Below are 57,671 nucleotides of genomic sequence, written 5' to 3'. Positions count from 1 at the left end.
CCGGCCCCCAGCAGCAGGCGACGTCGGCTTATCTCTTGTTCAAGCATCCGTTGTCCGTCCATCGCAGATTGAAGTGAAACAGGTGAATGAATTTGATACAGGGGCTCGAAACTACCTGCCGGGCCCCCTCATGTCAAACCGCCGGGGCTCAATAGAAAAGCCCGGCACGGGCCGGGCTTTTCACTCTGTGGCGAGGATCACAGCAAGCGACTCTGGAAGCTGACTCGATCAAATCCATAGATGTCGTTGCGCAGTTGCTGGCGACCCTCTTCGTCGATCCAGCTGCTCCAATAGACGGTAAACACCGGGATCGGAGTGGTCAGCGGCAGCCACTTGGTCTGGGTCTCTTTCAATATGCTGGCCACCTTGTCCGGCTGGTAGCGGGAGTCCGCCAGCAGCAGCTCTGCCAGATCGTCCGCATGCTCCACCCGGATGCAACCCGAGCTGAAGGCGCGCGCCCCCTGCTCGAACAGCGCCTTGCGCGGCGTGGAGTGCAGGTAGATGGCCTCGTTGTTGGGCAGGTAGAACTTGTAGCGGCCCAGCGCATTGTGATCCCCCGGCTTCTGCCGCAGGCGATAGGGGAAGCCTGTCGCCAGCGCCTGCTGCCACGCCTCCTCGGTAAACTGCACCGGGTTGCCTTCGCCGTCGATCACCTCAAACTGCTCGCGGTTGAGGTAGGCGGGATCCCGGCTCAGCTTGGGCAGAATGTCTTTGCTCAGGATGGAGCGCGGCACATGCCAGGCCGGGTTGAGCACGATGGAGCGGATCTCGCTGGCCAGGATGGGGGTTGCCCGCTGCTCCTTGCCGACGATGACCCGGCTGGTGAACACCTCGTTGCCGGACTCCACCACGCTCAGTCGATAGTCGGGAATGTTGACCAGCACATAGCGGGCACCGGAGAGCTGATCCACCAGATCGCGACGCCACAGGTTGCGCAGCAGCAGGCTGGCGCGCACCTCGGGCCCGGTATTGAGCCAGCTGCGAGTCTGCCGACCTATGATGCCGTCGGCGGTCAGGCCGTGGCGACGCTGGAACTGCTTGATGGCCTGCTGGGTGTCGGCGTCGTAGGTGGCGTCGTCATGGCGGGGAGCCACATCGCCCAACTCGTTAAGTATGGTGCGGATCTGCCCCAGTTCGGCTGAGGTTTCACCCGCCCGCAGGGTCGGCATGGTGAGAGTCGGCCAGCGTTTGGCCATGGGCATGGCCAGCAACTTGCGCACTTCCTCGCGCACCCCGTCGTACTCGGCAACCTGGGGTCTGAGCTGCTTGACCTGCTCCAGCAGGTTGTCGCCGGCAGGCTCGTGGGCCAGCGGCTTGTTCAGGTTGAGTTTGAGGGTCTGCATCTGCTCGCGGGAGACCAGATCCATGGCGCGCCAGGCTTGCTGGAAGCGGGCCAGCTTGCCAAACACCTCGTCATAAATGGCGCCGCGCTGATCGGCAGGCTTGGCCTGCAGCTTCTTCCAGAGGCTGAAGAAATCCGGGTGCAGCTGGGCCAGCACGGCCTCCTGCAACTGCTGCTCCAACTCGTGGCGAGCCTGCTCCGCCGTGCTGTTCTGGTACCAGTCGTGCTGCACCGCAGCATTGGTCACCACCACCTGACCCTCGCTGGCCTGTACCATGGCCGCAGGCCAACAGCCCAGCCAGATCAGGTTTGCCAATGCCAGCCAATACTTCTTCCCCATGCTTACCTCAAGATCGGTTCACTTCAGCCTGTCAGACCCGGCGGTCAAGGCGCTCATGATGCGTGAATGCCAACGACTTTACTAGCTGGCGGGCGCGTAGCGCCGCCAGATAATGTCATACTCATTTGTTGCTTTAAATTCAGCCAACTCCCGATTGAACGCCTTGACAAACGCGGGTGACAGCCGCTTCTTGCTGAACATGAAGAAGGTCGGTGCCTCATAGACGGGCATGGTGTGAGGCACGATCAGATCGGCCAGCCCCTCTTCTTTCAGACCCCAGGGGGTCGCCAGAATATCCCCGAGGAAACCGTCGATCCTGCCGAGCACCAGCTTGCCATAGTTTTGCCGATCGTTGACCACGCTGACCTGGGCCGCATAACGGCGCACCAGTTCGGCTGTTTCGGCACCATAGTAGTAGTCCTTGGTGACCCCCAGGGTGTGGCCATTGGCCAGCCAGGTCGCCAGATCGGATTCGGAATAGGAGGATGACTTGCGGATCCAGAGCATGCTGCGCCCCGGGTTGTAGGCATCGGAGAACCAGGCGTAGCGGCCACGCTCGTCGTTGAAATAGGCCTCCATGGCGATATCGAGCGAACCTTGTTCCAGGCCGTGCAACACCCGCTTCCAGGGCAGCTCGACATAGGTAGCCCGGCAGTCCAGACGCTTGAGCATGGCGTTGAGCGCCTCGACCGCAAAACCCTGCAGCACCTTGGGCGCGGTCGCCGTCGCACTGGCGTAATAGTGATAGGGTGGCCAGTTGTCGTAACCGACCCGCAATGGAGAGGGACACAGGCTGTTTGCCGACACCAGCGGGGTCAGCAACCAGAGCATCCAGCAACCGAGTTTCAGCTTCATGGGTCATCCTTGACTTGGCGATAGGTCATCATAAATCGGCCTTGGTAAAATGGCGACAGATCCTGCCACAGCGATCGCGACTGCCAGCACAGTGTCTGAACGGGCCCGCCGCGGCAGCAGGGACTCAGCCCGGAAATGAGCCCAGCCCCCGCGCGGCATAAGGCCAGATCAGGCGATAAAAAGGGCAAAGCAGGAACATTTGAAGCACTGACTGGAAAGGGGTTAATATGTGACCAAATATATTTTTGTGATCCACTATGCTTTTTTTGCAATTGGATTAGCATATGCGCGAAATCAGCCTACCAATCGTGAGGCGTAGAGAGTGATATGACGTACAAAAAGTTCGGTTTTCTGACGGCCATCATGGCCCTGAGTGGTTTCTACCTTTACACCCTCTATCTGGCTGCTCACCCCAACGTGAGCCTGGCCTACAAGCTCTATTATCTGGAAGGCAAGACCCGCTTCTGGGAGCACAACTCCAGCATGACCTACCAGCCCGGCAACGAGCTCAATCTGACCAAGCCGAGCCGCTTCCTCTCCAGCGAAGGCTGGGCCAAGAAGCCGAGCGCGGACGGCACCGAACTCAGTGGCCAGGGTGGCCTCTACTTCGTGCTGCCAAGGCAACAGGCACAACCCGAACAGCTGACCGTACAGGCCCGGGTCAACAGCCCGCAAGCCGGCGCACTGCTCAAGGTGGCACTGGGTCATGACTTTACCACCACCATCAAGCTGGCCAAGGCCGGTATCAACGAGATCCGGCTCAATCTGCCGGGCGAATCGCTGACATCGGATCCCAAGCGTCCCAACTTCCTGGCGCTGTCCGCACCGACACCTCTCAATGTCCAGTCGGTACGTCTGACAGTCGCCCAGTAAGACGTATTATCCAATACGCTGTTTTATAAAATAATTTTCCAAATAAGGAAGTTTTCATGTCGCATGCCGATTTTCGACTCTCTCTGATCGTTCCCGTCTACAACGAGGAAGAGAGCATAGATGCCTTCATCAACGCGATAGATAACGAACTGGCGCCCCTCAAGGATCGGCTGGAGATAGTGTTCGTCAACGACGGCAGCCGTGACCGTACCCGTGAGGTGATCGAGCAGGCCATTACCCGCGATCCCCGGGTGACCCTGGTCAACCTGGCGCGCAACTTCGGCAAGGAAGCGGCCATGACCGCCGGCCTGCATCATGCCAAGGGCGATGCCATAGTGCCGATGGACGTGGATCTGCAGGATCCCCCTGCCCTGATCCTCGAATTCGTCAAGCTGTGGCAAACAGGTGACTATGACACCGTCTACGGCATCCGGGTGGATCGCAGCGCCGATACCCCGATGAAGCGCCTCACCGCCGGTGGCTTCTACCGTTTCTTCAACGCCCTCTCCACCAGCACCAAGCTGCCGGAGAACGCCGGTGACTTCCGCCTGATCGACCGCCGCGTGGTCGAGGCTATCAAGCAACTGCCGGAGCGCAACCGCTTCATGAAGGGGCTGTTTGCCTGGGCCGGTTTCCGTGCCGTCGGCGTGCCTTACGAGCGCCCCGCCCGTCACGCCGGTGAAACCAAGTTCAACTACTGGAAGCTGTGGAACTTCGCCCTCGACGGCCTGATGAGCTTCTCCAGCTGGCCGCTGCGGGTGTGGAGCTACGTCGGTGTCGGCGTCTCCTTCGTCGCCTTCCTCTACATCCTCAAGATAGTGACCCAGGTGGTCTTCTTCGGCGTAGACGTGCCGGGTTACGCCTCCCTGATGTCGGTGGTGCTCTTCCTCGGCGGCATCCAGCTGCTGTCGCTTGGCATCATAGGCGAGTACATAGGCCGCATGTTCGTGGAAGTGAAGCAGCGCCCCGTCTACCTCATCGAAGGTGTGTACGGCCAGTATGCCAAGCAGGATGAAGCACAACCGCAGGACGGCGCAGCCACCGGCAGCAAGAAGAGCGCAGGCAAGAAGGCGGCCACAGTGAAGGCCGCTGACGACCAGCAGGAGCAAGCGCCTCAATGATCTCCCGCGAGGAATTCTGGCGCCTGTTTCGGTTCGGTCTGGTCGGCGGGGGGGCAACCCTCGTCGACCTTGGCACCTCTATCGCGCTGTTCCACACCTGGCCTGCCATCTCTGAGCACTGGGTTACCACCATCGCCTTCATGATTGCCTTCTGGTTCTCATTCTTTGGCCATCGTTACATCACCTTCCAGAAACAGGGTGCCATCGGCAAATTCTTGCTGGTCGCCCTCTTCTCGCTGGCGGTGAGAAACCTGATATTGAGCGGTCTGCTGTTTGCGGGTCTTTCCGGTCTGCTGCCTGTGGTGATCGCCACCCTGACAGTCACCGTGCTCACCTACCTCCTCTCCAGGATCTGGGTATTTGCCTGATGAATGACATGACAACTATGACCCCTGACAACGTGGGCCCCTACCGCCCGTCACTGCGCATCAGCAGCCGCGATTGGCTGATGATCATCGCCGCCTTCGTACTGAGCCGAGTAGCGCTCTATGGCATGGGCTACTTTGGCGTTCAGCTCTACGGCGCCACCGACATAGGTCCGCTGCAAGCCTACTGCCAGTTCGACTGCGTCTGGTTCCAGCGCATCATAGAGAACGGCTACGATCTCTACCCGCGCTGGCTCAGCAAGGGCAACGCGGCCAACTGGGCCTTCATGCCGCTCTACCCCATGCTGTCGGGCGCGCTCTCCAACCTGCTCAAGGTCGAGAGTCTGATCGGCCTGATGCTGGTGGCCAACATCGCCTTCTTCGCCAGCCTGCCGTTGATGCTGCTGGTGCTGCGTCAGCTCAAGCTGGGTGACGAGACAGCCCGCTTCGGCGTCTGGCTGCTCGCCTTCTCCCCCTTCTCCGCCTATTTCGTCTCCGGTTATACCGAGTCGATGTTCATGGCGTTGATGCTGGGGATGTTCCTGTTCGCCTATCGGGAACAGTGGCTGATGGTGGCCCTGCTCGGCGTCTTCATCTCGGGCACCCGCAACCTGGGGGTCATGATGGTGTTCCCCGTGCTGATCCTGGCCCTGCAGGCCTACGGCTGGCGCGAGTTCTTCCGCTTCACCGAGCGGGCCTTCAAGGTGGTGTTCACCCTCTGGATGATCCCGCTCGGCCTGTTTGCCTACATGGTCTACCTCTATCACCTCACCGGCGATGCGCTGGCCTTCAAGCACATCCAGGTGGCCTGGGGCCGTTACATGGACAGTCCGCTGGACTGGTGGCTGAGCGGCTTCGAGCTGGGGGGGCGCAAGTCCTACCTCTCCATCATGGTGATGTTCGGCTGGGCCCTGAACCTCTATCTGTTCAGCCAGAAGCGCTGGGCCGAGGCGACCCTGATGTTCATCTGCTGCACCATACCGCTGATGACAGGCCTCAACGCCATGCCGCGCTACATGTTCGGCCTCTATCCGACCATGCTGGCCATTGTCCTGCTGACCCATCGCTGGCCTGCCATTCGCCCGGCCGTGCTCTGCGTCAGCGGCATGGTGGCCTCCTTCATCGCGGTGGCCTTCGTCAACTTCAAGTTCTTCACCGTTTGATGTAATCACTTGCACCAGAAAGCCGGTCGACTGACCGGCTTTTTTTATGGCTGGCGTTCCGGTGTCACACTTTCCCATTTCTGAAAACGTAACCATTTGAACTGAGGTCACAAATCGGCGCTTTGCCTGTCCATGCCCGCCACCATGCCCCCTAGAATGAGCCCCATTGACGGAATCTGGTCCGCTTACCCCTGCTCAAGGAATGGCTTATGCGTCGCGCTCCCCGCTTCTCTCCCCTCTGGCTCGCCCTGCTGGCCAGCCCCCTGTTGACCGGCCAGGTGCTGGCCGCCCCCGAGGTGCATCTCTATGTGGATGGCAAAGCGGTCGCCACGCCGCTGCGACTGGACAAGGGCCCGGTGGAGCTGACCCATACCCTCGCCAAGGGCAGCCACCAGATCCGCATCAGCGACCCGGACAGCAGCTGCGGCACCAGCTTCGGCCCGAGCGAGAGCAAGCCGCTCCCCTTCGGTACGGCGCAACCCATGGACAAATGCACCAAGGATCAAAGTTTTACTCTGCGGGTGATGCTGGCGGGGGACTATCAGTTCACCTTCAACCCGGCTACCCCCAGCCTCAAGGTCTTGCGGGCCACCAAGAAGAGTGAGTTCAAGCGCCAGCCCCCCGAGGAGCCCTGCATCCAGTGGGATGGCGGCCCCGTCACCGTCTCGCTCAAGGGGGTCTGGCCCGACGGCACCCGGCTGCGGGATGCTTATTCCAGACAGGAGGCTCTGGTCAAGGGGGGCAAGCTGACCCTGACCCCGACCAAAGAGAGCGGCGGCCTGCTGCTGCTCGAGCCGATCAAGGCGGCCAAGCCGGAACCCTTCAGCTGGGATCAGGCCAGCGTCTATTTCCTGCTGACCGACCGCTTCAACAACGGCGACCCCGCCAATGACCACAGTTTCGGCCGCCAGAAAGACGGCCAGGACGAGGTGGCTACCTGGCACGGCGGCGATTTCAAGGGCTTGACCGAGAAGCTCGACTACATCAAGAGCCTCGGCATGAACGCCATCTGGATCACCCCCATGGTGGAGCAGGTGCACGGCTTCATCGGCGGCGGCGAGCAGGGCAACTTTCCCTTCTACGCCTACCACGGCTACTGGGCGCTGGACTTCACCAAAATCGATCCCAACTACGGCGACGAAGAGAGCCTGAAGACCCTGGTGGACGAGGCCCACAAGCGCGGCATGCGGATCATCCTCGATGTGGTGATGAACCACGCCGGCTACGCCACCCTGGCCGACCTGCAGGATCTGGGGCTCGAGAGCCTGACCCAGAACACGGGTAAGCTGCCGACCCGCTGGAACGAGTGGCGCCCGAGCGGCGGCCTCAACTGGCATGGCTACAACCAGTTTATCGACTACCAGTCCCCTAACTGGCACCAGTGGTGGGGCCCTGACTGGGTGCGGGCCGGCCTGCCCGGTTATCCGCAACCCGGCACCGACGACGTCACCGGCACTGTGGCGGGGTTGCCGGACTTCCTGACCGAATCAACCAAATCTGTGGGGCTGCCGCCGCTGCTGGCGGCGAAGCAGGACACCAGGGCCAAGCCACTGCCCAATGCCAGCGTCAGCGACTACCTCATCGCCTGGCACACCGACTGGGTGCGCCGCTTCGGCATAGACGGCTTTCGGGCCGACACAGTCAAGCACCTGGAGCCCGCCGTCTGGGCCCGCCTCAAGCAGGCGGGCACGGCGGCGCTCAAGGAGTGGAAACAGGCCAACCCGACCAAGGCGCTGGATGACCTGCCCTTCTACATGGTGGGCGAGGTGTGGGATCACGGGGTCGCCAAGGATTTCTGGTACCAGAACGGCTTCGATTCACTGATCAACTTCGACTACCAGCGCGAGTTCGCCCTGCCCCAGGCCCAGTGCATGGCGGGCAACGAGCCCACCTATGCCAGCTACGCCAGCCGCATCAACCAGGATCCCGAGTTCAACGTGCTGAGCTACATCAGCTCCCACGACACCAAGCTGTTCTTCGGCGACTATCAGGACGTGCCGCTGCAGCGGCGGGTGGCCAACAGCTTCATGCTGCTGCCGGGCGGCATTCAGCTCTACTACGGGGACGAGTCGGGCCGGGGGCTCGCCAAGGATGGCGGCGTGTTCGATCAGAGCGTGCGATCTGACATGAACTGGCAGGAGCTGGCCAGTGGCGACAAGGCAGAGCTGGTCAAGCACTGGCAGCGACTCGGCCAGTTCCGCGCCGCTCACCCGGCGGTGGCGGCAGGCAGCCACAAGAAGATCTCCGATGCGCCCTACAGCTTTGTGCGGGAAAAGGGGAACGACAAGGTAGTGGTGGTGTTTGCCGGTCGGCAGAAATAACGTCTGGGCCAGATTAGCCACAAGAGAGAGGGGGGCCAGTGGCTCCCCTCTTCATGTCAGTCATCGAACATTCCGCAGGGTCGTCTTACGCCGGCTGACGGGCCGCCACCGGCCACTGCAGTCGCACCTTGACCAGCAACGCCTGCCACAGGGGCCAGGCCAGCAAGACCTGTTGATAGACGCCGGCCTGACCGGGCAGCTGGATGCCGTAGCTGGCCAGCCGATAGGCCATCACCCCATAGAAGGCGTCGATAATGCCCGCCTCGCCAAAGTAGAAGGGTCCCCTCGCCTGGGACCAGATGGTCTGCAAGCGAGCCAGCTCGCCTATGGCCTCCACTGGCGGCTCGCTGCGGGTCGGCGCCCCCAGGAAGAAGGGCAGCTGGCTGCGGATCTGGCCAAAGCCCGAGTGCAGTTCGGCGCACAGGCTGCGGGCCAGTGCCCGTTCGGCGCGGGAAGCAGGATAGAGCTGGCGCTCTGGACAGAGCTCGTGCAGGTATTCGGCGATGGCCAGCGAGTCGTGTATCCGCACGCCATCGTGATCCAGCCAGGGCACCAGGCCGGCAGGCCCCACGCGCTTGAGCCGCGCCAACGCCTTGGCATCTTCCAGATCGAACACCTGCTCCTGCCACTCCAGTCCGCTCATGGCGAGCACCAGCGCGGCACGCATCGCCCAGGTGGAGCCAGTGCCCACCGTCAATACCAAGGATCCCATCTATTGCCTCCTGCATGGGTTGCTCATGACCATCCCATCGGCCCCAATGGCACGACATCCGACGGTCGCTTCACATTTGCACGCCTGCGGGTTTGACCCCCTCGGGGAGCGATGCTAGTTTGATTTTCCAAAACAATCAGTTAGCAACAATGTGAGCAATGGATAGCCAATTTACCATCGTCATCGCAGATGACCACCCCCTGTTTCGGGGCGCCCTCTATCAAGCGGTGCACATGGCCATCAACGACGCCCAGCTGCTGGAGGCGGACTCCATCGACAGCCTGACCAGCCTGCTGGGGGAACACCCTGAGGTGGACCTGTTGCTGCTCGATCTCAAGATGCCGGGCGCCAACGGCTTCTCCGGCCTCGCCCACCTGCGTGGCCAGCACCCGGATCTGCCCATAGTCGTGGTCTCCGCCTCGGAGGATCCCGCCATCATCCAGCAGGTGTTGCGGCTCGGGGCGCTGGGCTTCATCCCCAAATCCGTGCCCATGAAGGAGCTGGTCAACGCCCTCAATACGGTGATCGGGGGGGATAACTGGGTGCCGGCCGGCATCTCGCTGCATCCGGAGTCCGAAGATGGTCCCGATTTCGCCAGCAAGCTCGCCAGCCTCACCCCCCAGCAATACAAGGTGCTGGTGATGCTGCGCGATGGCAGCCTCAACAAGCAGATCGCCTGGGAGCTCAACGTCTCCGAGGCCACCATCAAGGCCCATATCACCGCCATCTTCCGCAAGCTCGGCGTCAAGAATCGTACTCAGGCGGTCATAGCCCTGCAGCAGATGGATATCAAGGACGACTGACCCCCTTGCCACCATCAAAGCCCATATCACCCCCGCCTTTCGCAAGCTCGGCGTCAAGAATCGCACCCAGGCGGTGATAGCTCTGCAGCAGATGGATATCAAGGACGACTGAACCCGCTCATCTCGTCTTGCATGAGGATCCGCCGCTCGACAAATAGCACGGTCGTACTTTATGCTGCAGGGCCAACGAGGAGAGTGCGATGAGCAAGGGCCGGCTGACCCGCGACAACATTTTGCAGACTGCGTTTGAGCAGGCGAGCCAGCAGGGACTGGAGAGCCTGACCATAGGCTCCCTTGCCTGCGCCTGCGAGATGTCCAAGAGCGGCCTCTTTGCTCACTTCCAATCCCGCGACAACCTGCAGATCGCCGTGCTGGAGTATGCCGCCGAGGTGTTCCGGGAACGGGTGATCCAGCCGGTGCGCCAGCAGCAGCACGGCAACCAGCAGGAGAAGCTGATCGCCCTGCTGCAGGCCTGGCTGGCCTGGAACCAGAGCTTCGCCGGCCGCTGCATGTTCCTCGATGCCTGGACCTCGGCCCAGGAGGGCGAGGTGCAGCAGGCTGCACGCCAGCTGGTGCGTTTCTGGCTCGACTACCTGGCCCGCCAGGTGGTGCAGGGTCAGGCGCAGGGGGAATGGCGCGGCGACATGGATCCCTGGCGCGCCGTCTACCGGCTGTACGGCCTCTATCTGGGGGATCAGGTGTTCAACGCACTGGACTTGTGTCAGGATCCGGCCCGCCACTTCTGGCCCGAAGTGGAGGTTCTGCTGAGCAGCTGGCGCTGATTTTCAACTGCCTTTTTAAAAACCCACAAAAAAGCACGACCGTTCGAACATAAAACAGACAGGAGCATCATGAGCAGCAAGATCTACTTCAACACCCGCCGCTTCAGCCCGAGCAAGTGGTTGCTGGGGCTCGGCACCCGGTTGCACCACAGACTCGCTCCGGCCCACGCCAGACGCACCGCCAGCAAGCTGTTGCTCACCCCCCAGCGCAACCAGCGGGACGCGGCGGCGCCTGCGGGCCTGGTCAAACAGGCCGTTCACACCAGCGAAGGTGTGCTGATGAGCTACCGGCTCGGCCAGGGACCAGTCTGGCTGCTGATGCACGGCTGGTCCGGCAGCGCCAGTCAGTTCTATCCGTTGATGAGTCACATCGCCGCCCAGGGCTTTACCGCCCTCTCCTATGATCATCCGGCTCACGGCCACAGCGCCGGCCATACCGGCCACCTGCCCCGCTTCGTGCGCGCCTTCGACGAGCTGGTGGCCAAACTGAGCGACGAGTCTGACCCCATCCAGGGGCTCATAGCCCACAGCATGGGGGGCGCCGTCACTCTCTCCAGCCGGGTGCCAGGCCTGGACCGGCTGCCGCTGCTGCTCATCTCGCCCGTGCTCGACTATGTGCCCCAGCTCTACGGCATGGTGGCACGCTCCGGCTACTCCATCCGGCTGTTCGATGCCGTGGTGAAAGAGATAGAGCAGGAGTACCAGCACCCTCTCAGCACTGTCGATCCGCTGGGACGCCTCGCCAGCCGCGCAGGGGCCACCACCATAGTGCACGACGAGGAGGACAGGTTTGCCCCCCACGACGACTCCCTGCGAGCAAGCCGGGACGGCCGCACCCGGCTGGTCAGCACCCGCGGCCTCGGTCACGGTCGCATCCTCGCCAGCGCCCCCGTGTTTGCCGCCTTCGATCGGCTGAACACGTCGCAGACGGCCGGATGACAGGGGTCGAAACCGGCCTGCAAAAAAATGGTGAGCAACCCTGTTTTTATATTCGATACAGCGCCTTATAGTTAAATTGCTCGGTGGCAACACCCCCAGTGGCAAGCATAAGGCGCAGTATCATGAGCAGGGTGTACTGCTGCCGCCAACAACATAAGGGGTAGCGTCATGGCCAGACCCAACACAGCTCTTCTGTTAACCGGTGGTGGTGCTCGCGCCGCCTATCAGGTCGGGGCCCTCAAGGCCATCGCCGAGTTTTATCCCCGCAATCTCGGCATTCCCTTTCCCATACTGTGCGGTACCTCGGCCGGCGCCATCAATGTCACCGCACTGGCCTGTTATGCCTCCTGTTTTCATCTGGGGGTACGCAAGCTGGAGTGGGTCTGGCGCCGCTTCGAGACCCATCACATCTTTGACTTTCACCCCGGCAGATTGCTGTGGCGGCTGATGTACGAGGGCTCGGCAGGCCTCATCAATCCCCACACCAACCACGCCTTTCACCTGTTCGACAACGCGCCGCTGCGCCGCCTGCTGGATCAGCTCATCGACTACCACCGCATCGATGACAACATCCTCTACGGCAGCCTGGAGGCGCTCGCCATCACGGCGTCCGATTACGATGACGGCCTCTCCACCACCTTCTTCCAGGGACGGGCCGAACACCTGCCATGGGAGCGGGCCAGACGGCGCGGGGTGCGCACCCTGCTCACCTCGGATCACCTGCTGGCTTCCTCGGCGCTGCCGTTTGTCTTTCCGGCGACCCATATAGGCGACAAATTCTACGGCGATGGCTCCATCCACCAGCTCAGCCCGCTCAGCCCCGCCATCCACCTGGGGGCGGAGCGGATCCTGCTGATCACCCTGGATCCGCCGGCCCACTCGGCGCCGACCTTTCATCACGGTCACCTGACCAGCTCCAACATCGCCAGCCACCTGCTGGATACCGTCTTCACCGACACCCTCAACTCGGATCTTGAGCGGCTGTGGCGCATCAACCAGACCCTGGATCTCATTCCGGAGCGGGAGCGCAACCGTTTGAAATTGAAGCGGGTGGAGACCTGCGTGCTGAAGCCGAGCGAGGATCTCGACATCATGGCGCTGAACTATTTGCGCAAGCTGCCGGTGCACCTGCGCCGCCTGCTGCGGGTACTGGGGGTCACGGGGGATGAGACCAGCAGCCTGGCCAGTTTCCTGATGTTCTACCCCGGCTATTGCCAGCAGCTGATCAAGCTGGGCTACCGGGACACCCTCAACGAGCGCCAGCGGGTCGAACAGTTTCTGGGCATAGAGCAGATGGCGCGGGAGGAGGCATGAACCGCAGCCAACCCGGGGGACAGCCGAGCTAGCGCCCCTCCAGCAGCCGCTGCTCGGCCTGCTCCATCGCCACCGCATTGCCAAACAGCACCAGCCGATCCCCAGCCGCCAGCGTCAGCTCGGGTCTGGGCTCCAGGCTCTGCTCGCCGCGCTGCACCTCCTTGATCCGCACCTCCTCCAGTGCCAGTGCCTGCACAGTGCGCCCCACAGCCCAGGCCTGATCGTGCAGCAGCACGGGATGCAGTCGCTCGAGCAGCTGGTCCGTCTCCAGATTGCCGGCGCTCTGATCTCCCCAGTAGAAGCCGTGCAGGAAGCGATACTGGCTGCTGCGCTCGTGCTCCATGCGCCGGATCACCCGGCCTATGGGGACGTTGCAGTTGAGCAGCAGGTGCGAGACCAGCATCAGGGCCCCCTCCTGGGATTCGGGGATCACCTCATGGGCCCCCGCCTGCTTGAAGGCCTCCAGAAAGCTGTCATCCCGGGTGCGCACCAGCACCCTGACATCCACCGCCAACTCCTTGATCAGCGCCAGCATGGCCTCGACCCGCTTGCGATCGTCGAAGGTGATGATCACCAGCCGGGCCCGCAACAGGCCGGCGGCCAGCAGGATATCGCGCCGGCTCGCATCGCCAAACGCCACCTGCTCCCCCGCCGACTTGGCCTCGCTCACCCGCTCGGGATCGAGATCCAGCGCCAGGAAGGGGATGTCCTCCAGCTTGAGGAAGCGGGCGCAGGTCTGCCCGGCCCGGCCGAAACCGGCGATGATGACGTGTTGATGCTTGCTGAGGCCGGACTGCGCCACCTCGGAGCGGGAGAGCAGGGTCGAGTCGATGAGCGAGCGGGCCAGACCCTGGGCCCGCTGCACCAGCCAGGGGGTCATGGCGATGGAGGTCACCCCTATGCCGATGAGCAGGGAGATCAGCTGATGGTCGAGCAGGCCGTGGTGATTGGCCAGCGCCAGCAGCACGAAGCCAAACTCGCCGACCTGGCTCAGCATGATCCCCGTCGCCATTGCATCGCGCTTGCGCTCCCCCATCAGGCGTCCGGCCAGCAGCACCAGCAGGGATTTGATCAAGATGAGGCCGAGCACGCTGAGGATCACCTGCCACCAGGCCCGTGCCACCAGTTGCCAGTCCATGGTCATGCCGATGGTGATGAAGAAGAGCCCCATCAACACGTCCCGAAACGGCCGTATGTCCACCTCCAGCTGGTGGCGATAGTGGGATTCGCCCAGCATCATGCCCGCCAGAAACGCCCCCAGCGCCATGGAGAGCCCCATCCACTGGGTCAGCGAGGCGGCCAGCAGCGCCACCAGCAGGGCGCTCAACACGAACAGCTCGTCGGATCGGGCCCGTGCCACCTCGTGAAACAGCAGCGGCAGCAGCCACTTGCCCACCGCCAGCAGGCTGAACAGGGCGAACAGCCCCTTGAGGGTGGCCCAGGCGATCTCCGCCAGCAGGGCGCCGCCCTGGATCTCGGGCCTGGCCAGTATGGGGATCATCACCAGCAGCGGCACCACCGCCAGATCCTGAAACAGCAGCACGCTCACCCCGAGCTGGGCCCGGCGGGTGTGCAGCTGTTTTTGCTCCCCCAGCTGCTTGATCACCACGGCGGTGGAGGAGAGCGCCAGGGTGCCCGCGACCACCAGCGCCTGTGGCAGGCTCAGCCCCCACCACCACGCGAGCCAGAAGAACAGCGAGGAGGTGAACAACACCTGCAAACCGCCCACCCCCAGCACCAGCATCCGCATGGCGATCAGCCGCGGCAGCGAGAACTCCAGCCCGAGCGAGAACATCAAAAAGACGATGCCGAGCTCGGCTATGGTCTGCATGATCGCCTGCCCCGTGATCACGGCGGCGCCATAGGGGCCGAGCACTACCCCGGCGAGCAGGTAGGCGAGGATCACCGGCTGGCCGAGGCGCCGGAAAATCGCCACCAGCAAGACGGCGGCAAACAGCAGGATCAAGACATCTGTATACAATTTTCCCTCCCTTTTTATCCACTTAAGCCTAGCCAGCCGCCCTTGTTCAGATCGAACATATTTTGGGCACAAGGATTGCAGGGAAGTGGCAGGAAGTAGGATGTATGAGGGCTGTACCGTGGAAAACGCATCGTCATTGAATGGCTTGGGGCATGGCATAGAGCAGTGGGTTCGCCAGATGGAGCGGCTCACGCCGCTGGCCAGCCAGGATCGCAACCAGCTGCTCGAGCTCTTGCTGGTACAGACGGATCTCGACAGCCTGCTGGCAACCTTTGCCGATCGTGCGGCAAGAATTGTCCGAATACACAGCCTCTACTTCGATCACGCCCAGCCACTGCGGCTGATCCAGCAACCGCCCCAGGCCAGCCTGACGCTGCACAGCTACCCGTTCGAACTGCGCGGCCAGCATGGCCAGCTGTTCGGCCAGCTGCACTACACCCTGGAACACGTCCTGAGCGGCAGCCAGCAGCGGATCCTGCAGCAGTACCATCAACTGCTCTGCCTGCCCCTGCCCCTCTATCTGCGGCTGGCACAACTGGAGCAACAGGTGCGACTCGATCACCTGACCGGGCTCGGCAACCGCTCCTACTTCGATGAGGCCATAGGCCGCGCGGTGGAGCAGCACAGCCGGGAGTCTCACGGTCTGGTGCTGGTACTGCTGGATCTGGATCACTTCAAGCAGATCAACGACACCTGGGGCCACCCGATCGGCGATCTGGTGCTGAGCCGCTTCGCCCAATTGCTCAAGAGCTGCATCCGCAGCACGGATCAGGCGTTTCGCCTCGGTGGCGACGAATTTGCGCTGCTGCTGCAACCCGCCGAGCCCGAGGCCTGGCGCCCCGTCTGGCTGCGGCTGCAACACATGCTGATGACCCACAAGGAGCTCAGCACCTTCTCGGTCGGCTGCAGCCTGGGGGCCGCCAGCTGGCAGTCCGGGGTGGCGGTCCACAGCCTGTACGAGGCGGCGGACGCTCACCTCTACGCCCGCAAAAAAGCGGGCAAGGCCGGCCTGCTGGATTGAGCCTGTCAGGGGACGAGTGCAAAAAAGCCGGCAATGCCGGCTTTTTTGTCTTGATGGCGAACCCGATTCACTCCGGGATCCAGCTGTCAGCCGCTGGCAGCCAGTGCCACTCCAGACCGGCGGCTCGCGTCATGAATCCGTCACAGATAAAGAGTCCGGCCACCGCCGCCACCTGCTCGCCGTAATAGAGGATGGGGATGCGCCCCCGCTGCCAGGAGGGCACCCCATACTCTTGCAGCAACTTCTTGAAGCGCCGACTGCCGCTGCGCCCCACGGGTTTGAGCATGATCCCGGGCGTCACCTGAAAACGCACCGACATTGGCTCCCGCGCGGTGGGCAGCCTCAACCCCTCACCGCCTTGGCGCAGCGCTAGCTGCACCTGTCCCAGCCCGTCCGGCAAGGCGAGCGACTCGCCAACCGCCACCATCAGCTGCGCGTGACAGGGCGCCAGCCCCGGCTTGACCAGATGGAGCCGGCCCTGAAAACGGCGGCAATCCAGACTCTTCAAGCTGAACTGCGGATTGGCGTCCTCGCGCGCCAGCGCCACCTCCTGCCACAGCAGAGCCAGCTGATCCCGGGAGGGCATCTCGCCCCCCAGCCGGCGGATCCAGTAGCGCAGCAGGTTGTTGCGCCGGGTCGCCGAGAGCCCGTGCAACGGCTCGATATTCAGGGCACTCCCCTCACCGGCCAACCGCCAGTCCGCTTCGGCCAGCTCGGTCAGCAGCGTCTCCTGCTCGGCGCACAGCGCCATGCTGCGGGCGGCGGTGCGGGCCATGGCGGGCCAGCGCGCCTTGAGCTGCGGGATAAGCGTCTGGCGCAGGAAGTTGCGGTCATAGCTCACATCCTGATTGCTCTCATCCTCCACCCAGCCGTAAGGAAGCGATTGGGCCACCTCTGCCAACTCGGCCCGGCTGACCTCAAGCAAGGGGCGCAGCAGCAGGCCGGCCGCAAACGGCTGACTCGGCAGTATGCCCGCCAGGCCGCGCACGCCGGCGCCACGCTTGAGGGCCAGCAGCAGTGTCTCCAGCTGATCGTCCTGATGATGGGCGGTGAGCAGCCACTCCCCGGCCCCCAGGCTGGCGGCCAGCCGCTGATAGCGGGCCTCCCTGGCCTGGGCCTCCAGGCTCTCGCCATTGCCACGCACCAGTTGTACCCGCTCGACCATGAGCGGCACCGCCAGTTGCTGACACACGGCTTCACAATGGGTTACCCAGGCATCGGCGTGAGGGCTCAGGCCGTGATGCACGTGCAGGGCGCGCAGCACCAGCCCCTGCTCGCGGGCAAACTGCGCCGCCAGCACCAGCAACACGGTGGAATCGAGCCCGCCACTGAAGGCAACCAACAGGCCCCGGGAACCTTCCGGCGCCGGCAGGGTCTGACAAAAACGAGAATAAATACGAGAAATCATAGGCTTCCCCAAAACGACCAGGCCGATCTTAGCAGAGTCGGGCTTATCAAGCTGCAACCCGACTGTTAGAGTGAAGAACTGCCCTGTTTGGGCCAGGAAGCTGAATAACCCGAATTGGAATCCAACAAGATGAACAATAAAAAAAGCCTGCTGGCCGGCCTCATCGGACTGGCCTTGCTGGCCGGTTGTAGTCAGGCGCCGGACACAGCAGACAAGCACTCAGGCCTCGCGCTGGCCAACATGGACACCCGGGTCAAACCCGGTGACGACTTCTTCCGCTACGTGAACGGCCACTGGCTGGCCACCGCCAAGATCCCGGACGACAGGCCCGCCGACGGTGCCTTTTACATGCTGCGGGACAAGTCCCTGGCGGACGTGCGGGTGCTGGTCGAGGGGCTCGACGGCAAGGCGGCAGCAGGCACCCCGGCCCAGCAGATCCACGATCTCTACCAGAGCTATCTGGATCAGGGCAGCCGGGATGCCAAGGGCACCACGCCGCTGCTGCCTCTGCTGAGCGAGATCGATCAGATCCGCGATCGGAGCGGGCTGGCCCGGGCCTTTGCCCAGAGCGGTCGCACTGGCGGCGGCGCCCCGTTCGGCTTCTGGATCGACGCCGATGCCAAGGCGCCGGACAGCTATGCGGTCTACCTCTATCAATCCGGGCTCAGCCTGCCGGATCGGGATTACTACCTCAAAACCGACCCCAACAGCCAGGCGCTGCGGCAGAAATACGAGCAGCACATCGCCGGCATGCTGACCCGTTTCGGTGAAGCGGATGCCAAGGCCAAGGCCCAGCGCATCCTGGCCCTTGAGACCAAACTCGCCCAGATCCAGTGGGACAACGTGGCCCTGCGGGATCGGGAGAAGAACTACAACAAGGCGCCCCAGAGCGAACTCAAGCGCCTCGCTCCGCATATCGACTGGGATGGCTACCTGGATCAGGCCGGCCTCGCCGGTCAGAGCAACTTGGTCATAGGCCAGCCGAGTTATCTCGCCGCCCTCGATGGCCTGATGCAACAGACCCCGATCGGCGACTGGCAAGCCTACCTCAAGTGGCAGCTCATCACGGATTACGCTCCCTATCTCGACAGCCAGACCGACGCCCAGAACTTCGCCTTCTTCGGCACCACCCTGAGCGGCACACCCAAGCAACGCGCCCCCTGGGAGCGCGCCCTCGGCGTGCTGGACGATCACCTGGGCGAGGCGGTGGGCCAGCTCTACGTGGAGCGCTACTTCCCGCCCCAGGCCAAGGCCCGCATGGAGCAGCTGGTGGAGAACCTGCGCACCGCCTACGGCCAGAGCATTCAGGAGCTGGACTGGATGTCGCCGGCCACCAAGACCCAGGCGCTGGAGAAGCTGGCCAAGTTCAGGCCCAAGATCGGCTACCCGGACAAGTGGAAGGATTACAGCGCCATCGAGATCCGCCAGGGCGATCTGCTGGGCAACCTGCAGCGGGCCCACGCCTTCGAGTATGCCGACAACCTGGCACGCCTCGGCAAGCCGGTAGACAGAGACGAGTGGCACATGTCGCCGCAGACGGTGAACGCCTACTACAACCCGAGCAACAACGAGATCGTCTTCCCGGCCGCCATACTGCAGCCCCCCTTCTTCGACCTGACGGCGGATGATGCGGTCAACTACGGCGCCATCGGCGGAGTGATCGGCCACGAGATGGGCCACGGTTTCGATGATCAGGGGGCCAAGTCCGACGGCGACGGCCTGATGCGCGACTGGTGGACTCCGCAGGATCTCAAGGAGTTCCGCTTCCGTACCAGCCGGCTGGTGGCCCAGTACAACCGCTTCGAGCCCATCAATGGCCAGTTCGTCAACGGCCAGTTCACCCTGGGGGAGAACATAGGCGATCTGGGTGGCCTCACCATAGCCCACAAAGCCTACGAGCTGTCGCTCAAGGGCGAGGAAGCCCCCGTGCTGGACGGCTTCACCGGCGAACAGCGCTTCTTCCTCGGCTGGGCCCAGGTGTGGAAGGGCATGTATCGCCCCGAGCTGATGCAGATGCTGCTCGCCTCGGATCCCCACTCTCCGCCCGAGTACAGGGTCAACGGCGTGGTGCCTAACATCCCCGCCTTCTACGAGGCGTTCAACATACAGCCGGGTGACAAGCTCTATCTGGCCCCGGCCAAACGGGTCAAGATCTGGTAATGACCGCCTCCGGCGAGGCAGAGAAAGAGAGCCGGGCAGAGGCATGCCCCGAACCCGGCCCACACATTCACATCCGTGACGGGCAGGCGTGCCGCCCGTCACCGCAGCAACAAGGGTCACAACGATGAAAGCCTTATTCATGACACTCGGCCTGCTCACCCTGCCACTGACTGGCCAGGCGGCGGAGGGATTCTTCAAACAGCTGACGCTGCCCTCCGGCCAGGTGGTCACCGTCAGCGAGGGACGGGGTGAACCCGCCTCCATCGGCAGCTACGACGTGCGCCTCTACTCAGGCGCCAATCCCCAGTTTCCCCTCGATCAGTTCATCGACGGCAAGGTGCTGGCGCGCGACGGCACCATCAAGGAGCTCAAACTGCAGGATCTCAACGGTGACAAGCAGCCCGAGCTCATCGTCATCATGGAGAGCGCCGGCAGCGGCAGCTACCTGAGCGCCGACGCCTTCACCATACATCCGCAAGAGGGGCTCGACAGCTTCAACCACGTGGAAGAGCTGGCCCCCACGGAAGATGTGATCCAGGCGCTCAAGACCCCCCGCGATTAATTAATCACACGCCATGAGGCAGCCCCGCAACTTGGGGCTGCCGCCTTGTCGGTGACAGATGCCGACGCCCTTTCCCGCCTCCTTGCCGCCCGGCTAGGGGCCTGCGCCCCGATGGACGGCTATTTTTTCTGCGTTTATAATCGCCCCACCTTGCCACTGCGAAAAATAAGGAGGTAAAAAATGGTTATCCAAGCGTGTCCGATGTTCTCGGCCCGCCTGTTCGGCACATTCGCGTGCTCTTGCCTGCATACCATCGCGCTGCGATAGCGGGTTCGAGCAAAGCCGACTCCCTTCCAAACCGAGACCTTTCTCGACTCTGCCGTTGTCGCCAGCACTTCTGATGACAGGGATCTTCGATCCCGCCATTTAAGAGAGCAAGAGCATGACAACCCTGATGAGTACCCATTCCCTGCAAATGAGTGCGGGGCACCTTCCGTTATTTGACAACCTGGACCTCAGCATCAGCAGCGGTGATCGCATTGGCCTCATAGGCGCCAATGGCTGTGGCAAGAGCACACTGCTCGCCCTGCTGGCCGGTCAGCGCCAGCCCCATGACGGACGCATACACAAGGCCACCCCCTGCCGCTGTGAATTCGTGGCCCAACATCTGCCCGCGCAACTGCAAGCGCTCAGCACCCGCGCCGTGCTGCTCGATGCGCTGGCCAACGAGGCTGACCAGGCGTGGCAGGTGGACAAGATGCTGACCGAGCTGCAACTGGCCGAGCAGGCCGACCTCCCGGTCAGCGCGCTGAGCGGCGGCCAGCACACCCGTTTGCAGATAGGCCGCGCCCTGCTGCACCAGCCCAACCTCTTGCTGCTGGACGAACCCAGCAACCACCTGGATCTGCCCGCCCTGCTCTGGCTGGAGCGCTTCCTGCTGGCGTGGCGCGGTGCCTTCGTGCTGGTCTCCCACGATGGTCGTCTGCTCGATCGGGTGACCCGCGAGACGCTGATCCTGAGGGATCGGCGGCTTCATCGCTTCGCCCTGCCCTGCAGTCAGGCCAGGGCGGCTCTGGCCGAAGAGGACGAGCAAACCCGCCTGCGCCGGGCCGACGAGCAAAAAGAGATCGACCGCCTGAGCGCCAGCAGCAAGCGCCTCGCCATCTGGGGGCGGGAGCATGACAACGAGAAGCTGGTGCGCCAGGCCAAGTCCATGGAGAAACGGGTGGCCAGGCTGCAGGAGGAGCAGAGCGTGGTCGGGGCGGACGCCCCCTGGCGCCTCGAACTGCACGGGCAGGCGCTGCCCGCCGATGCCCTGCTGCGACTCGACGCCCTCGACGTGCGCCCCGCCCCCGGCCTGCCGCCGCTGCTGCGGGCCGAGGATCTCTGGCTGCGCGCCGGCGACAGGGTCGCCCTGCTCGGCGCCAACGGCACGGGCAAGTCCTCCCTGCTGCGCCAGTGCTGGGGCGAGGTGTGCGACCAACGACCGGCTGAGGGCTGGTATCGCCACCCTAGCGCCAGCATCGCCTACTACGATCAGTCCCTGCAGCAGCTGGACGACCACGCCACCCTGACCGATGCCCTCTATCCGCTGGCACCTTTGCCGGAGGTGTCGCTACGCCAGGCACTGATCCGCGCGGGCTTCCCCTACTCCCGTCACGGTCAGCGCGTCGCGACCCTGAGCGGGGGCGAGCGGGCCAGACTGTTGTTTCTCGCCCTGTCGCTGGCGAGTCACCATCTGCTCTGGCTCGATGAACCCACCAACCATCTGGATCTGGCAGGCAAGGAGGAGCTGGCCGAGGCACTGACCGGCTTTGCCGGCGGCGTGCTGCTTGTCTCCCACGACCGGGATCTGATCGAGCGCAGCTGCAACCGCTTCTGGGTGATCAGGCAGGGCCGGATCCACGAGGCCCACAGCGCCGAGCGGGCCTATGCCGAACTGCTCGGCGATGCGCCCGATCGACCCTCCGCCGACGCCCAAGCCAATGAGGCCAGGGGGGAGGAGCCCATGCCAGAGCACGATGACGAGGCTCAACTGGCGCGCTGGTACGAGCTGGATGCCCTGCTTGCCGCCGATCTCGCCCGCAAGCCCAAACATCAGACCCCGCGCCTGCAACAGGGCTGGCGCGATGAGCTGGGCAGGCTTGCCGACTTGCTGGGTCTTTCCGAACCCTGAGACAAGCAGCGATCCGCGCTTTTATTCCACCCTTTCACTCAACTCACGCGGCCGGCCACGGCTGGCCGCAAGGAGCACATTATGCCTTTACCACAACAACCCGGGATCAGGCTCGACCCCGTCACGGATGCCGACTTGCCCCACATCTATCGCGGTCTGTCGGACCCCAAGGTCATCGCCTGCTACGGCATCAGCTATGACACCATGGAGGCGTGCCAGGCCCAGATGCGCTGGTACGCCGAGATAGCGCAGTGCCAGAGCGGGGCCTGGTTCCTGATCCGCTGCCAGCGAAGCGGTGCCCCTCTGGGGGCCATCGGCTACAACGATGCCGACCCGCAGCACAAACGGGCCGAGCTCGGCTACTGGCTCTATCCCGAGTACTGGGGCCAGGGGATCATGCAGGCGGCATTGCGGCAGTTTCTGGCCCTCGTCTATCACACTACCGATTTGCACCGCCTGCTGGCGGTGGTGGAGGAGCCAAACCTCCCCTCCGCCCGCCTGCTCAAGCGGGCCGGCTTTCGCTACGAGGGGACGGCTCGGGAATGCGAGTGGAAGGGGGAGCAATTTATCTCCCTGCGGCACTACGCCCTGCTGCGCAGCGACCTGCCAGACGCGTGAGCACAACCGCATCTGGTAGCCAGCAAAAAGCCCCGCACTGCGGGGCTTTTTATCGGGTCGGTTACTTGATGGCGCAGATGTTGTCGGTGGCCAGAGTGCGGCGACGTCTGCGCCGCCACAACGAGAAGCAGCCATACCCCAGACTGAGCAGCGCCGCATAGAGCACCTGGGAGGCGAGCGCCACCAGCACGACGAGGCAGAGCAGCACGCTCAAGGCCGCCAGCCCCTTGCCCATGCCACCGAGCAGGCGCCAGCCCGCCGCCATGCAGAGCAGATAGACCAGCACGAAGTTGCCGTTGGCGTAGCGGATCAGCTCATCGAGCGGCAGTCGCAGCCAGAGGATCAAGGTGATGGAGACGAGGCAGATGACGAGCACCCAGCACAGGGCATTGAGCGGTGCTCCCCGGGCCGAGAGGCGAGAGAGGGAAACGGGCAGTTTGCCCTCCCGCGCCATGCTCCAGATAAGCCGGGCAAATCCCTGCAGGTAGATGTTGATGCTGGCAAAGCAGGAGAGGTAGCCCAAAATGGCCACCAGCCACTTGGCGGTGGGGCCGAACAGCAGGGAGAGCAGGGCCGGGATGGCGGTGGCATTGGTCGCCTCGTCGCCATAGAGACCATATTTGAGCACCACCAGCGAGTGGACCCAGTAAATCAGCCCCGCCAGCAGCACGCCACCGAGCAGGGCCAGCGGATAGTCCCGCTGTGGCCGCTTGAACTCTTCCCCCATGTGGGCGAAGGCTTCCAGCCCCACGAAGCACCAGAACATCACCGCCAGCGCCGTGCCCATGGCGGGCCACTCAGCCGCCGTCGGCAGTGGCTGGGCCGCGTCGCGCCAGCTGAGATCCCCCTTGAACCAGATGAGCAGGGTCAACCCCAATATGGCCAGGGCAATCAGCAACTGCAGGTTGCCGGAGGAGCGCGCCCCCCGCAGCCCGAGCAGAAACACCCCGAGCAGGGTCAGCAGCTGGATGGCCCACAGGGTCCACTCCCCCAGATCGAACAGCGCGTGCCAGAAGCCGGCGGCGATAGTGAGGGCCGCAGGCAAGCCCACCGGCAGCACAGCCAGGAACAGGAAGGCGGAGAAACGCTCGGCGCCGTTGCCAAAGGCGAGCCCGATGAGGTGCGGTGCCCCGCCCGCATGGGGATAACGGCGCCCCAGCCTGGCGAAGGTGAAGGCGATGGGCAGCACCAGCACGATTAGCAACACCCAGGCCCAGAGCGAGGCTCCCCCCGCCAGCGACGCCGCGGTCGCCGGCACCACGAAGATCCCGGTACCCAGCAGTGAGGTGGCGAGCAGCCCCATTCCCTGCCAGAGCCCCAGCTCTTTTTTCAACGCAGACATATCCTTTTGTCCTGACTGGAAAAACACCCCGCCATGTTAGGCCGCAGTCCCTTGCTTGTTAAGGGCTATCCGTTGCTCAAACAAAAAAAGCCGCCTCTTTCGAGGCGGCTCTTCTTTCAACAGACTAACCGGAGTTATCAGGCAATCAGCTTGTAGATGATGCCGGACATGGCGATCAGGCCAATCAGGGTCACGAAGCCGTTGCTGATGTTGCCAGCGTATTTGCGCATGGCAGGTACCTTGGTGATGGCGTACATCGGCATCAGGAACAGCAGCATGGCGATGATGGGGCCGCCCAGGTCTTCGATCATGCCGAGGATGCTCGGGTTGATGGTGGCGATGGCCCAGGTGGTCAGGATCATGAAGACCGCGGTCACCTTGTTCAGCTGCTTGGCATCAACCTTCTTGCCTTTTTCACGCAGCGCCTTGGCCATCAGACCGTTCATGCCTTCTTGTGCACCCAGGTAGTGACCCAGGAAGGACTTGCTGATGGCGACCATGGCGATCAGCGGAGCCGCAGTGGCGATGAAGGCGTTGTCGAAGTGGTTGGCCAGGTAGGACAGAATGGTGATGTTCTGTTCTTTGGCGGCAGCCAGGTCAGCCGGGGAGAGGCTCAGTACGCAGCTGAACACGAAGAACATGACGGTCATGACCATCATGACGTGGGCACCCAGCAGTATGTTGCCGCACTTCTTCTCGGCGCCTTCACCGTAACGACCCTTGTTGTCCACCGCGAAGGAGGAGATGATCGGGGAGTGGTTGAAGGAGAACACCATTACCGGAATGGCCAGCCACAGGGTCTTGATGAAGTCACCGTTGAAGGCGTCAGACAGTGCCGGCGCTTCTGTGATGATGGCACCGTTCCAATGCGGGATCAGGTAGAGCGCCAGGCCCATCAGGGTCAGCACGAACGGGAACACCAGCACGCTCATCGCCTTGACGATGAACTGGCCGCCGAGGCGAACGATCGCCATCAGACCCAGGATCAGCGCCAGCGACAGGATGGCACGGGGAGGTGCAGTCATGCCCAGCTGGTGAACCATCAGGCTCTCGACCGTGTTGGTGATGGCAACCGAGTACATCAGCAGGATCGGGTAGATGGCAAAGAAGTAGAGCAGGGTGATGAACTTGCCTGCGGTCTTGCCGAAGTGCTCTTCCACGACTTCGGTGATGTCACCGTCGCGAGTGGAGCCGGACAGCACGAAGCGGGTCAGGCCGCGGTGTGCGAAGAAGGTCAACGGCAGGGCCAGGATGGCCATGGCCAGCAGCGGCCACAGTCCACCTACACCGGCGTTGATCGGCAGGAAGAGGACGCCGGCACCGATGGCGGTACCGTACAGGCCCAGCATCCAGACCAGGTCGGCCTTGTTGATGCCACGGGAAGACGCGTTACTGGCTAAGCTGCCTTCAACTGCAATGTTCATGTCAGACATAGGGGTGTTCCTGTCATCAAGGAAAATAGAAAAAATCTAGTCAACCGGGCGCAATGCCCTGTTCCATCTCCCTGGAACTCCTGCAGTCCATCCCTGTTATTCTCATCCCACCGACTCGGCAACTTGCTCGCCACTCCATGTAGCAACCAAACTGCAACAAACAGGTCTGTGGGTCATCAGCCCGAGGGCCGCAAGCACGTCAACCGTTACAACTCATTAACGCACCTTTGTTCTGATGAGCTGACTCTAATTAAATCCCCTTACCGAGCACAGTGTTTTTTTGAATTAATCAACCAAAGTTTGACTGGAATCGCCTTTCTGGCGTCAGAGATCACGTTGCCAGCCCAATTTTGTGAACAACCATTAACAATTCCAGGTAGTTTCACCCGTATCTATATCCTTTGGGGTACAACAAACTGCTTACATTTGCCTGTTTGTTGCTCAAGTTGTGCACCGCAGTGCCCTGTCGTACCCTGTTCATCAACATTTCCCCGTTGAATTAATATGGCCATCACCCGTACCGACCTCGCCGAACTGGCAGTATTTGCCGCCGTCGCCCGTCACCAGAGTTTCAGCAAGGCCGCCCTCGAGCTCGGGGTATCGGCTTCCGCCCTGAGCCACAGCCTGAAAGGGTTGGAGACCCGCCTGGGTGTCAGATTGCTCAATCGCAGCACCCGCGCCGTGGTGCCGACCGATGCGGGCCAGCGCCTGCTCGAACAGTTGCTGCCCACCCTGAACCACCTGCAGAGCGCCCTCGACGAACTGGCGCATCACAGCGACGAGCCGGTGGGGCGGCTGAAGATCAGTGCGCCACGGGGCGCCATCGACGAGCTGCTGGCCCCGGTGTTGATCGACTACATGGTGCGCTACCCGCGCATGCAGGTGGAGGTGGTGGAGCAGGAGCTGATGCCGCGCCTCATCGAGGATGGCTATGACGCAGCCCTCTTTTATGGCGATCTGCTGCCCAAGGAGATGATAGGTGTGCCGCTCGGGCCGCCCCAGCGCTATCTGGTGGTGGCGGCCCCCGCCTATCTGGCCAGGCACGGCACCCCGCAACACCCTCGCGAATTGTCGCGCCATGCCTGCATAGGTTACCGGTTGACCCCTTCCCACCACTACCGCTGGGCGTTTGCCGGAGAGGAAGGTTCCATGTTGGAGATAGAGGTGACCGGGCCCCTCACCACCAGCACGCCGGCGCTCTATCTGGGGGCGGCAGAGGCGGGGCTGGGATTGGCGTATTGCCTGGAGGAAGAGGTGAGCAAGCAGCTGGCACAGGGAAACCTGGTGAGCGTGCTGGAGCAGTGGTGCCCCACCTTCGTCGGATTTTCACTCTTTTATCCCAGCCGGCATCAGCTGGGCAGCGGCCTGCGCGCCCTGATAGACATGCTCAAGGCACACTATCAAACCCGATGATTACTGAGCGTGACTCAGCAATTCATCAAATAAAAACCGGATTATCAACAAAAAGATATTAATCTAGACTGTCTGCTCGATAATCGAACTCCCCAAGAGAACAGATATGTCTGCTTACTTCATGTTGCGCCAACGGGCGATGACTCGCCGTTTCTGGGGCTATGCCCTCCCCTCCATCATGGCCATGCTGGTCTCCGGTGCCTACTACCTAGTCGATGGCATCTTCGTCGGCCACTACGTGGGCGCCGCCGGCCTCGCCGGCATCAACCTGGTCTATCCCGTCATCATGGTGTTGATCGGGCTCGCCGCCATGATCAGCATGGGGGCGGCCACCGCCATCTCCCTGCATCAGGGGGCAAAGAATATCCGGCTGGCCCGACAGGCGCTGGTCAATGCGTTCTGGCTGCTCGGGCTGCTCGGGGCCCTGGCGCCCTTGCTGCTTTACTACTGGCACATCGACATACTGCTGGCATTGGGGATTGAGCAAGGCACAGAGACCTGGAAGCAGGCCAGTGACTACCTCACCTGGATTGGCGGCGGCACCCTGCTGCTGGCCTGCAACCTGGCGGTGCCCTACCTGCTGCGCAACGATGGCAAGCCAAGGCTGGCCATGATCCTGGTCAGCAGTGGCGCCATCCTCAACATAGTACTCAACTACCTCATGGTCGGCCGGCTCGGACTGGGGCTGGTGGGCTCGGCCCAGGCGACGCTCATCACCGAGGGGATCGTCAGCCTGCTTGGCCTGGGTTACTTCTTTACCAGTCATGCCAAACTGCGCCTCTCATGGCGCCACATGGTACCCAGTTTTCCGGCCATGCCCAACCTGCTGTTCACCGGTCTGCCGAGCCTGATCGCCCAGTTCAACCTGGGGCTGCTGCTGCTGCTGCACAACAGCCAGCTGATGGCGTATGGTGCCATCAAGGATCTGGCCGGCTTCACAGTGGCCGGTTACACCGAGGCCGTGTTCATCGTGATCCTGCAGGGTCTGGCCTTCGGCATCCAGCCGCTCATCAGCCAGGCGACGGGGGCCAAACGCCATCGGGATCTGAAATTCCTGATGGAGATGGGGCTCAAGATCACGCTCATCTATGGCATGGCGGTCTGGCTGCTGATCCAGCTGCTGCCACGCCAGGTGGCCATGCTCTACATCGGCAATCAGGATGCCGAGCTGCTTGCCGCGGCCGTCAGCAGCCTGACCCTCAACCTCGGCGCCATTCCGCTGGAGGGGATCATCATGTTCGGCATAGTGTTGCTGCAATCCATGGCCCGCACCAAGCAGGCGCTGATCATCTCGGCGGCCAAGACACTGCTGCTGCTGCCGCTCATCTTCCTGCTGCCGCTCTGGTGGGGCCGCGAGGGTGTGCTGATGGCCCAGCCCACCACAGTCTTGCTGCTGACCCTGCCGCTGTGCTGGCTGCTGTGGCGGGAGTGGCGTCGCCTCAAGCTGGCGTGCACACCCCAGCGTCCGCACCACGCCAAACCGATCGGCGCCCGTCAGGGAGTCCAGCTGGCCCGCCGCGCCGGCTAGCCATTACGCAGACTCAAAGCCGGGTGGCGCGGGTGCGCACCCCGGGTTCTGCCATCGCCTGCTGGGCTGCCACCAATTGCAGCTCATAGGCGCCCGCCAGCCAGGTCTGGGCCAGCACCGCATCCACGCTGGCGTTGGTGCGCTCAAACGCCAGCACGGGATCATGTCCCGCCAGCAGATTGGCCAGCATGGTGGCACTGAGCAGATCCCCCACCCCTATGGGCTGGCGATGAAATGCATAGAGCGGGCGCGAGATGTGAAACGCGCCCGCATCGCATACCAGCACCATCTCGAACCTGTCCAGGCTTAACCCGGCCCGCCCCAGATGCTTGACCATCACCAGCTTGATCCCCTGCTCGCGCAACTGCTGACAAGCCGCCAGCACCTCGGGCACATTGCTTATCTCACAGCCGGTCAGCTGTTCCAGCTCCAGCAGATTGGGGGCCAGCATGTCGGCCTGGGGCAAGGCCCGGGTTTTAAAGAATTCGCTGACACCGGGTGCCACTATGCAACCCTTGTCGGGGTGACCCATCACGGGATCACAGAAATAGAGGGCGTTTGGATTGAGCGCCTTGAGATGGGCCACCGCCGCCAGTATCTCCTCCCCCTGTTCGGCCGAGCCGAGATAGCCGCTCAAGAGCGCATCGCACTGCCCCAGCACGCCTATGTCGGCAAGCCCCGTCATCAGCTGGCGGATATGGCCGCCGGGCATCACCATCCCCTGCCAACCTTCGCTGTACTGGGTGTGGTTGGAGAACTGCACCGTATTGACGGGCCACACCTCCATCCCCATGCGGCGCATGGGAAACACGGCTGCACCGTTGCCGGCGCAGCCGAACACCACGTGGGATTGAATGGAGAGAATTCGCTTCATGATGGCGACTCACGCAAAAATGGATAAAAAACACAGGGAAAAACGGGCCTCTCGGCCCGTTGTTGTCACTCTCGATTAACGCAGCACCTTGACGGTGTAGCTGCCATCGGCCTGACGATAGAGGCCGTGGATATCGGTCTCGAAGCCCGGGTAGTGAGCCCCGATCTCGCACAGCATCTCGAGGAACTCGAGCACCGGCAGCGAATCGCTGGTCACCATCTCGCCCGGCAGTACCAGCGGTACTCCCGGCGGGTAGGGCAAGATCATGTTGGCGCTGATGCGGTTCACCATGTCACGCAACGGCACCTCTTCCAGATTGCCGGCCAGCTCCTGCTGCCAAGCGGCATGCGGCGTCATCTTCATCTCAGGCAGCACGTCGAACGCCTTGAACATCAGCTCCGGCAGACGGTATTTGCAGGTCAGATCGTGGATGCTCTGGGCCAGCTCCTGGATGCGCATCCCTTCGTAGAAGCTCGGGTCTTCACGGTAGAGGCTCGGCAATATGCTCTTGATGGTCAGGTTCAGGTCATAGCCGCGCTTGAACTCGGTCAGGGCGCGCAGCAGCTGCATCGCCTTGGACTGATCGATGCCGATGGAGAACAGGAACAGCATGTTGTAGGGGCCTGTCTTCTCCACCACTATGCCGCGCTCGTCCAGGAACTTGGAGACCAGGGAGGCAGGAATGCCGTTGTCCAGCAGCTTGCCATCACGACCCATGCCCGGGGTCAGCAGGGTGACCTTGATGGGGTCGAGGTACATGTGGTCATCGTCGATGCCGTTAAAACCGTGCCAGTCATCTTTCGGATCCAGCTTCCAGCACTCGACTGTGTCTATGTTGTCCGGCTGCCATACGTCGAAGAACCAGCCTTCGCTCTGATCACGCAGACGCTTGATCTCTTTGCGGAAGGAGACGGCGCGATCGATGGAGTCCTTGATCAGCCGCTTGCCGGTGTTGCCCCGCATCATGGCGGCGGAGATCTCGGTGGACGCCACTATGCCGTACTGCGGCGAGGTGGAAGTGTGCATCATGAAGGCTTCGTTGAAGGTCTCTTCCTCCACGTCACCCTTGATGTGGATCATCGAGGCCTGGGAGAAGGCCGCCAGCAGCTTGTGGGTGGACTGGGTTTCGTAGAACACCTTGCCCGGCATGGCGTCGCCGCTCATGCCGCACTTGCCTTCGTAGATGGGGCTGAAGTTGGTGTAGGGCACCCAGGCGCTGTCGAAGTGGATGTAAGGGGTATCCAGCGCCTCCTTGATGAAGCCGGTGTTGTAGAGCAGGCCATCATAGGTGGAGTTGGTGATCACGGCGTAGCGCGGCGCCTGGGCGCCCGGGGTGGCGGCGACCTTGGCGGCTATGGTTTCGCGGCTGAACTCGCTCTGCGGTATACCCCCCAGAATGCCGTAGGCGTTGCGGGTCGGACGGAAATAGAGCGGGGTCACGTCACTCATCATCATCAGGTGAGTCAGGGACTTGTGACAGTTGCGATCCACCAGCACTGTGCTGCCGGCCGGCGCGGAATACATGCCGACTATCTTGTTGGCGGTGGAGGTGCCGTTGGTGACGATATAGGAGCGATCGGCGTTGAAGGTACGGGCGATATACTCCTCGGCTTCCTTGTGCGGACCCGAGTGATCCAGCAGGGAGCCCAGCTCCGGCATTGAGATGGAGACGTCCGCCTTGAAGGCGTTGGGGCCGTAGAAGTCATAGAAGATGCTGCCGGCCGGGCTCATCTGGAAGGCGGTACCGCCCATGTGACCCGGGGTACAGAAGGTGTATTTACCCTCTTCCACGTACTTGAACAGCGCCTTGGTGAAGGGTGGCAGTATGGCGTCCTGATACTCCTGAGTGGCCTGACCCATCTTGAGGGCGATGTCGTCGGCCATGCCGAGACGGTACTCGAAGAAGTGCACGTTCAGACGCAGGTCGGTCAGGTGAATGTCCAGGGTGGACTGGTCGTTGGCGAAGGCGAAGATCGGCAGCTTCTCGTTGCGATCGTGGATCTCCTTGCACAGGCCGAGGGAATATTTGTCCCAGTCGAAGATGGCGCCGCAGACACGGGGGTTCTTCTCAATCAGCTTCAGCAGGTCGGCCACGTCGACCGGGTATACAACCTGAAAGCCTTTACGCTCGAGGGAGGCTTGCAGCTGGCGAATGGGTTCTTCTTTGAAGAACACGCCCAGGTGGTTGAGGATGGCAATGATATTCATCGTGATACTCCACACGTAGAGGGGCGCTCTCCATCAGGGATGGTGAGTGAAGAGCGCTCGGAAAAGGGAAACGAAATCAGTGGCTTGCTTGCTCTTTGAGCAGGGCGTCGTGTTGACGCAGGCCCTGTTTTTTGGCGTAGAACATCAGGATGATGAGCGACACCACGAAGGTGGCAGTGAGGTTGGAGCCCTGGGCGCCCATCAGGGCCACCAGACAGAAGACGCAGGCGACGCCGGAGAAGATCATGGTGCCTATGCTGCGGGAGGTCATGCCCTCGAAACGGATGAGGTTAATGCTGGAGTAGAAGTAAGGCAGCATGGTCAGCAGCACAGCATCGGTAGTCAGCACGTTGAACAGATCGGCGGCGTGAGCGGACTGGGAGGTGAAGGCAGTCAGGCCGATCATCAGCGCAGTCATCTTGAGGGAGCCGAGGATCAACCCCTTCTTGGCGACGCCGTTTTTGTCCAGCTCACCGTAGATCTTCGGGAAGTTGCCATCGTGGGCTGCGCGCTTGCCCGCCTCGCCCACCAGCATCATCCAGGAGCCCAGCGAAGTGAAGCAGGCCAGAGCGGTGAAGGCGGAGACGAACGGCGCAGACCAGTTGCCGAAGATGGCGGAAGAGGCCATGGCAAAGGGGGCGCCGGAGGCTGCCACTTCACCGGCCGGGAACATGCCGCTGATCACCTGGGTGGAAAGTATGTAGATGACGCCGGCAATACCGGTACCTAGCATGGTGGCGAGCGGTACGGTACGTTTCGGGTTCTTCACCATGCCGGAAGAGACGGCGGCGGATTCAACACCCACGAAGGACCAGAGGCAGATCAGCACGGCGCTGATGACAGCATGCAGGTCGCTGCCGCTGGTGGTGTTCCAGTTCTGGCTGTAGACGCTGGTATCAAAATGTCCCCAGCCCATCACGGCGGTACCGACCACAGGCAGCAGGATCAGCACCAGGCCCAGGGTACAGAGGCGGCTCACCCAGCTGCCGCCAAGCAGGTTGACGAAGGTGAAGATCCAGACCGCCGCTATGGTAGCCAGGGCCGCCGGGATAGGGTTGTTGAGGATGGGGAAGAAGACCGACAGGTAGGAGACGCCGGTAATGGCGATGGCCAGGTTGCCAATCCAGTTGGCGTGGTAATAGAGCACACCGGTCTGGAAGCCGAACACAGGAGAGATCTCGCCGGCGTAAGCGATGGGGCCACCCTCTTGCGGATTTTTGGTGGCGAGGCGGGCAAACACGAAGGCAAGGCCCATGGCGCCAACCAGACAGATGGCCCAGCTGAATACAGAGATGGAGCCGATAGTGGCCAGGGCCGAGGGCAGCAGCGCTATGCCGCTCCCCATCATGTTGCCGGCCACCACACCTGTACAGGCGATGAGGCCAATCTTCTTGCTCGTATCTAGGGACATAAAATCTCCGGGTCGATATTAAGGCATCAAACACACGCTTGGCGGAGCGTCCCGCCAACGAATGGCCACAGACTAGGCCTCTGTGCCCCGGAAAACATAAAGACCCGCTAAGGGATAAAAACATGAGTGAACTTTTTTCGCCCCACGACATAAATCAATAAAAACTAATTAAAAACATAATGTTGGACGCAAGGCGCCAAGCCGTCTTGATAAATCCTTGATATCCCAGCCCCCGCTTGAGAGGTCCGTCAGGCCTCAGTCGATACACCTTGATATTTTTCATGATGCCCTTGCGGCCACGAGGTGCCCCATTCAACCCCCTTTGCCCTGAAACCTCGGCCAGGCCGCTGGTTGAAACCTCGCCATCCTCCCACCCGCCACGCGGCTCAAGGGATAAGCGGACGCCTCCCGGCAATGGCCGCCCTTGACTGGGTAATCCGAAGGGAGGGCAAGCATCAGGACGACACAACCGCGAGCGGAATAATGAAGAAGGGAGCAGGCCCTGGATCGGCCATCTGCACAGGGGTAACGGCAGACCCCTGAGGGGTAGACAAAGATGCCATGGCCCGGAGCCAGTGGCAGGGATAGGAATAGGGACAGGAATAAAGAGAGCGGCTGGCAGCCAGGTCATCCAAGGCTGGTCATTGCCGGGCTGCCGCACATCAGGCGGCATATAAGCAACAGGCTGCCCCAAGGCAGCCTGTCTGGCTGAGCGCAACCTCTGCGGTCAGCAAAGCGGCATGTTGCCACGCCTCAGAACAGCTTCACCTTGCTCTGGCCCAGTGCGTTGAACAGGGCGGGAGTCAGGGTTTCCATGTTGCTGTAGAAACCGAGTCGCTGGCAGAGCAGATAGGTCTGCTCGGTCGCCTCCATCAGGAAGGCCTGACTGTAGGCATCTCCCGCCGCCTCGGGGCGGCCATCCAGCTCAGCCAGCTTGCCGAGCAGTATGTGATAGAGCACTGAGCGGCCCCGGCTGGCTGCCTGCGCCAGCAGGCGATTCGCCTGCTGCTGCTGGCCGTCCAGTATCGCCTGCAGGGTCAGCGCCTCCCATACCCGTGCCGGCAGCAGGCCGCCGTCCTGCACCAGACTGGCCAGATGGGTACCAATCCCCTGCAGTCGTTCACTCTCGGACTGACCGGCCAGGGTTGCCAGCGCCTCCCCCGCCAGATAGCGCTCGGCCAGCAGCAGCGGCTGATCCGGTTGGCTTGCGAGGGACTTGTCGAGCAGATCGATGCCGCGCTTGAGCGCCACCGTATCCTGGCTGTTGGTGTAGTAGTGCGCCTCCATCATGGCCATCAGGGCGGCATCGTCGGTGGGCCAGCCCATGCCGGGCAAGGCGTCCGGCTGATCGAGGGCGCGCAGCAGATCCTGGCTGCTCGCCTGCAGCACGGCATGGACGTTGTGGCGACTGAGCTGATACTGGTGGCTGAACAGCACCCGGTTGGTGTTGATGTTGCGGTATTCCAGATCCAGATAGGTGCCGCCGGGCTGACGGGAGACCCGTACGCTCAGCTCCTTGCCGGGCAATATGCCCCCCATCAGGGTATTGGCGCCGTACTGCACCCGCAGCGGCGTGGCGGCCGCCACCTCCCCCATCAGGGCACGGGTGATGCCGTCGGCCAGGCGCACGTTCTCGTTGTCACCCTCCATGCCGGAGTGAAAGCGAAACACCAGCAGGTTTGGATCCAGCATGGAGTGCACCTGGGGACTGGTGTGCTGGTAGCTGAGCAGGCTGACGATGGTGACCAGGATGACGGCCACGAAGATGTCGAAACTGATCATCTTCCAGCGGCTGCGGCCGTCCTGGGCCCGGGTCGAGATGGCGCGGGTCAGGGGACCGGCCGGGAAGGGGGCCACCCCACTGATCGCTTCCTCATCCTCGTCATCGGCAGGCGGGCTCAGGTCGGAGAGGGTCGAGTTGGCCGTCGGAGCTGACCTGGCATCTGCCATCACCACGGAAACCACCTGCAAAGGTTGCAATGGCCGTACCGGCGCCACCAGCTTGTAGCCACGCTTGGGCACTGTGATGATGTAGTCGGTCGCATCAAAGCGGCCATCTTTGAGGATCTTGCGCAGCTCGAAGATGGACTGGGTGACCACCTGATCGGTGACCTCGGCCCCGTCCCACACCTCGTTGATCAGGGAGTCGCGAGCAAACACTGTGCCGGCATTGCTCGCCAGAAACCGCAACAGATTGACCAGCCTGGGCTCGAGGTAGACCTCGCGATCGGGGCGACACAGCATGTTGTCGTCAACGCTCAGGGTCCAGTCATGGATCTCAAAAACCGATTCGCTCATGATTCACTCGCTGCAGATGAAGACGATGCACGATGAGAGTGACGCAAGACCAGAGGCAGGCGGAACCGGGAAAACAGTGTCGCCGAAACAGTGAACATGCCTGAGGGTCAATCCTGTTTACGTCTGAAGGGCATCCTTGCGGGTATTCCAATCGGGCCGATCGGAAGCGGTCACTTTAAGCAAAACGGGAGCGGGATCCCACTTTTTTTGGCCACTAACCGCCGCTCAGTTGATCCGACACGGGGGTTTTCGGCAAACATCGTGCCAACTGGTATCCATATGAAGAGTATTTATCCCGGACCCAAAAAAGAAGGCCCCCGCAGTGCGGGGGCCTTCTGGCATGTCGGAATGAAGCCGGTGCTTAGCAGTAGCCGTAGCCCATCAGGCGCTGGTAACGCTGCTCCAGCAGCTGATCGGTCTCGAGCGGACGCAAGGCGTTCAGATCCTGCTGGATGCGATCCTTCAGGCGCTTGGCCATCAGCTCCACATTGCGGTGGGCACCGCCGAGGGGCTCCTCGACTATGCTGTCGATGAGTTTCAGCTCCTTCAGGCGCTGGGCCGTGATGCCCATGGCATCGGCGGCGACCGGTGCCTTGTCGGCGCTCTTCCACAGGATGGAGGCGCAACCTTCCGGCGAGATGACGGAGTAGGTGGAGTATTGCAGCATGTTGACGCGATCCCCCACGCCTATGGCCAGGGCGCCGCCCGAGCCGCCCTCACCAATCACGGTACAGACCACGGGCACGGTCAGACCGGCCATGACCTTCAGGTTGCGGGCGATGGCTTCGGACTGGCCACGCTCCTCGGCACCCACGCCGGGATAGGCGCCCGGGGTGTCGATGAAGGTGATGATCGGCATCTTGAAGCGCTCGGCCATCTCCATCAGGCGCAGGGCCTTGCGGTATCCTTCCGGACGCGGCATGCCGAAGTTGCGCTTGATCTTCTCCTTGGTCTCGCGACCCTTCTGCTGACCAATCACCATCACGGGTTCGCCGTCGAGACGGGCGATGCCGCCGACGATGGCCTTGTCATCCGCATAGGCGCGATCGCCAGCCAGCTCGTCGAAGTCGGTGAAGATGTGCTCGATATAATCGAGGGTGTAAGGACGCTGAGGATGACGCGCCATCTGGGATACCTGCCAGGCCCCCAGATCGCCGAAGATCTTCTTGGTCAGCTCTTCGTTTTTCTTCTCCAGCCGGCGAATGTCTTCATTGAGATCGACAGCACTGTTGTGCTCACTCACATGACGGAGTTCATCAATCTGCGCCTGCAACTCGGCAATTGGCTGTTCAAAATCCAGAAAAAGACTCATAGGGCCTATAGATCCTCTAATCAAAAACCAATTCAACCCGCTCTCGTCCAAGCAGGACTCGCAAGTCATCTATCAGTTGATCGGTGGGCGTCACCCGCCACTCGGTACCGAGCGTCAATCGCACCCGGGAGCCGGGGCGACGATAGTTTACCTGAACCGGACAGACTCCGGCACGGGCGGGTTCCAAAATCTCGCACAAACGCGGGAAAAAGCGATCATCAATCCGCTGTTCATCGAGGGAGATGCGGATTGCCCTGGCAAAACGCTCCCTCGCATCGTTGATATCCAGTAATTCACGGGCCGACATTTTAAGGCCACCGGAGAAGTCATCAAAGCTGACCTGTCCAGAAACCACCAAAATACGGTCTTTTTGCATCAATTCTTCATATTTTTCCAGCGCCTCACTGAACAGGGTCACGTCGAGACGGCCGGATCTGTCGTCCAGGGTGAAGATCCCCATCTTGTTGCCGCGCTTGGTCACCATGCTGCGGGCCGCGATCACCAGCCCCGCCGCCGTGGTCACGGTATCGCGGGAGGTGGGGTGCAGATCGCACAGGCGACCCGAGGTGTAGCGACGCAATTCGCCGCTGTACTGGTTGATGGGGTGACCGGTCAGGTAAAGACCGAGCGTCTCCCGCTCCCCTTCCAGCCAGATCTTGTCAGGCCAGTGCGGTACGTTGGCGAACGCCTTCTTGACGTCGTCAATCTCCTGGGTCAAGACACCAAACATGTCGACCTGGCCCACCGCCTGCGCCTTGGCATGCTGCTCGGCGGCGCGCATCGCCTCCTCCAGCGTCGCCATCAGGGCGGCGCGGTGCGGGCCGAGCCTGTCCATGGCGCCGGAGAGAACGAGCTTTTCCATCACCCGCTTGTTGATCTTCTTGATGTCGACCCGATTGCAGAAGTCGAACAGATCGCGGAAGGGTCCGTCCTGATCCCGGGCGCTGAGAATGGCGTCGATGGGGCCTTCCCCCACCCCCTTCACGGCCCCGATACCGTAGACGATGTGGCCGTCTTCGTTGACGCTGAAGCGGTAACGACCGGTATTCACATCCGGCGGTATGACGGTGAGCCCCATGCGCTGGCACTCGTCCACCAGGGTCACTATCTTGTCGGTGTTGTCCATGTCGGCAGTCATGACCGCCGCCATGAACTCGGCCGGGAAGTGGGTCTTGAGCCAGAGCGTCTGGTAGGAGACCAGCGCATAGGCGGCGGAGTGGGATTTGTTGAAGCCGTAGCCCGCAAACTTCTCCACCAGATCGAAGATCTTCACCGCCAGCTCGCCGTCGACGCCGTTCTTGACGGCGCCTTCCTCGAAGCCGGAGCGCTGCTTGGCCATCTCGGCCGGGTTCTTCTTGCCCATGGCCCGGCGCAGCATGTCCGCCCCACCGAGCGTATAGCCCGCCAGCACCTGGGCTATCTGCATCACCTGCTCCTGATAGAGGATGATGCCGTAGGTAGGCTCAAGGATTGGCTTGAGGCTCTCGTGCTGCCACTTCTCGTCCGGGTAGGAGATGGCCTCCTTGCCGTGCTTGCGCTCGATGAAGTTGTCCACCATGCCCGACTGGAGCGGGCCCGGCCGGAACAGCGCCACCAGGGCTATCATGTCCTCGAAACAGTCAGGCTGCAGCCGTTTGATGAGGTCCTTCATGCCGCGGGATTCGAGCTGGAATACCGCCGTGGTCTCGAACCGCTGCAGCAGATCGAACGACTTCTTGTCGTGGATGGGGATGGCGGCGATGTCGACCGGCGGCTTGCCCTCCTTGGCCAGGCGCGGGTTTATCATGCCGAGCGCCCAGTCGATGATGGTCAGGGTACGCAGCCCCAGGAAGTCGAACTTCACCAGGCCGGCGTATTCAACGTCGTTCTTGTCGAACTGGGTGACAGGGTGATTGCCGGAGTCATCGCAATAGAGCGGCGCAAAGTCGGTGATCTTGGTGGGCGCTATCACCACGCCACCGGCGTGCTTGCCGGCGTTGCGCACCACCCCTTCCAGCCGGCGCGCCATGTCGATGAGGTCCTTGACCTCCTCGTCCTGCTCGTAGAGCTCGGGCAGCTTGGGCTCGGCCTCGAACGCCTTGGCGAGCGTCATGCCTGGATCCGGCGGTATCAGCTTGGAGATGCGATCGACAAAACCATAGGCGTGGCCCAGCACCCGGCCCACGTCCCGCACCACCGCCTTGGCCGCCATGCTGCCGAAGGTGATGATCTGCGACACCGCATCCCGGCCATACATCTCGGAGACGTGCTCTATCACCTCGTCCCGTCTGTCCATGCAGAAGTCGACGTCGAAGTCGGGCATGGAGACCCGCTCGGGGTTGAGGAAGCGTTCGAACAGCAGGTCAAATTCCAGCGGATCGAGATCGGTGATCTTGAGCGCATAGGCCACCAGCGAGCCTGCACCCGAGCCCCGGCCCGGTCCGACGGGAATGCCGTTGTCCTTGGACCACTGGATAAACTCCATCACTATGAGGAAGTAACCCGGGAAGCCCATCTGGTTGATCACCTTGAGCTCTATGTCGAGGCGCTCGTCGTACTCGCCGCGCTTGGCGACGCGAACCTCGGGATCAGGGAACAGGAAGGCGAGCCTGTCCTCCAGACCCTCCTTGGACTTCATTACCAGGAAGTCTTCGGTGGTCATGTCGCCGGTCGGGAAGTTCGGCAGGAAGTATTCACCCAGGCGCACAGTCACGTTGCAGCGCTTGGCGATCTCCACCGTGTTCTCCAGCGCCTCCGGGATGTCGGCGAACAGCTCGGCCATCTCCTCCTGGCTGCGCAGGTACTGCTGCGGGCTGTAACGGCGCGGGCGACGCTTGTCCATCAGGGTGTAGCCATCGTGGATGGCAACCCGGATCTCGTGGGCGTCGAAGTCTTCGGCGTTGAGGAACACCACCTCGTTGGTTGCCACAACCGGCAGCTCGAACTCGGTGGCGATGGCCACCGCCATGTGCAGGTAGACCTCTTCGTCGGGTCGGCCGGTGCGCAGCAGATCCAGATAGTAGGCGTCGGGGAAGTGGGTCCGGTAGAAGGCGAGGCACGACTCCGTCATCTGCCGGTTGCCCTTGAGCAGGAACTTGCCCACATCCCCCTCGCGCCCGCCCGAAAGCACTATCACGCCCTTGGCGTGATCGGCGAGCCAGGCCCGGTCGATGACCGGGCGCCCCTGCACGTGCCCGCGCTGATAGCCGCGGGAGATGAGCAGTGTGATGTTCTGGTAGCCATCGTTGTCCATGGCCAGCAGAGTGAGGCGGAACTGCTCGTCGCCGAGCTCCTCGCTCTGCACCCAGAAGTCGGCCCCGACGATGGGCTTGATGCCCTTGCCGTGGGCGGCGCCATAGAAGCGCACTAGGCCGCACATGTTCATCTGGTCGGTCAGCGCCAGCGCCGGCATGTTGTTGGCCGCTGCCGCCCCGACTATGGGGGCAATCTTCTGCAGGCCATCGACCATGGAGAAGTCGGAGTGGATCCGCAGGTGGATAAAACGGGGTTCAGCCATCGTCATACCCTCTCGTTGCACAGAGTGGCGTGCATGTCGTGATGCCGGCAGCTCTGCATGGTTTACTCGATCCCCAGTGCACGGCGCACCGGTTTGAAACTCTGCCGATACTCGGGCAAGGGGCCGCGCTCGGCCAGGATGGCAAGGTGCTCAGGGGTCGGATAGCCCTTGTGACGGGCGAAACCATACTCGGGATGACGGCTGTCCAGCTCGGTCATCTCGGCGTCGCGGGTCACCTTGGCCAGAATCGAGGCGGCGCTGATGGCGGCCACCAGGCTATCCCCCTTGACCACGGCGCGCGCCTCCATCGGCAAGCTTGGGCAGCGGTTGCCGTCGATAAAGACCAGATCTGGGGTGATGGACAAGCCCGCCACGGCGCGCTGCATCGCCAGCATGGTGGCGTGCAGTATGTTGAGCTCGTCTATCTCCTCAGGCGTGGCGCGGCCGATGGCCCAGGCCAGCGCCTTGGCCTTGATCTCGTCAAACAGCGCCAGCCGTTTCTTCTCGGAGAGCTTCTTGGAGTCTGCCAGCCCGACAATGGGGTTGGCGGGATCCAGGATCACGGCGGCGGTGACCACGTCACCCACCAGAGGGCCACGCCCCACCTCGTCCACACCGGCAACCAGCCTGTCTTCGGGAATATCGATCATCATCTTGCAGCCTTGAATCAAAACAGGCCCCGCAGGGCCTGACATGGGGTCGATTAGCACAGCCCAATCGGCCGCCCGGAAATATTATCTGCCGAGCAGGTCGGCCACCGCATCGGCGGCCTGCACATCGGCGTTGCAGCGAATGCGCTGGTGCAGCCGGGTGAAGGTGGCGATGAGCTCGCGGTTGTCGTGTTCCAGCAGCTTGCTGACCTCTTCCACCAGATTGTCCGGGGTGCACTCGTGCTGGATAAGCTCGGGCACCAGCATCTGGTCGGCCAGCAGGTTGGGCAGGGACACATAGGCGGTCTTCACCAGCCGCTGGGCCAGCCAGTAACTGAATGGTTTGAGCTTGTAACCCACCACCATGGGCTTTTTCACCAGCATGGCTTCCAGCGCGGCGGTACCGGAGGCGAGCAGCACGGCATCGGCGGCTATCATAGCCTCGCGCCCCTGCCCCTCCAGCAGCACCATGTCGAGATCCGGCGCCAGCTCGGCCTTGATGGCCATGAACTGCTCGCGCCGTTTATCGTTGACCAGCGGCACTATGAAGCCGAGATCCGGGTAACGCACGGTCAGCCGTTTGCAGGCCTCCAGAAACACCGGTGACATGAAGCCCACCTCGGCGCTGCGACTGCCCGGCAGCACCGCCAGCCAGCGCCGGCCCGGGTCAATGCCCAGCGCCTGGCGCACCGCGGCCTGATCCGGCACCAGCGGAATATCGTCTGCCATGGTGTGGCCGACAAAGCGGCAGGGGGCGTCAAAACGGTCGTAGAAGGCTTTCTCGAACGGCAGGAAGGCGAGCACCATGTCGGTGGCGGCCTTGATCTTGTGAATGCGGTTCTGACGCCAGGCCCAGACCGAGGGGCTGACGTAGTGAACCGTCTTGATACCGGCACGGCGCAGCTTCAGCTCCACCCCGATATTGAAATCCGGTGCATCCACCCCGACGAAGATGTCGGGCGGATTGGCGATAAAATGGCGCAGCAGTTCGCGGCGGACCTTGAGGATGCGGGGCAGACGGCCAAGCACCTCTGTGATCCCCATGACGGAAAGCTCTTCCATCTCGAACAGGGCCTTGACGCCAAGGGCCTGCATCCGCGGCCCGGCGATCCCTTCAAACTGCGCGTCCGGATAGCGGCGCTGCAGTTCACGCACCAGCCCGGCGGCCAGGATGTCGCCGGAGGTCTCTCCGGCGACGATACCGATGCGAACGGGATCAGGCACGGATGATCCCGCGCTCGTTGTCCTTGAGGAAATCCACGTAGAGCTGAACGGCCGGTTCGCTGGCCGCCATCTCGATCAGCACGGGCAATACCTCTTCGATGGTCTTGCCGGAGCGGAAGATCTCCTTGTAGGCACGCTTGACGGCCGAGATGGCCTCAGGGCTATAGCCGCGACGACGCAGGCCTTCGGAGTTGACCCCGAACGGCTTGGCATAGTTGCCGGCCGCCATCACGTAGGGCGGCACATCCTTGTTCAGGGCGGCGCAGCCACCGACGAAGGCGTGGGAGCCAACCCGACCAAACTGGTGGATCGCGGAGAGACCGCCAAAGATCACGAAATCGCCGATCACCACGTGGCCCGCCAGGGTCGCGTTGTTGGCGAAGATGCAGTTGTCACCGATGATGCAGTCATGGGCCACGTGCACGTTGACCATGAAGAGGTTACCACTGCCCACCCTGGTCAGGGACTGATCCTGGATGGTGCCGCGGTGCACTGTGCAGTTCTCGCGAAAGACGTTGTTGTCGCCGATCTCGAGGAAGGTGCGCTCGCCGGCGTACTTCTTGTCCTGGCAATCCTCACCTATGGAGGTGTGCTGGAAGATCTTGTTGCCACGACCTATCTTGGTCGGGCCCTTGATCACCACATGGGAGCCTATCCAAGTGTTTTCGCCGATTTCAACCTCGGCGCCGATGACAGAAAAGGGGCCGATTTCAGCCCCTTTACCGATCACGGCAGACTCATGGACGATGGCGGTATCGTGAATGATGGCAGTCTGGTCGATCACGTGTATTAAACCTCGCGTTTGGCGCACATCAGCTCGGCGGTACAGACCACTTCACCATCGACGGTGGCGACACCGGTGAACTTGGCGATACCGCGGCGCTCTTTCAGGAACACCACGTCGAGCACCAGCTGATCGCCGGGGCCGACCGGACGCTTGAAACGAGCGTTATCGATTGAGGCAAAGTAATAGAGTTCGTTGGGGGACGGCTTGCCCACCATGGTGAACGCCAGGATACCGGTGGCCTGCGCCATGGCTTCCAGGATCAGTACGCCAGGGAACACCGGCTTGGCCGGGAAGTGCCCCTGGAAGATCGGCTCGTTGAACGAGACGTTCTTGATGGCGCGCAGGGTCTTGCGCTCGTCGCTGATCTCGTAGCTTTCCACCTTGTCCACCATCAGGAAGGGATAACGGTGGGGCAGCAGATCCATGATTTCCTGGATACCCAGGCTCTTCTTTTCAGTAGTCAAAACAGTACCCTATACCAATCGTGATTATTCTTGATCCAGCTTCTTCTCAAGCTTGCTCAACCGCTTGTGCATCTCTTCGATACGCATCACCCGGGCGGCGGTCTTGCGCCACTCTTTATTGGTTTGCAGGGGGATGCCGGAAGAGTAGACACCGGGCTCGGTAATGGGTCGCATCACCATGGCCATGCCGGTAATGGTGGCCTGATCGCAGATCTCCATGTGCCCGTTAAAGACGGAAGCGCCGCCAATGATACAGTATTTGCCGACCTTGAGACTACCAGCCATCACGGTCGCACCGGCCACGGCGGTGCCATAACCGATCTCGACGTTGTGGGCGATCTGGCACTGGTTGTCGATGATGACGTTATCCGCGATGCGGGTATCTTCCAGCGCACCCCGGTCTATGGTGGTGCAGGCTCCGATCTCGACCCGGTTGCCTATGGTCACGCCACCGAGCTGGGGGATCTTGATCCACTCGCCACGCTCATTGGCATAACCGAACCCATCGGCGCCGATCACTGTGCCGGCTTGAACCAGACAGTCGGTGCCCATGGTGATGTTGTGATACAGGGTGACGTTGGCCCACAACCGGGAGCGTGCTCCCAGTCGGGTATTCTTGCCAACAAAACAGCCTGGACCTATGCGCACGTCATCCCCCAGCACGACGCCGGATTCGATCACCGCATTGGCCCCGATGGCCACTCTCTCGCCCAGTTGCACGTCGGCCGCGATGACGGCGCTAGGATGTATATCCGTGGCCGGTTGCGGCGTGGTGTCCAGCAGTTGGGCGACCCGGGCGAACCCCACATAGGGGTCTTTGATCACCAGGGCATTGGTGGGACAAAAAGGCAAATCCGCTTCTGTAATGAGCACGGCCGTGGCCTCGCTCTGCTCCAGATAATGCCGGTACTTTTTATTGGACAGGAAGGTGATATCCCCCTCCCCGGCCTTTTCCAGTGTCGCTACCTTGCGGATTTCCAGGGTTCCGTCGCCATGGACCTGGGCCCCTAGTTGCTGGGCCAGCTGTGCGAGAGTGAATGCCATCAATTAGTTGCTCTTGCTTACCTGAGAAATAACCTGGGCAGAGATGTCCAGCTTGCTGGCGGCATACGGGGCGGCATTGCGCTCCAGCACCAGATCATAACCATTGCTCTTGGCGATGGAATCGATGGCTGCCTGTACCTTGGTCAGGATCTTGCCGCGCTCTTCGGACTGACGGCGACCGTTGTCCTGTTCGAACGCCTGACGCTTCTGGTTGAACTCCATCTGCAGCTTGGCCAGTTTCTCCTGGTTCTGCTTCTTCTGCTCGGCGCTCATGAAGGCTTCGTCCTTCTTGAACTTCTCGACCAGCGCCTGACCGTCGGATTCCAGCTTCTGCAGCTCACGCATGCGCGGCTCGAATTCACCTTTCAGCTTCTTGGAGACTGCTTCACGCTGGGGCAGCTTTTGGAATACTTCGCCCATGTCGACCACGGCGATCTTGGTCTCGGCCAAGGCGGAGCCCATGCCGGCAGCCATCAGTGCAAAACTCAAACCAGCTACTTTCAACGCTTTATTCACACTTACTCCTTGTTCCCTCATGTGAGGGCTACCTGATTTACCTGATTATGCAAGTGGTACCCGGACCGACTTGTTACCTGGTGAGGCACGCAAGCTGCGCGTCCCATCATTGAATACCCCCACCGCCTGGGTGGGGGTGCGTCCGTCCTTAGAAGGTGCGGCCGATGTTGAATGAGAAGAACTCGGTGCGATCGCCCTCGTACTGCTTGAGCGGACGGGCAATCGCGAACACCAGGGGTCCCATGGGGGAGAGCCACTGCAGCGACAGACCGGCCGAGGCGCGGTAGTTGGTCGGGTCCGAATAGTCGCTCAGATAGTTGCAACCACTGAAACAGCGGTTCTGGTACTGGGCATAGTCGAAGGTGGTATCCCACACGGAACCGGCGTCGATGAAGAAGCTGGTACGCAGCTGGGGCTGATAGGTCTCTGACGCGAACGGCGTCGGCACTATCATCTCGAGGGATGCCACCGCCAGGGCGTTGCCGCCCACCGAGCTGTCGGTGCCCTGGATGACGTCGTTGCCGCTCAGGTTGTAGTAGTAGAGCGCCTTCGGACCCACGGTATTGCTCTTGAAGCCGCGCAGGGTATCGAAACCACCGGCGAAGTAGTTCTCGAAGAACGGCAGTACGTGGTCATAGTTGCCGTTGCTGCCGTAACCGTTGCCGTAGGAGGCGCGGGCCTTGGCCATCAGTACCCATTTGTGATCCGCATCGAACGGGAAGTAGTGCGCATCTTCGGCGTTCAGCTTGAAGTACTGCAGATCCATGCCCGGCACTGTCACCTTGGCGTTCACACGCTGGCGGTCACCCGCGGTCGGGAACATGCCCTTGTTGAGGGTGGAACGGGTCCAGCCGGCGGTGACGTCGACGGTGTTGAACACCATGCGGTTGTCGCCATCCTTGTTCTTGCTGTACACCTTCCAGAACTCATCCACCTGCAGATAGGGGTTGGGCTGGGACAGCTTGTTGTTCTCAAGGCCGAGGCTGAAGTCGAGGCGGTTGTTCTCGTTGACCGGGAAACCACTGGAGAGGCGGAAGCCGACTGTGGTGTTCTCGTAGTCGACTATGTTGGCGTCGGCCGCACTGAACTGGTTGTAGTAGAGACGACCACCCAGGCTGACTCCATCCACGGTGAAGTAGGGATCGTTGTAGCTGAGGTCGACGCTCTTGGAGTACTTGTTGGTGCTGGCGGAGATGCCGATCTTCTTGCCGGTCCCCATGAAGTTGTCCTGCTGCAGGCCCGCCTGCAGGCTCAGGCCCGATTCGGTACCATAGCCCACGCCGGCGTTGATGGAGCCCGCTGGCTGCTCCTTGACCTTGAAGTCGAGATCGACCTGGTCATCGCTGCCCGGCACCCGTTTGGTGTCCACTTCCGCGGTTTCGAAGTAGCCGAGGCGGTTGAGACGGGTCTTGGACTGCTCGACGCTGTCGGAGGAGAGCCAGGTGCCTTCCATCTGACGCATCTCGCGGCGCAGCACTTCATCCTTGGTGGTGACGTTGCCGCTGAAGTTGATGTTGCGCACATAGACACGGGGACCCGGCTCTATGTTGACGATCAGCTCCACTTCCTTGGTCTTGTCATTGACCTGGGGGAAGGTGACCACTTTCGGGTAGGCGTAGCCGTAACGGCCGAGGAACTTGGAGAGCACCTCTTCGGTATGGGTGACCTGGCTGGCGGAGTAGATGCTGCCGGCTTCGATGGGGATGAGGCCCTTCATCTCGCCGCCACGATCTATCATGTCGCCCTTGAGCTGAACGCCGGAGACCTTGTACTGATCCCCTTCCTTGACGTTCAGGGTCACGTAAACGCCCTTCTTGTCCGGGGTCATGGAGACCTGGGTCGACTCCTGGGCGAAGCGGATGTAGCCGCGATCCATGTAGTAGGAGCGCAGGGTCTCGATGTCACCGGCCAGTTTCTGCTTCTGGTAACGCTGATCACCGGTGAAGTTCCACCAGGGCACATCGTCCTTGAGGGAGAGCTGGGCCAGCAGTTTCTCTTCCGGGAAGACATTGTTGCCGACTATGTTGATCTGCTGGATCTTGGCCGCTTCCCCTTCCACGAAGGTGAACTTGAGGTCGACCCGGTTGCGCGGCAGCGGGGTGACGATGGCCTTGACCCTGGCGGAGTATTTGCCCACGCCGTAGTAGAAATCTTCCAGACCCTTCTCGAGGGAGCTCAGTACGGTGCGATCCAGGGGATCACCCACCCGGATGCCCGAGGACTCCAGGCTCTGGGTCAGCTGCTCTTCCTTGATATCCTTGTTGCCTGAAAACTCGATGCTGGAGATGGTCGGCCGCTCCTTGACCGCCACTTGCAGCACCTGACCGTCACGGTAAACCTTCACGTCCTCGAAGTTGCCGGAGGAGTAGAGCTTCTTGATGGCGTTGGCCAGGGTCACGGAATCGACGGTATCGCCAACCCGGATCGGCAGGTTCAACAGGGCGGCACCCAGCGTCACTCGCTGCAAACCGTCGACCTGGATATCTTGCACCACAAAAGAGGCAGGGGCCGCCTGGGCCAGGAAACTGGCACCCAGCAGGCAACTCAACACCAATGCTTTTTTAACAGCCATTTTGTTCTTATGTGTCCTTGTTGATGCTCTGGCCTCAGAGGCGAGCGAAATCATTAAACAGCGCAATGCCCATCAGTAACATCAGAATGGCGGCGCCGATCCTGAAACCCACTTCCTGAATTTTTTCTGATACCGGCTTGCCGGTGACCGCCTCGATGAGGAAGTAGACCAGATGGCCACCATCCAGCACCGGCAGGGGAAACAGGTTGATGATCCCCAGGTTGACGCTGATCAGCGCCAGAAAGCCGAGGAAATAGACCAGACCGTAATCGGCACTGCTGCCTGCGCCCTTGGCAATGGAGATGGGGCCGCTCAGATTATCCAGCGAGACGATGCCACCAATCAGCTTGCCAATCATGTCAAAGGTCAGTGTGGTCAGGCTCCAGGTCTTCTGGGCTCCCTGCCACAGGGCTTGCAAAGGCCCATACTGTAACAGAATTCGATACTCATCCGGTAATGGAACCAGTTGCGGTGACAGGCCGACAAAACCGACCAGCTGACCCCGCACTTTTTTCACATCCGGGGTCAGGGTCAGGGTCAGTTCGCTGCCCGCCCGCTCCACCACCAGCTGCAGTGGCTGCTCCGGAGACTGCTGCACCTGGAGCACGAACTGGGCCCACTCGGTGACCTCCTGCTCGCCCACCCGCTTGATGCGATCACCGACCAAGATGCCGGCCTTCTCGCTGGCACTCTTGGGCACTATGGCCTCGACCACGGGCAGCACCTTGCCGCCAAGGGGCACTATCCCCAGGCTGCCGATGGGTGACTCCTTGTCCGGATCGAACTGCCAGCCAGCAAGCTGCAGGGTCTTGTCCACCGCATAGCTGGTGTTGGCTGGCTTCAGCTTGAGCTGCACGGCATCATCGCCCAGGTGGCTGATGAGGGCATAGGTCACGCTCTCCCAGTCACCGGTCGCCTTGTCGCCGACACCGACGATCTCCATGCCGGATTCGATCCCGGCCGCCGCCACTATGGAGGCGGGGCGCACCTCCCCCACCACGGGTTTGACGGCAGGAACGCCGATCATGAACATCAGCCAGAGGGCAAACAGGGCAAACACGAAGTTCGCCATGGGGCCCGCCGCCACTATGGCCATGCGTGCCCAGACACTCTTGTGGTTGAAGGCATGCTGCTCATCACCGGGTTTGAGCTCATCGACCCGGCCATCCAACATCTTGACGTAGCCGCCGAGCGGGATCAGCGCCAGCACATACTCGGTGCCATCCTTGCCGACCCGGCGCCAGATGGCCTTGCCAAAACCGATGGAGAAACGCTCGACCTTGACGCCACAGCGACGGGCCACCCAGAAGTGGCCGAATTCATGCACCGCAACCAGCAGCCCGAGGGCGACGATAAAGGCACCTATGTTCCACAACACGCCGCCCATCAGCCGATCACCTCGATATCATACCCATTCGAACAACTGAAGGAGGCAGTCATCAAGGCATGTTTGTCATTCCACAGCACAGCACTCATCAGTCAGCCACCTCGATTTCATGCATGGTCCGATACCCGAAGGCAAGGATGAAGGCAGCACAATGCCACGAAATACCACTCATCAGCTAAGCTCCTCAATCAAATTGTGAGCACGGGCACGGGCCGCACCATCCAGCGCAATCAAATCATCCAGTGAGCCCACGGCGGAACTGCCCAGCGCCGCCATGATGGCCTCATTGACTCTGGCAATATCCATAAAACCGATCCGCTCCGCAAGGAAAGCCGCAACGGCCTCTTCATTGGCGGCATTGAGCGCCGTGGTCGCCGCCTGCCCTTGCTGGCAGGCGCTCATGGCCAGTGCCAAGCAGGGATAACGCTCATAATCGGGCCGGATAAAGCTGAATTCTCCGACACTGAAGAAATCCAAAGGTTCCACCCCAGACTCAACACGAGCCGGATAGGCCAGGGCATGGGCTATGGGGGTACACATGTCCGGGTTGCCAAGCTGGGCCAACACTGAGCCATCCTTGTACTGCACCATGGAGTGGATGACGGACTGGGGATGGATCACCACCTGGATCTGCTCGGGCGCCGCATTGAACAGCCAGCGCGCCTCTATGTACTCCAGCCCCTTGTTGATCATGGTGGCGGAGTCCACCGAGATCTTGGCCCCCATGGACCAGTTCGGGTGGGCGATGGCCTGGGCCGGTGTGACCCGCGCCAGTTCCTGAATGTCGGTGTAGCGGAATGGGCCGCCGGAGCCGGTCAGCAGTATCTTGCTGATGCCGGCTCCCGCCAGATCGCAGAAGCCGGGCTGACGCTGAATGGCTTCGGGCAGACACTGGAAAATCGCGTTGTGCTCGCTGTCGATGGGCAGCAGCTCGGCGCCATGCTCGCGCACCGCCTCCATGAAGAAAGCGCCGGACATCACCAGCGCCTCCTTGTTGGCCAGCAGGATGCGCTTGCCGGCGCGCACCGCTGCCATGGTGGGCGCCAGGCCCGCAGCACCGACGATGGCAGCCATCACGCTGTGAACATCGGGATGGGCTGCCACCTCGCACAGGGCGGCCTGACCGGACAGTACCCGGGTCACGCTGCCATGGCTCTTGAGCCGGCCTGCCAGCATGGCGGCCGCGTCTTCATCCACCATGACGGCGAAACGGGGGGAGAATTCGAGACAATCGCGCAGCATGGCATCCACGCTGCGGGCCGCCGTCAGCGCCAGAACTTGCCAACGGCCCGGATTCTGCCGCAGTACCTTGAGGGTGCTCTGACCGATGGAGCCGGAGGCTCCCAGGATCACCAGGTTATGCATCAACACTCCCGACTTGCTAACGAATGAATGGAGCCGAAAGCCTTCAAGATCATCAGACTATCCATCAAGACTCCTGAACGAGTAACAGACTGACGGGGCCGGATGCTCCCGGGATCATCAGCGAGGCGAGGCATCAGAATTCCTGGCTGAGCAACATATAGCTGAGCAGGAATACCGGCAGGGCGGCGGTCAGGCTGTCGATCCGGTCGAGAATACCGCCATGACCGGGCAGCAGGGTGCCGGAATCCTTGATGCCAGCTTCCCGCTTGAACATGCTCTCGGTCAGATCGCCGAGCACGGACGCCAGCACAGCCAGCAGGGAGCAGAACAGCACTATGGCCATCTTGGCGGGCACGAAGCCCATGAACCAGGTCACGGCAACGGCCAGCAGGCTGGCGGTAAACAGGCCGCCAACCATGCCTTCGATGGTTTTACCCGGGCTGACGGCCGGCGCCAGCTTGTGTTTGCCAAAGGCCTTGCCGAAAAAGTACGCGCCAGAATCTGCCGCCCAGACCAACCCCATGACGAACAACAGGATCCAGGCCCCCATCATGGGGTCGTGATAGAAGTTGTAACCACGGATGGCCACCAGCGACCAGAAGAAGGGCACCAGGGTCACCAGACCGAACAGGGACTTGAGCCAGATGGACTCTTTCCACAGCTTGGCGCTCTGGGGATAACGCAATACCAGCAACAGCCCCAGCAGCCACCAGCTGACCGCGGTCCAGAGCACGCCCATCACCAGCGGATGCAAGTGCGGGGTCCACAGCTGCTCGACCGGCAGCCAGAACAGGCTGGCACCGAGCAACAGACAGAACACCAGCGGCAGCCATTGCTGCGGCCGAGCAGAGACGAAGCCGCTCCACTCGCGGCTGGCCAACAGAAACACCAGGGCTGCCAACAGGGCAAAGAATTTCAACGGCAGAAAAAATAACGCCCCCAACACCAGGGGAACCAGTAGCAATGCGGTAATAATTCGTTGTTTTAGCAAAAGAAACCTCTCTCTTGGGAGGGGATTTAGCCGGTCTGATGCTCGGCGATCAATTCCCGTATCTGTTCGCCCGTACACCCGAAGCGACGCTCGCGGGCAACGAAAGAGGCAACGGCCTCACTGAACTCGGCCTCGTTGAAATCGGGCCACAATACCGGGGTAAAATAGAGCTCGGCATAGGCGAGCTGCCATAACACAAAATTGCTGATGCGATGATCGCCACCGGTCCGGATCAACAGATCCACGGGGGGCAGGTCGGCCATGCAGACTTGCCCGGCCAGCAGGGACTCATCAATGGCATCGGCGTCCAGCTCGCCCGCCGCCACGGCACGGGCCAGTTTACGGGCCGCCTGGGCGATATCCCACTGACCACCGTAATTGGCGGCAATATTGAGGGTCAGCCCCTGGTTGTCGGCGGTCAGGGCCTCAGCCTTGGCGATCTTGGCCTGCAAGCGTTCACTGAAGCGGGCGGTATCACCGATCACCTTGAGCCGGATCCCGTTGCTGTGCAGTTTCTTGACCTCACGGCCCAGTACAGTCAGGAACAGCTCCATCAGGGCACTGACCTCCCCTTCCGGCCGCCGCCAGTTCTCACTGGAGAAGGCAAACAGGGTCAACGCCTCTATCTTGGCGCGCGCGGCAAAGGTCACCGCCTCACGAACAGACTTCACGCCCGCCTTGTGACCATAGACCCGCATCTTGCCACGGTTCTGAGCCCAGCGTCCGTTGCCATCCATGATGATGGCCACATGACGAGGCAAGGACGAGTTGGCACAATCACCTAACGCTGCCAAAAGCGACATTCATTTCTCCCACAAAGACAAAAGCGCCGTGCAGGGGCACTACACGGCGCTCGTAATATACCTGTCAGAGGCTTAGATTTCCATTAGCTCCTTTTCCTTCGCGGCCAGGGCGTCATCCACCAGCTTGATGAAGGCATCGGTGAGTTTCTGGATCTCTTCCTGGGCACGACGGTCGTCGTCTTCGGAGATCTCTTTGTCCTTGAGCAGCGCTTTGAAGTCGGCGTTGGCATCGCGACGGATGTTACGCACGGCCACACGGGCACCTTCGGCTTCGGCACGGACGATCTTGGTCAGATCGCGGCGACGCTCTTCGGTCAACGGCGGCAGCGGCACGCGCAGGGTCTGGCCGTTGCTGGACGGGTTCAGGCCCAGATCTGAGGTCAGGATTGCCTTCTCTACCGCCTGGATCATGGAGCGGTCAAAAATGGAGATGGACAGGGTACGAGCATCTTCTGCCACCACGTTGGCCAACTGTTTCAGAGGAGTGGCAGCACCGTAATACTCAACCTGGATACCGTCGAGCAGGCTCGGGTGAGCGCGGCCGGTACGGATCTTGGACATCTGGGTCTTGAGCGACTCTACGCTCTTGGCCATGCGGTCCTTGGCGTCGTTTTTAATCTCGTTGATCACAGTGGTTTTCCTTTTGGCGAACGAGCCGCCACGCGGCTCGTGTCTATCATATTTATTTGCTGGCGTAATGAATAAGAGCGCCTTCCAGCCTGATCTCTTGTCTTACTTGCCGATGTGGTGGATCAGGGTGCCTTCCGGCTCACCCATGATAACCCGACGCAGCGCACCCGGTTTGTTCATGTTGAACACGCGGATCGGCAGATCATGGTCACGGGCCAGAGTAAAAGCAGCAAGATCCATCACTTTGAGTTCTTTTTCAAGAACTTCATCATAACTCAATTCATGGTACAGCACGGCATCCGGGTTTTTGACCGGGTCATCCGTAAATACGCCATCGACCTTGGTGGCTTTCAGCACCACGTCGGCTTCGATCTCGATCCCGCGCAGGCAGGCCGCGGAGTCGGTGGTAAAGAAGGGGTTGCCGGTACCGGCAGAGAAGATCACTACCTTGCCGGCGCGCAGCTGGCTGATGGCCTCGGCCCAGCTATAGGAATCGCAGACGCCCTGCAGGGAGATGGCAGACATCAGACGGGCATTCACATAAGCACGATGCAGGGCATCACGCATGGCCAGACCGTTCATCACGGTGGCCAGCATACCCATGTGGTCGCCCACCACGCGGTTCATGCCCGCTTTGGCAAGACCGGCACCACGGAACAGGTTGCCGCCACCGATGACCAGACCGACCTGAACACCCAGCTCAACCAGTTCCTTGATCTCTTGGGCCATCCGCTCCAGTACCGCCGGATCAATGCCAAAACCCTCGGATCCTTGCAGGGCTTCACCACTCAACTTCAGAAGAACACGTCTGTATGCAGGCTTGGGATTGGTACTCATGTCACTGATTCCTGGTCATATAAAGACCGCGACATAAGTCGCGGTCTGGGGAAACGGAAAAACCGGTTCGGTTAGGCCTTCTGAGCGGCCGCGATTTGGGCTGCCACTTCAGCAGCGAAATCGGTCTCTTGCTTCTCGATGCCTTCGCCCACTTCGAAACGGGTGAAGGAGACAACGTCAGCGCCTTCTTTCTTCAGCAGCTCGGCAACCGTCATGGAAGGATCCTTCACGAACGGCTGACCAGTCAGGGAAACCTCACCGGTGAACTTCTTCATGCGGCCTTCAACCATCTTCTCGGCGATCTCTTTCGGCTTGCCGGAGTTGATGGCGATGTCGATCTGAATTTCGCGCTCTTTGGCAACGACTTCAGCAGACACGTCTTCAGGCTTGACGAATTGCGGGCTGTTGGCTGCAACGTGCATGGCCAGATCTTTGGCCAGCTCGGCGGAACCACCGGTCAGCTTGGTGATAACACCAATGCGGGAACCGTGAACGTAGGTGCCCAGGTTGTCACCTTCAACCAGCATCACGCGACGCAGGTTCATGTTCTCACCGATCTTGGCGATCAGGTTGGTGATGGTCAGCTCGATGGACTCACCGTTGCCGAAATCGGTCGCTTTCAGGGCGTCGACGTCAGCAATTTTCTGGGTCGCGGCGATATCGGCGATCTTCTGGCCCATTGCCATGAAGCTGGCATCTTTGGCGACGAAGTCGGTTTCGCTGTTCAGCTCGATCATGGCAGCAATGTTGCCTTCGGTACGGGCGAAAATCACGCCTTCAGCAGCGATACGGCCTGCTTTCTTGGCGGCTTTGGCCTGACCGGATTTGCGCATGTTCTCGATTGCCAGCTCGATATCACCAGCAGCTTCTTCCAGTGCTTTTTTGCAATCCATCATGCCAGCGGCGGTGCGCTCGCGCAGTTCTTTTACCAGGGCGGCAGTAACGTTAGCCATGTCCAGTATCCTCGGTCTTGAATTGACAAGAAACAGGGGCCACAAGGGCCCCTGCTAACCAATTACATCAGCTTGGTTAATAAGGGCTTTTCAGTCCTTATCAATTACTCAGCTTCAACGAAGCCATCTTGTTCGGCTTGAACAACGATGTCCTGAGCGCGAGCTTCCAGTACGGTGTCAGCAGCAGCATTCAGATACAGCTGTACGGCACGGATAGCATCGTCGTTACCCGGGATGACGTAATCAACGCCGTCCGGGTTGGAGTTGGTATCAACGATGGAAACTACCGGGATACCCAGGTTGTTGGCTTCTTTGATAGCGATGTGCTCGTGGTCGGCATCGACAACGAACAGCACGTCAGGCAGGCCGCCCATGTTCTTGATACCACCCAGGCTCTTCTCCAGCTTGTCCATTTCGCGAGTACGCATCAGCGCCTCTTTCTTGGTCAGCTTTTCGAAGGTACCGTCCTGGCTCTGGGTTTCCAGATCTTTCAGGCGCTTGATGGACTGACGAACGGTTTTCCAGTTGGTCAGCATGCCACCCAACCAGCGGTGGTTGACATAGAACTGGTCGCAACGATCAGCGGCATCTTTTACGGCTTCAGACGCGGCACGCTTGGTACCTACGAACAGTACCTTGCCTTTCTTGGCAGCTACGGAGCTGATGAAGTTCATGGCATCGTCAAACATCGGAACGGTTTTTTCCAAGTTGATGATGTGAACCTTGCTGCGGGCACCGAAGATGTAGGACTTCATTTTCGGGTTCCAGTAACGAGTCTGGTGACCGAAGTGAACGCCGGCTTGCAGCATGTCGCGCATAGAAACTTTAGCCATTTTATACCTCTGTATTGGGGTTAGGCCTCCACACATCCCATGTAACCGACCCCAAAGGGGCACCCCGGTACAGGTGTCGATGTGTGTGTGTTATTGAGTAAGGGTGATGAAATGCGGACGCAAGTTCCCCATTCCGGCGCGCTTTATACCATAACTTTGGTCAGGACACCACCGGCCGGGGTGCTAAAAATGGATCCCTGTAGTGGATGCCGGGCAGAGGATTTGACGTTGTGATGACAATCACACTGGAAGTAAACGGGGGTTGGGGATAAAATTTTGGCCTGATTGCAAACGCATCTATTTTTCATTACCTGATTGTTGGGCATCGACAGGATGCGCAGTCAGGCCCCAAGAGAGATCCCATGTCCATTAAAATCAAGACACCGGAAGAGATTGAAAAGATGCGCGTTGCCGGCCAGCTGGCCGCCGATGTGCTGATCATGATAGCCCCCCACGTCAAGGCAGGCGTCACCACAGACGAGCTGAACACCCTGTGCCACGACTATATCGTCGACGTGCAGCAGGCGATCCCGGCCCCGCTCAACTACCACGGCTTCCCCAAGTCCATCTGCACCTCGGTGAACGACGTCATCTGTCACGGCATCCCCAACCACAAGAAATTGCGGGAAGGGGACATCATCAACCTGGACATCACAGTCATCAAGGATGGCTACCACGGTGACACCTCCGCCATGTTCATCGTGGGTGAGACCACACCGCTGCGTCGCCAGCTGTGCAAGGTCGCCCAGGAGAGCCTGTACGCCGCCATCAAGCAGGTGCGCCCCGGCATGTGCATCACAGAGATTGGCGCCCTGATCCAGCCCATCGTCGAGAAGGCCGGCTTCTCGGTGGTGCGCGACTACTGTGGCCACGGCATCGGCAGCGAATTCCACGAAGAACCGCAGATCCTGCACTACCGCAACGGCGGCAAGCAGGAGCTCAAGCCGGGCATGTGCTTCACCATAGAGCCCATGGTCAACAGCAAGAAGTATCACTGCCGCATCAACCCGAAAGATGGCTGGACCGTGACCACCAAGGATGGCGGCGACTCAGCCCAGTGGGAACACACCCTGCTGGTGACCGAGGATGGCTGCGAGGTGCTCACCCTGCGCCCCGATGACACCATCGACCGCGTTATCCGCCACGTTTGACATTCAGCCCCGGCCACACGCCGGGGTTGATCTTTACCCGGCCAGACCGAGAGTGTGAGATGCCATGGATGCCAGCCTGCTTTCCCCCCATCTGTTACCCGACGATCAGCTCACCCGCGAGAACTGCAAAGAGTATCTGAGCCGTTTTCTCGGCTGGCTGCACGCCCGATTCGATGCCGGTGACAACATCATAGAACTGGTGGCCACCCGCTCCGAATACATGGATGAGCTGCTGACCCGGCTGTGGCAAAAATTCGGCTTCGACAAGACGGCGCTCACCCTGATCGCGGTGGGCGGCTATGGCCGGGGCGAGCTGCACCCCCACTCCGACATAGACCTGCTGATCCTCTATGAAGGAGAAGAGCTGGACGAGGTGCTGGGGCTGCGCATCGGCGAGTTCATCACCTTGCTGTGGGATCTCAAGCTGGAGGTGGGCCAGGCGGTACGCAACGTGGCCGAATGCATAGAGCAGGGCCGCGCCGACATCACGGTCGCCACCAACCTGATCGAGGCGCGCTATATCACGGGCCGCCAGGAGGGTTTCCAGCAACTCAAGGAGGCGACCGGCCCCCAGCTCTTCTGGCCGAGCGAGCAGTTCTTCCAGGCCAAGCGCGAAGAGCAGGCCCTGCGCCACCAGCAATTTCAGGGGACCGCCTACAAGCTGGAGCCGGACCTCAAGAGCAATCCGGGCGGACTGCGGGACATCCAGACCCTGGCCTGGGTCGCCCGCCGCCATTTCGGCGCCACCACCTTGTTCGAGATGACCAGCCACGGCTTTCTCAACCGGGCCGAATACCGCGAGCTGCTCGACTGCCAGAATTTCCTGTGGAAGGTGCGCTTCGCCCTGCACATGGCCATCAACAAGGGCGACAACCGGCTGCTGTTCGACCGCCAGCGCACCGTGGCCCAGATGCTGGGATTCGAGGGGGACGGCAACAGCCCGGTCGAACAGATGATGAAACGCTTCTATCAGACGGTGCGGCGGGTCTCCGAGCTCAACGAGATGCTGTTGCAGCTGTTTGACGAGGCTATTCTCGGCAACACCGCCATGGACGTGCGCCGCCTCTCCGACGAATTCCAGCTGCGGGGTCGCCTCATCGATGCGGTGGATTCCGAGCTGTTTGGCCGCGAGCCCGCCGCCATACTGCGGCTCTTCTACCAGATAGCCCAGCATCCCGAGATTGCCGGCATCCACTCCGCCACCCTGCGCCAGCTGCGCGAGGCGCGCCGCAAGCTCAACTGCTGGCTGCAGGATTTGCCCGAGTGCCGCCGCCTGTTCATGGCGCTGCTGCGCCATCCCAACGGCATAGGTCAGCCGCTCTCCCTGATGCACAAATACGGGATCCTGGCGGC

General features: G+C 61.4%; 48 protein-coding genes (2 of these 48 running past the window's edge). 19 read left to right on the top strand and 29 right to left on the bottom strand.

All coding sequences use genetic code 11. The annotated features are described in order from the left end of the window. From AACW87_RS05440 to AACW87_RS05430, 3 genes are all read right to left on the bottom strand, one after another. A protein-coding gene (locus AACW87_RS05440) for a DUF882 domain-containing protein (RefSeq protein ID WP_065401437.1) crosses the window boundary here: on the bottom strand, positions 1-47 show its 5' end (the start). 499 nt of this gene lie to the left of the window's left edge; the window shows 47 of its 546 coding nt (coding positions 1-47); it begins with the start codon at positions 45-47; the stop codon falls past the left edge of the window. 150 nt (positions 48-197) lie between these two features. Beyond that, entirely contained in the window at positions 198-1,682 is a 1,485-nt protein-coding gene (locus tag AACW87_RS05435; protein WP_103471379.1) for a L,D-transpeptidase family protein, read from the bottom strand. Between the two features lie 81 nt (positions 1,683-1,763). Then, a complete protein-coding gene (locus AACW87_RS05430) occupies positions 1,764-2,537 on the bottom strand; it encodes a substrate-binding periplasmic protein (protein WP_241324413.1) in 774 nt (257 codons plus the stop codon). Between the two features lie 327 nt (positions 2,538-2,864). On the opposite strand from AACW87_RS05430, the gene AACW87_RS05425 reads away from it, so the two are divergent. From AACW87_RS05425 to AACW87_RS05405, 5 genes are all read left to right on the top strand, one after another. Continuing rightward, a complete protein-coding gene (locus tag AACW87_RS05425; protein ID WP_241279230.1) occupies positions 2,865-3,410 on the top strand; it encodes a hypothetical protein in 546 nt (181 codons plus the stop codon). A gap of 56 nt (positions 3,411-3,466) precedes the next feature. Further along, on the top strand, positions 3,467-4,531 hold the full coding sequence (locus tag AACW87_RS05420; protein ID WP_043134526.1) for a glycosyltransferase family 2 protein: 1,065 nt from the start codon (positions 3,467-3,469) through the stop codon (positions 4,529-4,531). Further along, positions 4,528-4,899, top strand: a complete 372-nt coding sequence (locus tag AACW87_RS05415) for a GtrA family protein (RefSeq protein ID WP_042867228.1) — start codon at positions 4,528-4,530, stop codon at positions 4,897-4,899. Before AACW87_RS05420 ends, AACW87_RS05415 begins: the two co-directional genes overlap by 4 nt. Continuing rightward, complete coding sequence (locus tag AACW87_RS05410) at positions 4,899-6,059, top strand: membrane protein (RefSeq protein WP_043134523.1); 1,161 nt, start codon at positions 4,899-4,901, stop codon at positions 6,057-6,059. The genes AACW87_RS05415 and AACW87_RS05410 overlap by 1 nt, the downstream gene beginning before the upstream one ends. A gap of 209 nt (positions 6,060-6,268) precedes the next feature. Beyond that, positions 6,269-8,380 (top strand): alpha-amylase, encoded by a 2,112-nt coding sequence (locus tag AACW87_RS05405; protein ID WP_241324412.1) that lies wholly within the window; start codon positions 6,269-6,271, stop codon positions 8,378-8,380. An 85-nt stretch (positions 8,381-8,465) separates the two neighbouring features. Here the strand turns inward: AACW87_RS05405 and AACW87_RS05400 are convergent, their stop codons facing one another. Beyond that, a complete protein-coding gene (locus AACW87_RS05400; protein ID WP_241324411.1) occupies positions 8,466-9,092 on the bottom strand; it encodes a glutathione S-transferase in 627 nt (208 codons plus the stop codon). 158 nt (positions 9,093-9,250) lie between these two features. On the opposite strand from AACW87_RS05400, the gene AACW87_RS05395 reads away from it, so the two are divergent. From AACW87_RS05395 to AACW87_RS05375, 5 genes are all read left to right on the top strand, one after another. Then, positions 9,251-9,895 (top strand): response regulator transcription factor, encoded by a 645-nt coding sequence (locus tag AACW87_RS05395; protein WP_042867224.1) that lies wholly within the window; start codon positions 9,251-9,253, stop codon positions 9,893-9,895. Further along, positions 9,879-10,007: a LuxR C-terminal-related transcriptional regulator gene (locus AACW87_RS05390; RefSeq protein ID WP_445206851.1), complete on the top strand. Its 129-nt coding sequence runs from the start codon at positions 9,879-9,881 to the stop codon at positions 10,005-10,007. Before AACW87_RS05395 ends, AACW87_RS05390 begins: the two co-directional genes overlap by 17 nt. Before the next feature lie 88 nt (positions 10,008-10,095). Further along, positions 10,096-10,677: a TetR/AcrR family transcriptional regulator gene (locus AACW87_RS05385; RefSeq protein ID WP_241324410.1), complete on the top strand. Its 582-nt coding sequence runs from the start codon at positions 10,096-10,098 to the stop codon at positions 10,675-10,677. Between the two features lie 69 nt (positions 10,678-10,746). After that, entirely contained in the window at positions 10,747-11,616 is an 870-nt protein-coding gene (locus tag AACW87_RS05380; protein ID WP_241324409.1) for an alpha/beta hydrolase, read from the top strand. Positions 11,617-11,784: 168 nt separating this feature from the next. Continuing rightward, positions 11,785-12,930: a patatin-like phospholipase family protein gene (locus AACW87_RS05375; protein WP_043134513.1), complete on the top strand. Its 1,146-nt coding sequence runs from the start codon at positions 11,785-11,787 to the stop codon at positions 12,928-12,930. Between the two features lie 28 nt (positions 12,931-12,958). On the opposite strand, the gene AACW87_RS05370 is transcribed toward AACW87_RS05375, so the two are convergent. After that, positions 12,959-14,911, bottom strand: coding sequence for a cation:proton antiporter domain-containing protein (locus AACW87_RS05370; protein WP_241324408.1), 1,953 nt, complete (start codon positions 14,909-14,911; stop codon positions 12,959-12,961). A gap of 100 nt (positions 14,912-15,011) precedes the next feature. Between AACW87_RS05370 and AACW87_RS05365 the strand changes: the two genes are divergently transcribed. After that, positions 15,012-15,932 (top strand): GGDEF domain-containing protein, encoded by a 921-nt coding sequence (locus AACW87_RS05365; RefSeq protein ID WP_241324407.1) that lies wholly within the window; start codon positions 15,012-15,014, stop codon positions 15,930-15,932. Positions 15,933-15,999: 67 nt separating this feature from the next. On the opposite strand, the gene tilS is transcribed toward AACW87_RS05365, so the two are convergent. Next, positions 16,000-17,340, bottom strand: a complete 1,341-nt coding sequence (gene tilS / locus AACW87_RS05360; protein WP_241324406.1) for a tRNA lysidine(34) synthetase TilS — start codon at positions 17,338-17,340, stop codon at positions 16,000-16,002. A 129-nt stretch (positions 17,341-17,469) separates the two neighbouring features. Between tilS and AACW87_RS05355 the strand changes: the two genes are divergently transcribed. From AACW87_RS05355 to AACW87_RS05340, 4 genes are all read left to right on the top strand, one after another. Next, the gene (locus tag AACW87_RS05355) at positions 17,470-19,500 is read left to right on the top strand and encodes a M13 family metallopeptidase (protein WP_241324405.1); all 2,031 of its coding nucleotides are present in this window, start codon (positions 17,470-17,472) and stop codon (positions 19,498-19,500) included. Between the two features lie 124 nt (positions 19,501-19,624). Continuing rightward, a complete protein-coding gene (locus AACW87_RS05350; protein ID WP_241324404.1) occupies positions 19,625-20,062 on the top strand; it encodes a PliI family lysozyme inhibitor of I-type lysozyme in 438 nt (145 codons plus the stop codon). Between the two features lie 382 nt (positions 20,063-20,444). Next, on the top strand, positions 20,445-22,178 hold the full coding sequence (locus tag AACW87_RS05345; RefSeq protein ID WP_241324402.1) for an ABC-F family ATP-binding cassette domain-containing protein: 1,734 nt from the start codon (positions 20,445-20,447) through the stop codon (positions 22,176-22,178). An 81-nt stretch (positions 22,179-22,259) separates the two neighbouring features. Beyond that, positions 22,260-22,796, top strand: a complete 537-nt coding sequence (locus tag AACW87_RS05340) for a GNAT family N-acetyltransferase (protein ID WP_241324401.1) — start codon at positions 22,260-22,262, stop codon at positions 22,794-22,796. 61 nt (positions 22,797-22,857) lie between these two features. On the opposite strand, the gene yjeH is transcribed toward AACW87_RS05340, so the two are convergent. Continuing rightward, positions 22,858-24,138, bottom strand: coding sequence for an L-methionine/branched-chain amino acid transporter (gene yjeH / locus AACW87_RS05335; protein WP_241324399.1), 1,281 nt, complete (start codon positions 24,136-24,138; stop codon positions 22,858-22,860). 137 nt (positions 24,139-24,275) lie between these two features. Then, positions 24,276-25,571, bottom strand: coding sequence for an HAAAP family serine/threonine permease (locus AACW87_RS05330; protein ID WP_043134499.1), 1,296 nt, complete (start codon positions 25,569-25,571; stop codon positions 24,276-24,278). Between the two features lie 504 nt (positions 25,572-26,075). Between AACW87_RS05330 and AACW87_RS05325 the strand changes: the two genes are divergently transcribed. Together AACW87_RS05325 and AACW87_RS05320 are read left to right on the top strand one after the other, a co-directional pair. Further along, a complete protein-coding gene (locus AACW87_RS05325; protein ID WP_241324397.1) occupies positions 26,076-26,984 on the top strand; it encodes a LysR family transcriptional regulator in 909 nt (302 codons plus the stop codon). A gap of 106 nt (positions 26,985-27,090) precedes the next feature. Further along, positions 27,091-28,512, top strand: a complete 1,422-nt coding sequence (locus AACW87_RS05320) for an MATE family efflux transporter (RefSeq protein WP_241279217.1) — start codon at positions 27,091-27,093, stop codon at positions 28,510-28,512. Between the two features lie 13 nt (positions 28,513-28,525). On the opposite strand, the gene pdxY is transcribed toward AACW87_RS05320, so the two are convergent. The 21 genes from pdxY to rpsB form a co-directional block, all read right to left on the bottom strand. Beyond that, a complete protein-coding gene (gene pdxY / locus AACW87_RS05315) occupies positions 28,526-29,386 on the bottom strand; it encodes a pyridoxal kinase PdxY (RefSeq protein ID WP_241324395.1) in 861 nt (286 codons plus the stop codon). Between the two features lie 75 nt (positions 29,387-29,461). Then, positions 29,462-31,594 carry a lysine decarboxylase CadA gene (locus tag AACW87_RS05310; RefSeq protein ID WP_241324393.1) on the bottom strand — a complete coding sequence of 711 codons (2,133 nt, stop codon included), beginning with the start codon at positions 31,592-31,594 and terminating at the stop codon, positions 29,462-29,464. 76 nt (positions 31,595-31,670) lie between these two features. Then, positions 31,671-33,005 (bottom strand): cadaverine/lysine antiporter, encoded by a 1,335-nt coding sequence (cadB, locus tag AACW87_RS05305; protein ID WP_043554782.1) that lies wholly within the window; start codon positions 33,003-33,005, stop codon positions 31,671-31,673. Positions 33,006-33,758: 753 nt separating this feature from the next. After that, positions 33,759-35,303 (bottom strand): lysine decarboxylation/transport transcriptional activator CadC, encoded by a 1,545-nt coding sequence (gene cadC, locus AACW87_RS05300; protein WP_241279214.1) that lies wholly within the window; start codon positions 35,301-35,303, stop codon positions 33,759-33,761. Between the two features lie 361 nt (positions 35,304-35,664). Beyond that, the gene (gene accA / locus AACW87_RS05295) at positions 35,665-36,615 is read right to left on the bottom strand and encodes an acetyl-CoA carboxylase carboxyl transferase subunit alpha (RefSeq protein WP_042867203.1); all 951 of its coding nucleotides are present in this window, start codon (positions 36,613-36,615) and stop codon (positions 35,665-35,667) included. Between the two features lie 16 nt (positions 36,616-36,631). After that, on the bottom strand, positions 36,632-40,111 hold the full coding sequence (gene dnaE, locus AACW87_RS05290; protein ID WP_241325006.1) for a DNA polymerase III subunit alpha: 3,480 nt from the start codon (positions 40,109-40,111) through the stop codon (positions 36,632-36,634). 62 nt (positions 40,112-40,173) lie between these two features. Continuing rightward, entirely contained in the window at positions 40,174-40,764 is a 591-nt protein-coding gene (rnhB, locus tag AACW87_RS05285; protein ID WP_156994823.1) for a ribonuclease HII, read from the bottom strand. 81 nt (positions 40,765-40,845) lie between these two features. Then, positions 40,846-41,985 (bottom strand): lipid-A-disaccharide synthase, encoded by a 1,140-nt coding sequence (lpxB, locus tag AACW87_RS05280; RefSeq protein ID WP_241279212.1) that lies wholly within the window; start codon positions 41,983-41,985, stop codon positions 40,846-40,848. Further along, entirely contained in the window at positions 41,978-42,769 is a 792-nt protein-coding gene (lpxA, locus tag AACW87_RS05275) for an acyl-ACP--UDP-N-acetylglucosamine O-acyltransferase (RefSeq protein WP_241279211.1), read from the bottom strand. The genes lpxB and lpxA overlap by 8 nt, the downstream gene beginning before the upstream one ends. A 5-nt stretch (positions 42,770-42,774) precedes the next feature. Then, positions 42,775-43,236 carry a 3-hydroxyacyl-ACP dehydratase FabZ gene (gene fabZ, locus AACW87_RS05270; RefSeq protein WP_042038166.1) on the bottom strand — a complete coding sequence of 154 codons (462 nt, stop codon included), beginning with the start codon at positions 43,234-43,236 and terminating at the stop codon, positions 42,775-42,777. A gap of 24 nt (positions 43,237-43,260) precedes the next feature. Next, the gene (gene lpxD / locus AACW87_RS05265; protein WP_098985209.1) at positions 43,261-44,280 is read right to left on the bottom strand and encodes a UDP-3-O-(3-hydroxymyristoyl)glucosamine N-acyltransferase; all 1,020 of its coding nucleotides are present in this window, start codon (positions 44,278-44,280) and stop codon (positions 43,261-43,263) included. 3 nt (positions 44,281-44,283) lie between these two features. After that, on the bottom strand, positions 44,284-44,796 hold the full coding sequence (locus AACW87_RS05260; protein ID WP_042867201.1) for an OmpH family outer membrane protein: 513 nt from the start codon (positions 44,794-44,796) through the stop codon (positions 44,284-44,286). A 148-nt stretch (positions 44,797-44,944) separates the two neighbouring features. Continuing rightward, the gene (gene bamA / locus AACW87_RS05255; RefSeq protein ID WP_043554778.1) at positions 44,945-47,368 is read right to left on the bottom strand and encodes an outer membrane protein assembly factor BamA; all 2,424 of its coding nucleotides are present in this window, start codon (positions 47,366-47,368) and stop codon (positions 44,945-44,947) included. A gap of 34 nt (positions 47,369-47,402) precedes the next feature. Further along, positions 47,403-48,755, bottom strand: a complete 1,353-nt coding sequence (gene rseP, locus AACW87_RS05250) for a sigma E protease regulator RseP (RefSeq protein WP_241324390.1) — start codon at positions 48,753-48,755, stop codon at positions 47,403-47,405. A 171-nt stretch (positions 48,756-48,926) separates the two neighbouring features. Beyond that, positions 48,927-50,120 (bottom strand): 1-deoxy-D-xylulose-5-phosphate reductoisomerase, encoded by a 1,194-nt coding sequence (ispC, locus tag AACW87_RS05245; RefSeq protein WP_241324388.1) that lies wholly within the window; start codon positions 50,118-50,120, stop codon positions 48,927-48,929. Positions 50,121-50,253: 133 nt separating this feature from the next. Continuing rightward, complete coding sequence (locus tag AACW87_RS05240) at positions 50,254-51,111, bottom strand: phosphatidate cytidylyltransferase (RefSeq protein WP_241324386.1); 858 nt, start codon at positions 51,109-51,111, stop codon at positions 50,254-50,256. Positions 51,112-51,137: 26 nt separating this feature from the next. Then, positions 51,138-51,914 carry a polyprenyl diphosphate synthase gene (gene uppS / locus AACW87_RS05235; RefSeq protein WP_098984764.1) on the bottom strand — a complete coding sequence of 259 codons (777 nt, stop codon included), beginning with the start codon at positions 51,912-51,914 and terminating at the stop codon, positions 51,138-51,140. 72 nt (positions 51,915-51,986) lie between these two features. Then, positions 51,987-52,544 (bottom strand): ribosome recycling factor, encoded by a 558-nt coding sequence (gene frr, locus AACW87_RS05230; protein WP_043134480.1) that lies wholly within the window; start codon positions 52,542-52,544, stop codon positions 51,987-51,989. A 102-nt stretch (positions 52,545-52,646) separates the two neighbouring features. Next, positions 52,647-53,381 (bottom strand): UMP kinase, encoded by a 735-nt coding sequence (gene pyrH, locus AACW87_RS05225; RefSeq protein WP_042038153.1) that lies wholly within the window; start codon positions 53,379-53,381, stop codon positions 52,647-52,649. Between the two features lie 71 nt (positions 53,382-53,452). Further along, positions 53,453-54,334, bottom strand: coding sequence for a translation elongation factor Ts (tsf, locus tag AACW87_RS05220; protein WP_042038148.1), 882 nt, complete (start codon positions 54,332-54,334; stop codon positions 53,453-53,455). 104 nt (positions 54,335-54,438) lie between these two features. Next, entirely contained in the window at positions 54,439-55,167 is a 729-nt protein-coding gene (rpsB, locus tag AACW87_RS05215; protein ID WP_042867194.1) for a 30S ribosomal protein S2, read from the bottom strand. Positions 55,168-55,529: 362 nt separating this feature from the next. On the opposite strand from rpsB, the gene map reads away from it, so the two are divergent. Then, the gene (gene map, locus AACW87_RS05210) at positions 55,530-56,318 is read left to right on the top strand and encodes a type I methionyl aminopeptidase (RefSeq protein WP_042867193.1); all 789 of its coding nucleotides are present in this window, start codon (positions 55,530-55,532) and stop codon (positions 56,316-56,318) included. Positions 56,319-56,382: 64 nt separating this feature from the next. After that, positions 56,383-57,671 carry the 5' end (the start) of a bifunctional uridylyltransferase/uridylyl-removing protein GlnD gene (gene glnD, locus AACW87_RS05205; protein ID WP_241324384.1) on the top strand. 1,399 nt of this gene lie beyond the right edge of the window, so the window shows 1,289 of its 2,688 coding nt (coding positions 1-1,289); its start codon is at positions 56,383-56,385; its stop codon lies beyond the right edge, outside the window.

Source organism: Aeromonas sp. MR7 (genome assembly GCF_963899385.1).
Lineage (GTDB): Bacteria > Pseudomonadota > Gammaproteobacteria > Enterobacterales > Aeromonadaceae > Aeromonas > Aeromonas bestiarum.
This window is presented reverse-complemented; position numbering and strand designations above follow the sequence as displayed.

What these genes read in the sequence shown, in the direction of transcription:
- AACW87_RS05435 (WP_103471379.1), bottom strand. Translation starts at nt 1,682, where the DNA reads ATGGGGAAGAAGTATTGGCTGGCATTGGCAAACCTGATCTGGCTGGGC.
- AACW87_RS05430 (WP_241324413.1), bottom strand. Translation starts at nt 2,537, where the DNA reads ATGAAGCTGAAACTCGGTTGCTGGATGCTCTGGTTGCTGACCCCGCTG.
- AACW87_RS05425 (WP_241279230.1), top strand. Translation starts at nt 2,865, where the DNA reads ATGACGTACAAAAAGTTCGGTTTTCTGACGGCCATCATGGCCCTGAGT.
- AACW87_RS05420 (WP_043134526.1), top strand. Translation starts at nt 3,467, where the DNA reads ATGTCGCATGCCGATTTTCGACTCTCTCTGATCGTTCCCGTCTACAAC.
- AACW87_RS05415 (WP_042867228.1), top strand. Translation starts at nt 4,528, where the DNA reads ATGATCTCCCGCGAGGAATTCTGGCGCCTGTTTCGGTTCGGTCTGGTC.
- AACW87_RS05410 (WP_043134523.1), top strand. Translation starts at nt 4,899, where the DNA reads ATGAATGACATGACAACTATGACCCCTGACAACGTGGGCCCCTACCGC.
- AACW87_RS05405 (WP_241324412.1), top strand. Translation starts at nt 6,269, where the DNA reads ATGCGTCGCGCTCCCCGCTTCTCTCCCCTCTGGCTCGCCCTGCTGGCC.
- AACW87_RS05400 (WP_241324411.1), bottom strand. Translation starts at nt 9,092, where the DNA reads ATGGGATCCTTGGTATTGACGGTGGGCACTGGCTCCACCTGGGCGATG.
- AACW87_RS05395 (WP_042867224.1), top strand. Translation starts at nt 9,251, where the DNA reads ATGGATAGCCAATTTACCATCGTCATCGCAGATGACCACCCCCTGTTT.
- AACW87_RS05385 (WP_241324410.1), top strand. Translation starts at nt 10,096, where the DNA reads ATGAGCAAGGGCCGGCTGACCCGCGACAACATTTTGCAGACTGCGTTT.
- AACW87_RS05380 (WP_241324409.1), top strand. Translation starts at nt 10,747, where the DNA reads ATGAGCAGCAAGATCTACTTCAACACCCGCCGCTTCAGCCCGAGCAAG.
- AACW87_RS05375 (WP_043134513.1), top strand. Translation starts at nt 11,785, where the DNA reads ATGGCCAGACCCAACACAGCTCTTCTGTTAACCGGTGGTGGTGCTCGC.
- AACW87_RS05365 (WP_241324407.1), top strand. Translation starts at nt 15,012, where the DNA reads ATGTATGAGGGCTGTACCGTGGAAAACGCATCGTCATTGAATGGCTTG.
- tilS (WP_241324406.1), bottom strand. Translation starts at nt 17,340, where the DNA reads ATGATTTCTCGTATTTATTCTCGTTTTTGTCAGACCCTGCCGGCGCCG.
- AACW87_RS05355 (WP_241324405.1), top strand. Translation starts at nt 17,470, where the DNA reads ATGAACAATAAAAAAAGCCTGCTGGCCGGCCTCATCGGACTGGCCTTG.
- AACW87_RS05350 (WP_241324404.1), top strand. Translation starts at nt 19,625, where the DNA reads ATGAAAGCCTTATTCATGACACTCGGCCTGCTCACCCTGCCACTGACT.
- AACW87_RS05345 (WP_241324402.1), top strand. Translation starts at nt 20,445, where the DNA reads ATGACAACCCTGATGAGTACCCATTCCCTGCAAATGAGTGCGGGGCAC.
- AACW87_RS05340 (WP_241324401.1), top strand. Translation starts at nt 22,260, where the DNA reads ATGCCTTTACCACAACAACCCGGGATCAGGCTCGACCCCGTCACGGAT.
- yjeH (WP_241324399.1), bottom strand. Translation starts at nt 24,138, where the DNA reads ATGTCTGCGTTGAAAAAAGAGCTGGGGCTCTGGCAGGGAATGGGGCTG.
- AACW87_RS05330 (WP_043134499.1), bottom strand. Translation starts at nt 25,571, where the DNA reads ATGTCTGACATGAACATTGCAGTTGAAGGCAGCTTAGCCAGTAACGCG.
- AACW87_RS05325 (WP_241324397.1), top strand. Translation starts at nt 26,076, where the DNA reads ATGGCCATCACCCGTACCGACCTCGCCGAACTGGCAGTATTTGCCGCC.
- AACW87_RS05320 (WP_241279217.1), top strand. Translation starts at nt 27,091, where the DNA reads ATGTCTGCTTACTTCATGTTGCGCCAACGGGCGATGACTCGCCGTTTC.
- pdxY (WP_241324395.1), bottom strand. Translation starts at nt 29,386, where the DNA reads ATGAAGCGAATTCTCTCCATTCAATCCCACGTGGTGTTCGGCTGCGCC.
- AACW87_RS05310 (WP_241324393.1), bottom strand. Translation starts at nt 31,594, where the DNA reads ATGAATATCATTGCCATCCTCAACCACCTGGGCGTGTTCTTCAAAGAA.
- cadB (WP_043554782.1), bottom strand. Translation starts at nt 33,005, where the DNA reads ATGTCCCTAGATACGAGCAAGAAGATTGGCCTCATCGCCTGTACAGGT.
- cadC (WP_241279214.1), bottom strand. Translation starts at nt 35,303, where the DNA reads ATGAGCGAATCGGTTTTTGAGATCCATGACTGGACCCTGAGCGTTGAC.
- accA (WP_042867203.1), bottom strand. Translation starts at nt 36,615, where the DNA reads ATGAGTCTTTTTCTGGATTTTGAACAGCCAATTGCCGAGTTGCAGGCG.
- dnaE (WP_241325006.1), bottom strand. Translation starts at nt 40,111, where the DNA reads ATGGCTGAACCCCGTTTTATCCACCTGCGGATCCACTCCGACTTCTCC.
- rnhB (WP_156994823.1), bottom strand. Translation starts at nt 40,764, where the DNA reads ATGATGATCGATATTCCCGAAGACAGGCTGGTTGCCGGTGTGGACGAG.
- lpxD (WP_098985209.1), bottom strand. Translation starts at nt 44,280, where the DNA reads ATGGCATTCACTCTCGCACAGCTGGCCCAGCAACTAGGGGCCCAGGTC.
- bamA (WP_043554778.1), bottom strand. Translation starts at nt 47,368, where the DNA reads ATGGCTGTTAAAAAAGCATTGGTGTTGAGTTGCCTGCTGGGTGCCAGT.
- rseP (WP_241324390.1), bottom strand. Translation starts at nt 48,755, where the DNA reads ATGGGCGGCGTGTTGTGGAACATAGGTGCCTTTATCGTCGCCCTCGGG.
- ispC (WP_241324388.1), bottom strand. Translation starts at nt 50,120, where the DNA reads ATGCATAACCTGGTGATCCTGGGAGCCTCCGGCTCCATCGGTCAGAGC.
- uppS (WP_098984764.1), bottom strand. Translation starts at nt 51,914, where the DNA reads ATGTCGCTTTTGGCAGCGTTAGGTGATTGTGCCAACTCGTCCTTGCCT.
- pyrH (WP_042038153.1), bottom strand. Translation starts at nt 53,381, where the DNA reads ATGAGTACCAATCCCAAGCCTGCATACAGACGTGTTCTTCTGAAGTTG.
- tsf (WP_042038148.1), bottom strand. Translation starts at nt 54,334, where the DNA reads ATGGCTAACGTTACTGCCGCCCTGGTAAAAGAACTGCGCGAGCGCACC.
- rpsB (WP_042867194.1), bottom strand. Translation starts at nt 55,167, where the DNA reads ATGGCTAAAGTTTCTATGCGCGACATGCTGCAAGCCGGCGTTCACTTC.
- map (WP_042867193.1), top strand. Translation starts at nt 55,530, where the DNA reads ATGTCCATTAAAATCAAGACACCGGAAGAGATTGAAAAGATGCGCGTT.